Consider the following 57134-nt stretch of genomic DNA (forward strand, 5'->3'; position numbering starts at 1 on the left):
ATCTTTCGAAACAGCTTATTTATAATACCATTTTTCATTACTACAAGTCAACAACTTTTTAAAACTTTTTTAAAGTTTGTCATTCGTTTGTAACTCGTTCGTAAGGACAGATATAAATATAACACCATTACGTTAACTGCGCAATACCTTTTATTAAGTTTTTTCGAAATAATAATGTTTTTCTTTTCACCCTGGATATCAAATCAATTAAATGATACGAAACTATAATTAAAAAACAAAAACCGAACTCATTTGCCGAAATCCACGGGCTGCACCCAATCGATTCCAGCATTCCGAATCCGGTCCTGTAATCATCGCTTCTTCTTGCTTATTAGCGGTGTCTCATTAATGGGAATAATAGAACATCACGTATGGAAGGTGAATTGGTCAATAACATAACCAGACGGTCAACACCAATTCCTAATCCGCCAGTTGGCGGCATTCCATATTCTAATGCTTCCAAGAAATCCTCGTCCATTTCATGAGCTTCGTCATTGCCTTGCTCGCGTTCTTTCAATTGAGATTCAAAACGTTGACGTTGATCAATAGGGTCATTAAGTTCCGTGAAGGCATTCGCATGCTCCCTGCCCACTATGAATAGCTCAAACCGATCGGTGAAACGGGCATCTTCCGGATTTTTCTTTGCCAATGGCGAAATTTCCACCGGATGTCCGTAAATGAAAGTAGGCTGAATCAACTTATCTTCCACTTTCTGCTCGAAGAACTCATTCACGATATGACCAAACTCCATGGAGTCCTTAATTTCGATCCCGTTCTCTTTGGCAAGCCGTTGCGCTTCTTCTTTACTCATGTGAGCCCAGAAGTCCACACCCGTATATTCCTTTACAGCATCGACCATGTGAAGTCGTTTCCACTCCGGCTTTAACTCGATCTCATATTCCCCATATTGAATGGTAGTCGTCCCCAAAACCTCTTGAGCTATATGCGCAATCAAGTTTTCCGTTAAACTCATGATATCCTTATAATCGGCATAGGCCTCGTATAACTCAATCAAAGTGAATTCCGGATTATGTCTTGTTGATACTCCTTCATTACGGAAAACCCGGCCAATCTCATAAACCTTTTCTAATCCGCCGACGATCAGTCGCTTCAGATGAAGCTCGATGGCTATCCTTAAATTCAAAGGCATATCCAAAGCGTTATGGTGAGTAAGGAAAGGACGTGCGGCAGCTCCGCCAGCAACGGAGTGCAATAGCGGCGTTTCCACTTCCAGGTACCCTTGATCATCCAAATATCGTCTCATTGCTTGCACAATACGGCTGCGCATGATCAAAGTGTTCTTACTTTCCTCATTCGTGATCAGGTCCACATAACGTTTCCGATAGCGTTCTTCCACATCCTTAAGACCATGGAATTTATCAGGTAGCGGACGAAGCGCTTTAGAAAGAAATACATAGTCATTCGCTTTAATGGAAAGCTCCCCAACCTTCGTCTTGAAAATCACGCCAGTGACCCCTACGATATCGCCAAGGTCCGTTTGATTAAAAATCTGGTAAGATTCTTCACCTATATTGTCTAAACGAACGTAGATTTGGATTTGGCCGCTAATATCCTGGATATGGGCAAATCCCGCTTTCCCTTTGCCACGCTTGGTCATGACGCGGCCAGCGATGGTAACCTCGATTTCTTTTTGCTCAAGATCTTCTTTTTCCATTTCTCCATAAGCACGAACTAAATCCTGGGCGCTATGAGTGCGCTCGAATCTGCTCCCGAAAGGATCCTGTCCGTTATCAATCATTGCCTGCATTTTATCGCGCCTTACTTGCAATTGATCATTCAATTCTTCATGACTCACGAAAATCATCTCCATCTTTATTAATAAAAGCTTTATATAATTAATCAATATTTATTTTGCATACGTATTTATTCTTACATAAAGTACAGGAATTCAACAGCTTTTTATCTTAAAAACTTCTTTATGTATATATAAAAACTGCCAGATTTACTGGCAGTTTAAGATATGCGTATTATAGGAAAACAGGAAGGCGAAGTCAACATCAGACCATTTGGATGTTCATTTCCTTCGCTTCGATTTCATCGACCATCCCATAAAGGAGTCTCACGACATCTTCTCTCGTTTCACAATCGTTGATCCCTTTACGCGCCTTGCCATTCCCTTTCACACCTTTCAGGTACCAAGAAGCATGCTTGCGCATTTCACGAACGGCGACGTACTCATTTTTCAATGCAATCAGACGATCCATGTGAAGGACACATACATCCATCTTTTCTCGAACTGTAGGTTCTTCCATCAATTGACCCGATTCCAAATACTTCACGGTCCGGTATATCATCCATGGGTTGCCTAGAGCTGCACGGCCGATCATGACCCCGTCGACTCCGGTTTCCTTCAACATGCGTTCAGCATCCTGTGGCGTTTCCACATCTCCATTCCCGATAAGGGGAATATTGATGGATTTCTTCACTTCACGAATGATGTCCCAGTTAGCTTTACCTTCATACATTTGAACCCGGGTTCTCCCATGCATGGAAACGGCTTTACCACCCGCCCGTTCAACCGCCTGGGCATTTTCAATCGCAAATACATGCTCTTCATCCCAGCCAATGCGCATTTTCACGGTTACCGGCTTGTCGACAGCATCAACCACGGCGGAAACCATCTCATAAATTTTATTCGGATCGAGAAGCCACTTCGCCCCTGCATCACATTTCGTGATTTTCGGGACCGGGCAGCCCATATTGATATCAATGATGTCGGCATTTGTATTCTTATCTACAAATTGAGCAGCTTCGACCAAGGATTTCTTTTCACCGCCAAAGATTTGCAAGCTTAACGGCTTCTCCCTTTCATCTATATAAAGCATATTCATCGTTTTGGCATTTTGAAGGACGATGCCTTTGTCACTGACCATCTCCGCACAAACCAGACCAGCGCCAAACTCCTTGACAGTCAAGCGGAATGCCGAGTTGCAGACTCCTGCCATCGGTGCCAGCACTACCGGATTCTTCATTTCTATATCGCCTATTTTTAACACGTGTGACCTCCTATAACAACCGTTCATTTATCCTCAGGTGGTTGAAGCTCCTCAATGGACACATGAAGGATATCCGCCACTTCCATTAAAAATGCTTCTGAAGGGTTGCGGTTCCCTCTTTCAACTTCACCAAGCAAGGAAACGGAAACTCCTACTTCTTTCGCAAAGCCTTCCTGTGTATAACCCTTTAACTTTCGAAAAGCGCGAATGCGCCTTCCCCATTTTTCACCTTCCATAATCGAACTCCTTCTTTATCCGGAATCTGTTCAAGCAGGTCGCTCAAAGGTGCATGCATGTGCGGAAGCCTTATATCAGGGTCCACTTCCATTAAAGGCACGATGACAAACGCCCTCTCGTGCATACGAGGGTGCGGGACCGAAAGAATCTCTGTCTCAATATTTTCATGATTATATAACAAGATGTCAAGGTCCAAAGTACGGGGACCCCACCTTATTTCCCTTTTTCTTCCTAACGTTTGCTCGATTTGCATACAAACGTGAAGCAATTCCTCGGGATGCAAGTCGGTTTCCACCTTTAGCACAGCATTTAAAAAACAGTCCTGATCGGCATATCCTACCGGATCCGTTTCATAAAAAGAAGAAGTTGCAACCAACATGATATGCGGGTTTTCAGTCAATAATTGGAAGGCCTTGCGGAAAATATCGAGTCGGTCGCCCAAGTTCGATCCAATTGAGAGGTAAGCAATATTCACCATAATCAGCGTCCTCTTACAATCTCTATAGCTACCGAGTCATAATGCCCCGCTATAGGAGGATCTGGTTTATATACCTTGACCGTGCAGCTATCAATTGAAGGATATCCGCGAAGAAGGTCGGAAGCGATCTTTTCAGCAACTGCCTCCACTAACTTAAAAGGTTTCCCTTCTACAACACCTTTACACAATTGATATAATTCGCCGTAGTTAATCGAGTCCTTTAGATCGTCACTCTTCCCCGCCTTGGCTAAATCGGTTTCGACAGTAAGGTCGACTTTAAACCGCTGACCAAGCTTCGTTTCTTCTGGGAATACTCCATGATACCCATAAAACTCCATTTTATTCACAAATATTTTATCCATTTCATTCACCTTTTCCTAAAAGCGCATCCATCATTTTTGCAGTTCGCGCCATTTCCTTTACATCATGCACCCGAACCATTTGGCAGCCCTGCTGAATTCCATGGCAGATTGTAGCGGCGGTTCCTTCCATTCGCTCACCTGGAGGCAAATCAAGAACATGCCCGATCATGGACTTTCTCGATGTTGCAAGCAGTACTGGGTAGCCTATTGCTACAAGCTTATCAAGATTCCGCATCATTTCCAAATTAAACTTCAAGTCTTTTGCAAAGCCTATACCAGGATCGAGGATGATGTTTTCTTCCTTGACGCCAGCCTGCTTTACGATCATGACGCTTTCGAATAAGTCCTCAAAGACATCGCGAACGAAATGACCATAATCCATATTATCCCTATTATGCATCAATATAATCGGCACACCAAATTCCGCTGCAACTTTTGCCATCAAGGAATCGGCTTTGCCTCCCCAAATGTCGTTTACTATATGGGCCCCTGCCTTAACAGCTTCCTTGGCCACCTTTGATTTATAGGTATCAATCGATATCGGAATTTCTATGTTCCGGGAAATTGCATCGATGATCGGAGCGACCCTTTCTATCTCCTGATCATCCGATATCCTCTCATAATTAGGACGGGTTGACTCACCGCCTATGTCGAGAATATCCGCACCGTCGTTCACCATCCGTTCCGCATGCTTCAAAGCAGCATCTACCCGATTATATTTCCCGCCATCCGAGAAAGAGTCAGGCGTAACATTCAAAATCCCCATAATTAAGGTTTTCTTGCTGTAATCCAATTCAAATGAGCCGCATGTAAGTTTTGTCGCTCCAGCTAATGACATCTAACGTTCTCCTCCGCCTATATAAATCTATATTAAGAGTTTACCCATTTACACACGCATAGTGCAAGCCAACGGCGAAGATTAGCAATGGCCCGGACCTTTTTTCTACAAAAAGAAGAGCAAAGCCCACCGGGGACTTTGCTTCTCATTAAACGAAAGTATTACTCGAAGTTATATAGCGGTGTACTTAAGTACCGTTCGCCATTACTCGGGATGATGGCCAGGACCTTTTTGCCTTTTCCCAGTTTTTCAGCAACTTTAATGGCTGCCGCAATGGCGCCTCCGGAAGAAATCCCTCCAAGGATTCCCTCCTCTTTAGCTGCACGGCGGGCATAATCGAATGATTCCTCGGTATTGACTTGAATGATTTCGTCATATAAGTCCGTATTGAGGATACTAGGTACGAAGCCCGCACCTATCCCTTGGATTTTATGCGGTCCAGGGTTCCCTCCGGATAATACAGGGGAATCCGCTGGCTCGACAGCATAAATTTTGATGTCAGGATATTTCTCACGCAGAACCTCACCCGCACCAGTGATCGTCCCCCCCGTACCGATACCGGCTACGAAAGCATCCAGGCCTTCATCACCAAAGGCTTCGACGATTTCAGGACCTGTAGTGTTGCGATGAACTTCAGGATTGGCGACATTCTCGAATTGCTGGGGAATGAAGTACCCTTTTTCCTTAGACAGCTCAGTAGCCTTAGCGATGGCACCCTTCATTCCTTCAGGTCCAGGCGTAAGGACTAACTCCGCTCCATAAGCACGAAGTAAATTGCGGCGTTCCAGACTCATCGTTTCCGGCATGACGAGGATTGATTTATAGCCCTTCGCTGCCGCTACCATCGCAAGTCCGATACCCGTGTTTCCGCTAGTAGGTTCAATGATCGTGTCACCTGGCTTAAGGGTGCCATTTTTTTCTGCGGCCTCGATCATCGCAAGGGCGATGCGATCTTTTACACTGCTGCCTGGGTTAAAGTACTCAAGTTTCAAATAGATATCTGCACTGTTTTCAGGTTGAAGCTTGTTCAGCTTCACGATAGGTGTTTGCCCAATCAAATCGATTACAGAATTAGCTATACGTGCCATTTTCTCCACTCCTCATCATTTCAATACCGAGTATTTTTGTAGGTTTTATTATTTTAAAGTTACCAGTTTCATTAGTTCGTTGTCAATGATTATCTATTATATTCTAAATTTTCTTACACATCCAATGAACTACTTTTGTTCCTTCAATCCATAAAACCATTCCACATCAAATTCATCCCAGAAAATCTTTCCGGATACCGGTGCCTGAATCTGTTCAAGAGCTATTTGGCGATGTATCTTATCTTTAACTTCATCGTATTCATACTGCTTGCCTTTAATTTTTTCGTGCAGATAGAGAACGGCCCAGCCATCTTCCGTCTTGACCGCCTCACTCCACTTATTGACTTGTAATTTTTCTGCCACTTCAATGTATTCCTTAGGGACCTGCTCGTTATCCTGTGATATATACCCCATGTCGCCCCCCTGATTGGCCGTGAATTCATCCAGGGATTTTTCCATCGCCAAAACCTCAAAGGAGACACCTTTAGCCAATTCACGCCTGATTTTTTCAGCTTGCTTTTTCGTAGACGTGGTAATGTGGGATATATGATACGTGGTGGGAATCCGATAGATGTCCTTATTATCATCATAATACTTCTCCATGACGGCCCCGGAGACAGAGACGTCCTTGGTGAGCAGCTTTTCAAGCAGGAGGCTCGACTGAACTTCCTTGCTCAATTGATCGGTGCTTTTATTAAGAGTCTGACCTGCAGCTCCATACATCGTCTTCATCATTTTAAGTTCCCGGTCAACCTCTTTATTCGAAATTTTCACTTTGTATTTTTCTGCTGCCTGTTTCACGACCTCTTTATCCACCATTTCCTCAAGTACGTCTTCTCCATATCTCTTTTCGAGCTCATTAATCCATGCTTCCCGGGAAATATCCTTGGATCCAACCCTGGCGGCTGTCTCCTCTCCTATTACGGATTTAGAAGTGATTAATGGTTTTATGACAAAGATAATGATAGTCAAAAGGTTCAGCACGGCAAGGCCGGCAATGATCGCCCGAAGCTTTTGTTTAGGCAAGACCTTTTCCTCCGTCAATTATTTTTCTGTTTCTGCTTCCAGTTCTTCAAGATCTTCTTTCGAGAATTGGTAGGTTTCATTGCAAAAATGGCATTGCGCCTCCGCTTTTCCTTCTGTCTCGATAATATCCCGAATTTCATCTTTCCCAAGGCTGATCAATGCATTGGCAATTCTCTCCCTTGAGCATTGGCAGGAGAATTCGACATCCATTTTTTCTAAAATGTTCACATTGCCTTCACCCAAAATTTCCGTTAGGATTTCTTCCGGCGTCAAGCCTCTTTGAATCATTTTCGAGACAGGGTCGATTGTGCTCAGGCGACTCTCGATTTTGGAGATCGTTTCATCGGATGTTCCAGGCAGCAATTGAATGATGAATCCACCCGCAGCTAGGATCGAATTATCCGGATTCACCAAAACACCAACACCCACTGAAGAAGGCACTTGTTCGGACGTGGCAAAATAGTAAGTGAAATCCTCGCCTAATTCCCCTGAAACAAGCGGAACTTGTCCTGAAAAGTGATCACGCAGGCCAATATCCTTCACGACGGTCATCAGCCCTTCCGTACCCACCGCTTTCCTGACATCAAGCTTTCCGTGTTCGTTCAAATCAAAATGAGTTTGGGGGTGCGTTACATATCCGCGAACTTCTCCCTTTGCATTGCTATCGACCAGGATCGACCCGATCGGACCTCCGCCCTCAATTTTAATCGTCAGTTTTTCTTCACCTTTCAACATGCCGCCCATCATCACGCCGGCCGTCATTGCACGTCCGAGGGCTGCCGAGGCAGTAGGCCATGTATAATGGCGTCTTTGTGCCTCTCCTACAGTATCCGTTGTTGAAACAGCATATGCACGAACTTGACCTTCATAGCCTAACGCTTTCACTAGATAATCCTTCATTTATAGTGCTCCTTCCATGTTGTGCACACATATTCTTTATTTCTTCACTTGCTCACGATTGCGTTTATAGATGAGCTGTAACCCCTTCAAGGTCAAAAATGGTTCAACGACATCAATCACGGTAGACTCATTGGCAATCAAGGTCGCCAATCCGCCCGTAGCGATTACTGTCGGTTCAAGATTACTTTGCTCCTTTATTCGGTTGACGATTCCTTCGACCTGTCCAACATATCCATATAATATCCCAGCCTGCATGGCCGATACGGTATTCTTCCCAATGATGCCGTCTGGCCGGCTGATTTCTATCCTCGGAAGCTTGGCAGCTTTTGAATAAAGCGCCTCTGTAGATATGTTAATGCCAGGGGCGATGGCTCCGCCCATGTATTGTTTATCCTCATTTATATAGCAATATGTCGTTGCCGTGCCAAAATCCACGATGATGAGCGGACTTCCGTACTCCTGTATGCCTGCAACGGCATTCACGATCCGGTCTGCACCCACTTCACGGGGATTTTCATATTTAATATTCAATCCAGTTTTGATTCCCGGTCCCACTATTAGCGGTTTTATGCCAAAGTACTTCTTGCACATGCGTTCCAGCGCAAACATGATTGGCGGAACTACCGAAGAGATTATGATTCCGTCAAATTGGTCAAACGAAAGGCCTTCATGTTGCAGCAAAGACTTTATGACCATTCCATATTCATCTTCCGTCTTATGGCGGCTAGTCTCGATTCGCCAATGATATTTTAAAATATCTTCATCGTATACGCCCAATACTATATTCGTATTTCCAACATCCAATACAAAAATCATCGTTTCATCACTCCGGTAAATTATTCTCCAACATCATACCACACTGGTTTTTCATACGCTATTAGTCTCACTTTTCGAAAGCCAATAAAACTCCAGGCCCGTTCCTTTACGTTTTAATGGTTAAGAAAAGGGTATTTCCGAGGCGGAAATACCCTTTTCTGTTAGTCGAATTAAGACTTTTTATTGTCATCTTCGTTAGGGAAGGAAAGCGGCTTATCTTGAGGGGCCCCTTCATTAATCGGAGGTGTATTAAGCCCTTCCTCCGTTATTTCAAGGTCCTCAGGTCCCCTTTTATCCAATGGATCCAAAAGGGCCTCTTTTTCTTCCTTTTTCGTATTGATGTTCACCTTGACATTCTCATCAGTGGTCAAATTGCCATTCAGAGCGGTATAATCCCGGTCTGGCAATTTTCCATTGTGGAATAAACTTCTGATTTGTTCTGCATCGAGTGTTTCCACTTCAAGCAAGGTTTTAGCAACCAAATCAAGTTTTTCACGATTTTCAGTAAGGATTTTCTTACATCTTTCGTACGCTTCCCTGATGATGCGTTGAATTTCAAGATCGATTTCATAGGCTATGGCATCTGAATAATTTTGATCATTATTGAAATCGCGGCCTAGGAAAACCTGACCTTGGGAGTTACCGAACTGAAGCGGTCCAAGTTTGCTCATGCCATATTCCATGACCATGCTGCGAGCTATGCCCGTTGCACGTTGGAAGTCATTATGCGCCCCAGTACTCACTTCTCCGAATGTTACTTCCTCGGATACACGTCCACCCAACAGTCCGACGATTTTATCTTTCAATTCCGGCTCCGTCATGAAGAAACGATCTTCTTTTGGAAGCATCACTGCATAACCGCCAGCTTGACCACGAGGGACAATCGTAACCTTATGAACGACTTCGGCATCATCCAGAACCAGACCGATGATGGTATGGCCCGCTTCATGCCATGCTACAATATTCCGTTCCTTCTTGGAAATGACACGGTTTTTCTTGGCAGGTCCGGCAATGACGCGATCCGAAGCTTCATCCAGATCCGACATGTCAATCTTCTTCTTATCTTGACGGGCAGCCACAAGTGCCGCTTCATTAAGCAAGTTTTCAAGATCGGCACCAGAAAATCCTGGTGTACGCTGGGCAATCGCCTTCAAATCGACGGTTTCCGCCAAAGGTTTATTGCGAGCATGCACCTTCAGCACTTCTTCACGGCCTTTGACATCCGGGCGGCCAACCGTAATTTGACGGTCAAAACGACCTGGACGCAATAATGCCGGATCCAATACATCAGCACGGTTAGTCGCAGCTATGATGATGATGCCCTCATTGCCGCCGAATCCATCCATTTCAACGAGCAATTGGTTCAGCGTTTGTTCACGTTCATCATGTCCGCCACCAAGGCCTGCGCCACGCTGACGTCCGACTGCATCAATTTCATCGATGAAGATGATACATGGTGCATTTTTCTTAGCATTCTCGAATAAATCACGAACACGGGATGCACCGACACCCACGAACATCTCAACGAAATCTGAACCGCTGATCGAGAAGAAAGGAGTTCCTGCTTCACCGGCCACTGCCCGTGCAAGTAATGTTTTACCTGTACCAGGAGGCCCCACTAATAGTACCCCTTTAGGAATGCGGGCTCCTAGCTCGGCGAATTTGCGAGGGTCTTTCAAGAATTCGACGACCTCGACAAGTTCCTGCTTTTCTTCGTCCGCTCCGGCAACATCATTGAAGCGTACCTTTTTCTTATCATCATTATACAATTTCGCCTTACTTTTCCCGAAATTCATGACACGGCCGCCACCGCCGCCTTGAGCTTGGTTAAGTAAAAAGAAGAAGAGGATAAAAATGATTACAAATGGAATGATGGAAGTGAAAAATGTCACCCAGCCACTTGTCTTTTCTGGAGGCTCGACAGTGATGATGTCTTTATCCAGCTTGTTTGCAGCGTCATTGATCCGGCTTTGCGAATATTCACTGAATGGCACGTAAGTCACGAAGTTCTTGTTATCATCATAACCTTTGAGCTTACCAGTGATTTCAAAGACACTGCTTTCGGGCTGCATCGTAAGTGATGTAACGTCCCCACTCTCCAAATGCTTATAGAATTCATCTTGGGTCATTTTTACGTTTGGTTCATTGTTATTATTAAAGATGCTTACAATCCCAATGATGACCAAAAAGATCAGTAAATAAAATATCGTATTACGGAAGATCCGATTCATCCCTTACCTCCTCCCACGGGTAAACAAACTATAGTAAATACTATCATACAAAATTAAAGAATTACAATAATTTAACACCGCTGTTTTAATCTGGTCTTTTCTTTCAAACAGGTACAATCAATTCGAGTAAATTTCAGGCTTCAATATGCCAATATACGGGAGATTGCGATATTTTTCGGCAAAATCCAGACCGTATCCGACAACGAATGCATCAGGAACGATAAATCCGGCATAATCGGGAGTGATATCCGCTTTCCGGCCTGTCGGTTTATCCAATAAGGTGACGATTTTAATCGATTTTGCTTTTCTATAGCGGAACAGTTCCGCAAGATAGCTAAGTGTTAAACCGCTGTCGATAATATCTTCGATGATTAAGATGTCACGGCCTTCCACTGATGTATCTAGATCCTTGATGATTTTCACTTCACCGGAAGATACAGTTGAGTTACCATAGCTTGAAACATCCATGAAATCCATTTCAAGATGTGTATCAACACGCTTCAGCAAGTCAGACATAAATGGCATCGCGCCTTTCAACACCCCGATGGCCAACGGGAACTTGCCTTGGTAATCAGCTTCTAGCTGTGCACCCAGTTCCTTGATTTTCGTTTGAAGTTCTTCCTCTGTGATTAACACTTTTTCAATGTCGTTTTGCATGGTCATTGTAATTGATTGCCCCCCATGAAGAATTAAGCTTTTTTATATTCTAAGTAGATTAAAGATGTTTCATCAGAAAACATTTCCGGCTCAACATCCGATTTCTTTAAACCGGGCAGCCAGATGGCCTTCCCCGCTTGATCGATGATGACCGGCCACACATTTCTTTCCTGCATCGGGATTTTTTCATTAATGAAAATATCCTTCAACTTTTTAGTGCCGCCCAATCCCTTGACTGCCATCCGTTCGCCTTCCTTCCTTGTTCGGACGGTAAGCGGAAGCCGAACAGCGGATTCGGGAAGTATAAAAGAATGGTTTCCACTGACTGTCGGAATTTCTTCTTTTATATAGTGCGCTTTAATCTTATATCCATTCGGAAGAATAGTCTCACCGGGAATTTGTAATATAAGGGAATATCCTTGGCTTTTTGGGCGAAAAAATCGAAAGGTGCAAGTTTGATATGATTTTTCCGCAATCAAGCCCTCCGGAAGATGCAATTCTGCAGATGGTTGAGGATTAAAAAACAAAACTAAAAGTTGATCAATATGTAATGCTGAAAGCGATGAAGGTCTCTCCAAATAAAGATAGTTTAATATTAGTTGAATCGCTCTTCTTTGTAAAGGTTTAGGCATCGCGAGGACCTCATCAATCTTAATAACCGCTTGATTTTCATCCTGCTTGATCCAAACCTCGGACATTTTACCTGAAACGAGGTTCTGCAAAAATGCCTCATCTTCATAAAGCTCTTCACTGAAACGCTGGAAGTGCTCATGAACTTTTCCATTTTCCTGCTTTAAAAACGGAAGGACTTCGTGCCTAAAGCGGTTCCTTACATAGGTATCTTGATCATTGCTCGGGTCGAACCTCGGTTCAATCCCATGAAGATCGGCATACTCCATGATTTGCGACTTCGTGATTTCAAGTAAAGGCCTGATCAGCTGGCCGGAGTGAAAGCGCCGCTTCATAGGGATGCCTGCCCGCGCCTGCCCCGTCGCCCCCCTTGTTAAACGCATGAGCATCGTTTCGATTTGATCGTCTCCATGATGCCCCAGCACGAGTGTATCGGCCTGGTGCTTATCCATCACTTCTTCATAGAAAGCAAAGCGTAACTTCCTTGACGTTATTTGGGAGCTTTCCCCTGTATGCTTCATCCCGGCAGGAACATCGATCCTTTTCCCTTCAAAGGCGATGCCCCATCGTGCGCATATTCGCTCGACATACCGATAATCCTCATATGATTCTTCTCCACGGAACATATGGTCAACACTTGCAACGATCATCCCGTATTGAAAAAGCGGTTGGATTTCCTTCAGGATATGGAGAAGCACCATCGAGTCCGGTCCCCCGGAAACACCTATGACCAATTTCGTCTTTTCCTGGATCAATTCATTTCTATAGATAGTGTCGAGAATTTTTTCCTTTAACATACAATCTTCCTTCTTTATGGACAGGTAATAGTTAATACGGTTCAAAACATGAAATGGTACCAACTATTTCATGATATTCATTAATTAACTATATCATAACAACTGTTCATATATGTAAAGAACATAGAGCATCGATATGATCGCAACAAGTAAAAAAGTCTCAAACAGTCCTCCCCGCTTCTTGTTGGAATGGTTTTGGGACCTTCTTGCCTGCCTTGTCGCAGGCTTGCTTGCCGCCGCCTGGACGGTCCCCGTTTTCTTCTGGTGGCTTTGCTTACTCAACACAGCAACTAAATCCTCCCTCATTTGAAGCGCTGAATCGTACTTCCCGTGCAGCGCTTTATCCAGCATTTTTCTATAGGGGAGCAGTTCCTTTTTCTGCTTAATCAAGTCGTTTAGCTGACTATACCCCTCCCCTTTCTTATGGAAACGTCCCGGGTAGGCTGAATTGATGATGATCATCGCCACAGCGAACAAGTCATATTGCGGATCGGCCTTCCTCGAACCAAGCCCCCAGTAACCTCTATCAAAGAACTCCGTGAATTCCTTGACTGAACGGCCGATCAGGGTCGTTCCCCCTACATCGACGCAGCGCACCTTATAGGCGGGAGAAGTCACGATCAAATTCTCGGGCTTTAAATCACCGAACACCCATCCATTTGCATGCAGGGCCGATAAACTCGTTAACAGCTGAAGCATCAAGACACCGATCCACGATGCTCCCTTTTTTTCGATAAAACGCAAAAAATCGTGTCCATGGATATATTCCATGACATAAAAGGGGAGCTGCTTTCCTGATTTGATGAAATCGTCCGCTTCCAAAAAGGAAGGTCCAAGGGTAGACCCCTGGACCTTTGAAAAGGATTTTAGGATATTCATCTCCGATATAATGGACGTCCCATTATCACTGAGCTTTAGAGCATAATGACGATTTCCGTTTTCCACCAAATAGACGATGCCGTTGGCGCCACACCCCAATTCCTTCAAGATTTTGTACTGGTTTTTATTCCATTTCCCAATGACGGAACTTCCAGGCAGGAGTTTACATTGATTCCTCAAAGTATTGTTCATCATCATGTGATAACAATCCCCTCAATGAACGTTTTTTATTGAAATAGGTCAACGCTTCGCGAATGGCCGGACCTGTCGGAGTGAGTCCGCCCGTACTGAGCTTAGGAAAGGTTGCCGTCAGGGCTTCAAGGTTGGGGGTCCAATCCAGCAACTTTTCTACATCCTTTCTTTTCCCAGGAAATACGAATACGGAAAAACGGCTGTCACCCATTCTTGCGTTCATACTGAGGGAAAGGTCCAATAAAGAATCTTTTACGGTAGGAAGCTTATGTTTCATGCTTGCGCTGGTATCTACAAGGATCAACACTTCAAGCTTGCTTGTTTCCCCAAGCTCGTCGACCACCTCCATCACTTCGCCTCGTTTTTCCGGGGGGAGATCCTCCATCGTGCTTGAATCTCCCAGTATTTGTTGAAGTTCACGATTGATTACTCCCTGTATGGTTTGAGTCATTGCCTTTTGGGTGACCATTTGCACGGTTTGGGACAGCTGCTGGGCATAGACGATTTGGCTTACACCGCCTCCCGAGCCGGCAATCTTCTCGATTTCCTTCAGTCCCTTTTCATCTATCACATCATTTTCCATGACGCCTATGACATTGATGGTTATGCCTTGCTCCCTTGCTAGTTCAGCCATGGCAGATGGCTCCTCACCATGATTCGAACATCCGTCGGTAATAAGCAAAATCTGTCTTAATGTTCCTGCTTTCATGTTTTGCTCTCCCTTCTTTTCAATCTGTTACCATAATTGACTAAAAAAAGGGAATTTATACGCAAGCGGCATACGCAATCAAGTCACATTAACAAGAGTCTCGGGAATTTCCTTTGGCGTTCAACCTTTTTACCTTTTACCCGTCCACCATTCCATCACCTCATTCATGAATTCGTATATTTTTTATATAAATGTCCTACTGGGCCTTTTTGTTTTTCGAGGAAACGGGAATGGAAGCCCATTTCGGCGTATTATGTTTTATTTTTGAAGTTACCACTGTCATATCATCATCTATGATCCCTTTCGTCCGGATGACTTCTTCCAATATTAAATCGGAAATTTCCTGTGGATCGTCCGTCTCCATTTCCTTGATTTTTCGTTTGAGCCAGAACTCGATATTTTCCACATGTGACGGTCCATCGAACACCCCATCGCTCATCATGATCAATATGTCTCCCGCCTTCAATTCTTCCGATACAACATCAACATCAAAATCCTGGATGATTCCCATCGGAAGGTTACTCGATTCAATTTTTATGATTCTATCCCCCCTTTTTATGAAGCTCGGTATCGAACAGATTTTCAAAAACTTAGCCTTTGCGTCCTGAAGATCAATCATTGCTAAATCAAGAGTTGAAAATATTTCATCGGTAGTGCGTAGTGATAAAACGGAGTTTACGGATTTAATGGCTATTTTTTCTTCTATTCCCGATTGTAAGAATTTTTGCAGCAGCTTCAATGTTTCCGTGCTTTCAAAATGGGCCCTTTCCCCATTTCCCATGCCATCACTGATGGCTATCGCAAATTTACCGCAGCCGATTTCCATCGTCGTATAACTATCTCCTGATACAAGCCCTCCCCCCTTGGCAGCGTGAGCCACACCCGTTTCGACCGTGAATTTTTTTGCTGACCTAAATATCACCTCACATTGCCCGTTTGGATATGTTGCACATTCTTCTGAATGAACGACGATCGTTTCTCCCAATATGTCCGAAAGCATCGGCGCGATCAGTTTTTCACATTCGCCCCTGCCCTGGCAGTATGGGACACTCATCTCTATATCCACGTTGCCTTGCTCCAGGCTGTATATTTCAACATAACCGATATGCAGGCCAAAATCCTGAATGGCCTCCATAATGGATTCCTCATGTAAATGGTGGTTTTTCCTTTCCCTTTGAATTTCTTTTGCGAAATCATCCATCACTGCAGAAACGCCGCGCAGCTGGTCCGCCACTAGTTTCCTGCTTTCCTTCACCTGCCTTTTCAGTTTTTGGTTTGCCTCGAAGTAGGTGAGCTCCTGGGCTATAGCCCCGATGACCTGAGGCCCGCGAGTACAGTATTTCCCCCATTCCTTCGCAGTTTTTTGCGGGATTTGTCCATTATTTTCACTTAATTGAAGCATGATTTCCTGCATGCCGTCATAGGTTGTATTAAAGTTTTTGGCCCAGCATTGTTCCTTTTTAAAACAGAGCTGGCATGTCTTTTCCGTCACATTACTTAAAAAATAATCGAATTCCTTCTCATCTTCCTCCAATCTCCCCCTTTCATCCACTTGGGAGAAGCTATTCGAGAGCGCCTCGAATACATGTGAGAACTGCTCAACCCTTTGAGCGGTAACATCCCTCACCTTGCGGGCATACTGCTGTTGTTCATCGGAATTCTCAACAGTTCCCGGTATATGCTTCGCTATTTTGTTGATGATCGATGATGGCGTCAATATAAATAACGCAACGGCAACAAGTGATTCATAAAGTGTGACCATTATATTATTGGTGCCCTCGCCATATAGACCTATCAGTAGTGTGGCGATCAAGAGGCCGCTAGCGACCCCTATTTTCCGTCCCTCCTTCAACAGCCCCCCAAGCAGGCCGGAAAAAGCAAGCAGGCTCATTTGATAAAGGCTGGAAATACTTGCAAGGGAAAATATCAGTCCGGTTACTACACCTACAGTGGAGCCTATGGCGGCCCCTCCTGCCAGCCCGAAGAGAAGTACCAAGTATCGCGAGAATATATGGTCGAGTGATAGATCATATATCATCCAGCCAATCGTTCCGGTCATCACCGACGCAAGCAAGATGATGATACTGACGATTTCCTCCGTCTTCAATGATTGGGATCTTGTCCGGATCGTCAGCAGCGGAATCGACTGGATGAAGATCAAGGTCAATATCATGGCAAGTCCCGCCTCCACCCCTATCATCATAAGGTCGTACAGCTGAATCGTTCGGAACACCAGATATTGCTCGGCCAGGTTGACCAGGAACATTGAAGCGAATACGTACATCGACATCGTCTTGAATTGTCCTTCGACGGCGGGCTTCTTGATCTTATGAAAAAGCAGGAGCAGGAACGCCGACGCGAATATGATTAAACTATTGGAATAGTGAACGGTGAGCCCCCCTGCAATCAATCCGAATAATGCCAGCGGAGCCCTGTCACGTCTCATAAGGAATACGGCTGCGAAAAACGGAAGTCCAAATGGTGCCAGTTGCGAGAGGATTAATGCTCGTCCTAATAAAAAACCGATAATGGCTAAAGAAATGCCTTTCTTTATGAATATATCCTCCGATTTCATTTGCAGCTGCTGGATCCAATTGATGGCCCCTGCCTTCGCTTCTTTTAATTGAACATCTCCAAGAGGTTCCAACATTGGTCTTTCTACTTTTTCCATTTCAACACCCCATTCGTATTAGTGATTTTTATTATAAAGAGGCGATTGTCATTTTTTTGTCAGAATTTTAAAAGCGTATTGGAAAAACGTTCGACGAAATTCTTCTTGAACAATCATTTGTATACAGGTTTTTGTCCGGTTTTTCCCAATACAGAAACGGGCGTTCCTTTTTTTTTGAAGAAAAGCAAAGTTTTTAGGTTATTTTTGCGGAAAATAACATGAATAAATCATCAGGAAAATGGAAATAGATAATCTTTATTTTTTTTGTTGACATTCTTTGCTCACGAATGTAAGATATAACTTGTGCTTCAGTAGCACTTACCATTATGGCGGCGTAGCTCAGCTGGCTAGAGCGTACGGTTCATACCCGTGAGGTCGGGGGTTCGATCCCCTCTGCCGCTATCCTTACTTTTTTTCCTGGCCCGTTGGTCAAGCGGTTAAGACACCGCCCTTTCACGGCGGTAACACGGGTTCGAATCCCGTACGGGTCATCCCAAAAAACAAGAAAAAGCGCTTCTGCACACTAGTGTACAGGAGCGCTTTTTTTGGCGTGATTCATGGAAACTTAGATACAATTAAAAGAAGACAAGCAAGCTGCCTGCCTTTATCTACACTATGAAAGTATTCACAGGAAAAGTTGCTAATCTATTATTTCAGCAGCAGTTTTATCCGCGTCTTCCTCCTCGACCTCCCCGTTTGGTTTCGGTGCTACGTTTGAGGGTCGTTAAGCGGTCTTCGCTATCTTTTAAGAATTTTGCCATTTTTTGCTCAAAGTTTTCCTTTGGCTGAAAACTGTTACCTTTTGAGCGGAAGTCTTTGGAACGGCTGTCATTCCCTCTTCCTTGGCGCGGACGTGGTGTGTATGCAGGTTTTTGCTCTCCTTCAGGACGGTCTATCGCTTTTTTTATGGACAAGCCAATCTTGCCATCTTTTTCCACATTGATGACTTTCACCTCAACTGTATCGCCCACTTTTAAATGGTCATTGATATCCTTGACATAATTATCAGCCACTTCACTGATATGGACAAGACCAGTGGAACCTTGAGGGAGCTCTACAAATGCACCAAAATTAGTAATGCCTGTTACTTTACCTTGTAACTTGCTGCCTACTTCGATTGACATAAAAAAAATGTTCCTCCTTAGAAATGTTAAAAAATCTCTTCATACTATATTATAACGAAAGTAAAAAAACAGTGTCAATATTAGTCACTATCTTCCTTACCTTTTGGAAGCGTAAAAAGGATCTCGCCATTGTCCGATAGGAAATAATCCCGTCTGGCTATTTTCGCAATATAATCGTCATCATTAAGTTTGACGATTTCTTCCTTAAGAAGGGTTTCGTCTTTTTCCAATTTAGCCAGCTTAACTTGCATTTCCTTCTTCTGTTGAACTTTCTCATCAAGTGCAGCATTTTGCGTAACGAGGGTGGTAACAGCCAAAATTAAAAAGAGAGCCGCAAAAACTGAATAAAGAGTTAGTCTACGCATTAGACCGCGCCTCTTTTTTTCTACTGTTTGTACTTTTTTCTCTTGTTGGGCGACGTAGGCATTTTCTATTTTTGCCACTTTCCTTTTACGAAGGCTACTCATATTTTATCACTCCTCTCATCATTTCTTTTTATTTCTCCATCCATTGAGCGTTCTACTTATAGAATTCTTTATTTTCAATAAAATCCCTTTTCCTTTATTATAAAACTTCCCGACGTTTTTCGTAACAAAAACCGGCAATAAATTCCACATATAGGTCAACATCCATTTTATTGGCTTCCAGAATACATTTAAAATAAAGAGAACGATTTTCCCTGCCCATTTCAATAATGCGAAGGCGAATTTGCCTAGCCCCATCACGATGGCTATTATGGATACTATTACCCATTTTATCGGAAGAAATATCAGCATGTGAACAGAATTGGTGATAAATCTTGCCAACTTTATCACCAGATGTATCAATAACTCCAACAACCGCTGATAGAACCCTTTGAACAATGCTTGATATGCAGCGAAACCGCAAAATAAGGCCAAAAATAAATAGAAGCGAAACTCTCCCTCGTTCACTAAAAATAAAACATAAAAGATAAGCAGACCTTGAATGATCCAGAAAAGGAAATCGTGGATGAACACAATCCACCTTTTCCTCTCGGAACGCTTTAGAAACCGGCTATACGTATCCAGGGCAGCTCCAAAACCACTGCCCATGCCAATCATCGCTAGCAACGTATAAAATTGGATCGTTAAGGTCATTTGAACAATTTGCCAAAGAAGCCTTTAGCCTTCTCCCCTGATTGCTCATCCAGATAAACAAGGTCGAAAATCTTCCCTTTAATGGATACGATGCCTTTATCAACGTCCAAATTCTTCATTTGCAGGTTTTGCCCCCGTATCGATAGGAATCCCATTGACGTTTCGAGCAGGAACTCTTCATTATCAAAGCTTTCCACTTGCTTGACACCGGTAATTTCCAGTAAACGGCGGCCTTTCATCGTTACATCATGCTCTTGGATCGTTCCCTTTGTATAACCAGCATTCGGTTCAATAAATTGGCTCATTTTTTCATCCCTCACAGTACCACTGATTTTGTACAAGTGTATGTCCGTAAGAAGGGAAATAGAACCAAGCTTGTCCTTACTCCTCTGCCAGCTTTTCTTCCTTAACGATCGTATACATTTCTGCTGCCGCATCTTTTTTCGTCGTTTCCTGGATTTTATCGACTCGTACCGTCACCAGCTTTTGACCGAAACGTACAGTCAATTCGTCGCCATCCTTCACATTCGAGCTCGCTTTTGCCTGTTGCCCGTTAATCGTGATCCGCCCTTTGTCCGCAACTTCCTTCGCAAGTGTGCGGCGCTTGATCAACCTTGATACTTTCAGGAATTTATCCAATCTCATCGACATTCTTATTCTCCCCCTTGATTAAAGTCCTTTAGCCTTTGCCTCATCCCAGTATGAATCCAGCTCTTCCAAAGAATGATGCTCAAACTTTTTGCCTGTCTTTAGGATGCATTGTTCTATATATGTAAAACGCTGATGAAATTTCCGGTTCGCTTGGTAGACGGCTTCCTCCGCTTGTATGTCATAATAACGTGAAATGTTGACAAGCGCAAAAAAGAGGTCGCCCAGCTCCGATTGAATTCTTTCCACATCACAATCCGGAGATACCATTTCTTCTTCTAATTCATGCACTTCCTCTATAACCTTTTTCCATGCTTCGGAAACCTCGTCCCAATCAAAGCCAACCTTTGCAGCTCTTTTCTGATATTCTTCGGCGCGAAGTAAGTTGGGCAAGGATTTCTCGATTCCATCCAATATGGAAGGCTGGAGCGTTATTTCGCTGCCCTTCTCCTCCGCTTTGATTTTCTGCCAGTTCACCATTACGTCTTCCTCGTCATTCACTTCAACATCGCCGAATACGTGGGGATGGCGTCGAATCATTTTGGCCGTAATGCCCTCGATCACATCATCTATCGTGAACATGCCCTCATCTTCACCGATTTGCGAATGGAGCATCACTTGAAGCAAGACATCCCCAAGCTCGCCGACCATGCCCTCATCATCTTCTTCATCAATGGAATCAATAAGCTCGTATGCCTCTTCTATCAGGTATTTCTTCAAGCTTTCATGCGTTTGTTTCTTATCCCAAGGACAACCGTCAGGTCCCCTAAGCTGGGCAATGATTTGCCGCAGCTTGAAAAACTCGCGGTATTGCAGCGCTTCTTCTCTGACAGGAGGGACATATACACTCGTCAAGTTACTTAATTCCAACTGACGATCAAGCTCGAACAGAGCGCATTTTGTCACTTTTTCCTTGCTGCTGCCTGCCGCTGTTACGATGAAGACCTCATAGTCATCCGGGAGCTTCTCCATTAAAGTAAGCTTCACATTCGAAGCGCTGAATGCATCATACACCTGGCCGATTATCATATGCTGGGTGATATGCAGGTCATTGGCCGAAAGATCCGTCCCATCCAATAGCTGGAACCCCTCGATCGGATCGATGCGAACAGCTTGGAACAAGGGATCAAGGAAGCTTTGTCCACCTTCCAGCTTTATGTCCACTCCAAGCGCAGGCCCTTTTTCAAGCAAAAGCTGGACCGTTTTTTCCGCAACCATCGGATGACCCGGAACCGCATATAAAACGGACTGGTTCAAAGCCGCTTGTAATAATGTTTCGGCAATTTCTTCATATACCGCTTCAAATTGGTCGTGCTTTTCATATATCCAATCAAAAGCCGTGAAACGGATGCCCTCCGCTTTCAATTCCTCGATTACAGGATGATCGATCGTCCTTAAGAAGCATTGTTGGACTTGTGTCAATTTTTTATAAATCCCTAGCGGAAGCTGGTCCAAGTCCCCTGCACCAAGGCCGATTATCGTTATCTCATTCATGGATATTTACCCCCTACTCGTTTTTATGAATCGTTTTAGCTTCGATACTAAAGGTATAAGCGAAAGTTCTTCTTCCTCAAACAAACCTGCACGTATGGCGGTCCCAACAAAGACGGCTGCCCCGATCGCCACTCCGATCAGCGACTGGATCGTGGCAAGCAACCGGCCCTCTCCTGAGGACATCAAGTGAAACGAGGCATTATATAACAGAACCACCGCACTCATGAAGACCGCACTCTTTACGATGATGAATATGTATCTCTTCTCCATTAATGGCTTTTTGATATGCACCCTCAATACCGCATAAAATAATGCAGACATGATCATAAAGGCCAGTACCGTGGCCGAGGCCGCCCCGGCAATTTGGTAATGGGGCACTAAAACAAGGTTCAACGCCCACTTGCAGCACACCCCTATAATCGTAATGACGACCGGCACGACCGTATAACCGAGGCTTTGGATCACAGCTGCAGCGGTCATGATGAGGGAGGAGAATAATATCGATATTGAAAAAATGGCTAATGTAACCGTCCCTTTGTCATCCGTGAACAGCATATGATTGACCGGACTCATCATGACTGCCAGGCCGACCGCTGCCGCTAGTCCAAGCGAAGCACTTACCCGCAGCGCCAATTTGATTTTATTGAATAATTCTTGTTCATCACGCTTTTGGACAAATCCGGATATGACAGGTACAAGCGCCAATGCAAAAGAATTGGCCGCAACCGTCCCTAGCTGAAGCAAGGGCTGCCCACGGTCATAAACCCCTTTCCAGCCTTTGGCTTCATTTTCCCCCATTCCCGTTTCCCTTAATAAGGAATAGAGGTGCAGCGAGTCGACAAACTGAAACAAGATAAGGATCAGCCCCGTTATACAGAACGCCAGCCCTTGAAAGACCAAGGCTTTGGATATCTTGATGAAATTTGCCGGTTTAAGATCCATTCGTAAAAAAATCTGCCATTCTTCTTTCAGGATCACAAAAACCAGGAGCAAGGCAAGCCCCGTTATGCCGCCGGCGATAGACCCGAAGACAGCCCCCTTGCCGACCACATAATGTGAGTAGCCCTGGTGCACGAATAATGTGGAAAGCACCAATATCGTCAACACCCGGATAAATTGTTCAGCCACTTGCGAACTTGCCGTGGGAAACATGTCGTTCATCCCTTGGAAATAGCCCCTCAAAACGGACGATACCGGCATTAGTAAAAAGGAAAAGGCTATTATTTTCAGCAGGCTGCTTAATTTCGGGTCTTCCATCAAGCCGGCAACCCAATCGGCGCCGAGGAACAAGGCAGCAAACATCACGATTCCTATCGAGCTAAGGACAAGGAAGGAAGACACCAGTATGTCCTTGACTGCAAAATTATTTCTCGAAGACTCCCGTTCTGCAATCAGTTTGGATATGACGACAGGGAATCCAAGTGTCGATAACGTTAAAGCAACGCCGTAGAAGGGATATACCTGTTGATAGATATAAAACCCGATGTCACCGGCAATATTTTGATACGGTATGCGGTAGGCCGCGCTCAAAACTTTTACGATGATTGCCGCTGCGCTAAGAATCAACGCACCCCGAAAAAGCTCATTTGAAGTTTTATAAGGCTTTTCAGCCATTCTCTTTCCCCTTTTCACTCATATGTGGTAGTTATTATAGCATAATTTTAGAGGTTATTTTTCATTCGGACCGATCCTGTAAACGTTTTTCCATTCCCCGTGGCCCTTCTCCTAGATTACATTCCGCCTTCATGAAAAGCAAAAAGGACAGCGATAGCTGCCCTTTATTGCATCTTAAAAATATGATGGCATGTCCAAGCTTACTGTTCCATTTGTCTGGCTAGGAAACTTGCTGCTGTTTCGACAGATTTCTGTTCCACTTCACCGATTGTGCCTTCTTTTGAAAAAATCAGGACTGCACCGATCGGGTCGCCGCTCGCAATGATTGGAGCTGCTGTATACGATTGGACCTCTTCATCATTTGAATCGACGAAGGAAATTTGCCCGTTCGGCGATTCCAAGACTGGATTTCTTTCTTCCATGATCTTTTCGACTAGTTCACTAACACTTTTATTTAAGTATTCTTTTTTGGAGCCGCCTGCGACTGCAATGTAAGTATCCCGATCACATATCATAACTGGGTTTCCAAGGCTATCATAAAGGGCTTCTGCATACTCCCTTGCAAAATCGCCTAGTTCACTAATGGGAGAGTATTTCTTTAAGATTACTTCACCATCTCTGTCGACAAAGATTTCCAATGGATCCCCTTCACGAATACGAAGGGTCCTTCGAATTTCCTTCGGGATGACGACTCTTCCTAAATCATCAATTCGGCGAACGATACCAGTTGCTTTCATCAAATGTTGCCTCACTTTCATCTAATTGATTTGATAAATCCTCTTTTTGTAACATAATCATCACCAGCTATTGTACATAGTATTTTTCTAATGGTAAGTTCTATGCACTTTGAAAAAATTTTTCTTTTTCATGCATTTTATTACCATGGTATCTTAAAAACGTTTTCTGATAAGAGGACCATCAATCACGATTAGTTTTTGGTTGCTTGTGTCTCTTTTTTAACAAACTGTAAACCCTTGGTCATCTCAAATAGGATATTGAGCCATTTGCTTTGCTCGACGCCTTTTATATGCAAGACTAGCTTCATTCGGTTGCCATCCATGCCGAAGCCGACCATCCGGCCATATTTCGAGCCGAGTTCAAACACTTTTTGACCATCCACGTCGCTGCTTACCTTTTCCCTAAGAAGAATGCTGATTTCCTGCTTCAATTGTTTAATGCTCTCGATACCGGCATTTTCAGCATATACCTTCATTTCGGCAATCTGGAACAGATAGGCGACTTCCTGAGGATACTCTCCAAACCGATCGAGCATTTCATCTTGCAGCTCTTCGACTTCTTCAAGAGAGGCGATCCCTCTGAACCTTTTATACATTTCAATTTTCTGATGCCCATCCATTATATAAGCATCAGGGATATACGCATCTAATTCAATGTCGATCTCAAGGGTATTCTTCACTTCGGCAGGCTGGTCATTGCGTTTCGCATCTACCGCCTCTTTAAGCATTTGGGAGTACAAGTCGAAGCCGACGGAATCGATGAACCCATGCTGTTGGGCCCCAAGAATGTTTCCTGCTCCCCTGATCGATAAATCACGCATCGCAATTTTGAACCCTGACCCCAATTCGGTGAATTCCTTAATGGATTGAAGCCTTTTTTCTGCCACTTCGGTCAAGACCTTATCTTTCCTATAAGTGAAGAATGCATAAGCCACCCGGTTGGAACGCCCTACACGACCGCGGAGTTGATAGAGCTGGGAAAGTCCCATGCGATCCGCTTCATTCACGATTAAAGTATTGACATTCGGGATATCTACACCCGTTTCGATAATGGTCGTGCTTACCAGCACATCATACTCGCCTTCTAAAAAGCCGAACATGACAGCTTCCAGTTCTTGTTCGGTCATTTGCCCGTGAGCGAAGGTGACTCGGGCGTCAGGTACCAACATGGAAATTTCTTCTGCTTTTCTTGCTATATCTTCTACCCGGTTGTATAGGAAATAAACCTGTCCGCCTCTGGCCAACTCCCTTTCTATCGCTTCCGTCACCAACGAGCCATTATACTCCATAACATACGTTTGGATCGGGAAACGATTCTCAGGCGGTGTTTCGATGACGGATAAATCCCTCACACCGAGCATAGACATGTGAAGGGTCCTCGGAATAGGGGTTGCGGTCAGTGTCAGTACGTCGACATTGGTTTTTAGCCGCTTGATCTTTTCCTTATGCGTGACCCCGAAGCGCTGCTCTTCATCAATGATGAGCAAGCCCAAGTCACGATAGACGATATCCTTGGATAAAATCCTGTGCGTCCCTACGACTATATCCACCGTTCCAGCCTTCAAACCCTTAATCGTTTCCGTTTGCTGTTTTTTCGTCCGGAAACGGCTCATATGACCAATTGAAATGGGATAATCTTGAAAACGCTCCCTCAGAGTTTCATAATGCTGCTGGGCGAGGATGGTTGTCGGGACAAGAAAGGCAACTTGCTTCCCATCCATAATCGCTTTGAAGGCAGCACGAATTGCCACCTCCGTCTTCCCATAACCGACATCCCCGCATAGTAAACGATCCATCGGCCTTTCTCGTTCCATATCTTTTTTGATTTCGACAATCGAACGCAGTTGATCTTCCGTTTCGTTATAGGCGAATGAGGTTTCGAATTCCCTCTGCATATCGCCATCAGGAGAAAATGCGTAGCCTTTTGCCGCCTCCCGTTCCGCGTATAGCTTGATCAAATCATCGGCAATATTCTCCACGGATGATTGAACCTTGCTTTTGACGCGCTTCCATTCCGTTCCGCCAAGCTTATAGAGCTTCGGTTCCTTCCCTTCGGAACCGACATATTTTTGGACAAGGTCGATTTGGTCAACAGGAACATACAATTTGTCATCAGCTTGATAACGAATATGTAAGTAATCTTTATGAACGCCGTTTATGGTGAGCGTTTCAATTCCTAAATACTTACCGATACCATGGTTGACATGGACGACATAGTCACCGATTTTCAGTTCGGAATAACTTTTGATTCGCTCTGCATTCGATAGTTTCTGTCTTCGTATCGATTTCTTGGACTTCTTATTAAATAACTCCGTTTCCGTGATGATGCTGAATTTCTGCATAGGCAATTCAAATCCGCTATTAAGACTGCCTCTTAAAATCTGCACTTTACCAGGAAGGATGCTGTTCGCATCAAAAAGCTCGGCGGCCTCTATATCATAATCGGCTAACACCGCATGCAGCTTTTTAACCCGCTCGTCATCCTGCCCCAGTATGACGATTGTATATTTCCCCTTTTTCCACCGCTCCAGTTCAGATTTGAACACATTCATCTGTCCGTGGAAATTCTGCATTTGCTTACTGGCAAAATTCAGGATATTCTGAGGATTCGTATGCGGTACATGCCGTAAAAACAAGGAAAGGTATACAAACGGCCTGCTGGATTTCATGATCAATTCCTGCATAGGATGCGCCAATTTCACGTCATGGATGATCTGCCCCTGGCTTAAAAGGTCCGTGTACCAGCCCGCCTCTTCTTTTTCCAGGGAATCATTGATTTCCTGGATTCTACTTATTTCATCCAAGAAAACTAACCCATTTACAGGTAAATAATCTATTAAACTAGCTGGATCTTCATAAGCCAAGCTTAAGTATTTAAATATCTGGTCGGGTTTATTTCCCATTTTTAGCTGTTCAAGCTCATAGCCAATCGTTTGAACCAGCTGTTCCTTCGCTTTCTCGTCTTTAAGCTTCTTCAAGCTTTTACTTAAACCGCTTTCAAGCTTTGTGATGATTCTATCAATATGCTCCGGCTCGAGCAACGCTTCGCTTACCGGTCCGATCATCACCTTGTTGAGTTTTTCGATGGAGCGCTGATCTTCACTTGAAAATGTCCTGATCGAATCTATTTCCGTATCGAACAATTCAATACGGATCGGATTAGGCTCCGTGATTGGATAAATATCGATTATACCGCCGCGAATGCTGAATTCACCGGGGGACGCCACCATTTCAGACCGGTTATACCCCATGGATATAAAGTTATTCAACGTTGGTTCGAGATCGATGTCTTCACCAAGCTTAAACGTAAGCTGATGCCGCTTCCAAATATCCTTTGAAGGAAGCACTCGGCGAACCCCTGGAATGGGCGCGATGACGATCCCTTTCCTTCCTTCAGCCCAAAAATTCAATGCCTCCACACGCTGGGCCCTTAATTCCGGGCTGGCTACACTCAAATCAGCAGCAATCAATTCATTGGCAGGATATATATATAATTCTTCCTCGGGAATGAAACTTGATAAGTCCTCATGGAATTTTTGAGCTTGCAATAAATTATGGGTGACCAATAAAATCGGCCTATTCGTCTTTTCATATACTGAAGCCAGCAATAGCGATCTCGATGATCCTGTCAAACCAGAAACGATTTGTTCTTTAAGCCCTTCATCGATACCCGCTATTAACGAATGAACATCATCTTGTTTGGAGAACAAGTTTTGTAATCCATTCATTTTCTTTCCCCCCTCTCTATAACTTGCGAAAACCAAATGAAATCTTTTATTAAAACTTGGCCCCATCGACCAAGCGGGTTTTTGTTGTATATTTTACGAGTTGCAGCAATTTGGACAAACGGAAAAATGCTTTGGATTTTGTCCAAAGCCCTCTTCCGCTAATGAATAATATAATCGTTTTCATATAATTCAGGGTATCTTTGCAGCGACTCATGACAATCTTCACATATTGCCTTTACATGCATATCTCCCTCGGAATCATAAACGATCATCTCTTGTCGCTCTTCATCAGTAAGTTGATTAAAACCTAACTGCTCCGTGCTCAGTGAGTATGCCTCGATTGAGCCCAGCTTAGTTCCGCAATGTCGGCATCGATAATGGAGAGCCATTTCGTAACCCCCTATTTTGTAATAGTGTTAGTATGTACAAAAACAGAGGGATTTTATTCAGCGAAACAGGAAGATATTATTCTTTACTTATATCTACTCATAGCTTATTGATTATATTCATTCATGACCTGTATAAATGGTTTTTCCAACCAGGCTTCACAGGAAGCTGCACTTTTTTCGATTGTCGCCCCTACATGATCCCATTCTTCAGGCGTAAACCGCCCTAAAACGTAATCTGATACCGGGATGCGGCCAATCGGGCGCCCTATCCCGATTCTGATCCGATTGAATTCCTGTGTGCCCATATGAGCGATTGAGGATTTAATTCCATTATGACCGCCTGCACTTCCTTTTTGGCGAAGACGAAGCTTCCCCGGAGGCAAATCGAGGTCATCATAGATAATGACCACATCCTCGACATCCACCTTAAAGAAATGCATGACTGCCGATATGGACTCTCCTGATAAATTCATGTATGTCAAAGGCTTAAGCAATAATACTTTTTCTCCTTTAACCATGCCTACACCATAGATCCCCTTATGTTTTGCCTGATCGAGCGGAATCGACCACTTACTGGATAACTCATCTATTACTTCAAAACCGACGTTATGCCGGGTTTTTTCATATTGTTTACCTGGGTTTCCTAACCCTACAATAATTTTCATGATTCACACTCCGTCGTTACGGTTATTTATGGAGTTACATTGGGACGAAGTTTCCCAAGGGTCATTGACCTTAGAAAAATAGTACCCTAATTTCAAGCTGGCTTGCAAGCGACGGGAGAACTAATTAGAAAAAATTCTATTTATAGGGATTAATTGCCATCCACATCTCTGTACCCAAAGCTTGAAAAGACGTAACTCCAGTAAGAGCTACGCCTATTATATCACGATTCAATTGTTTAATCTCGGCATCATGACTCTGAAGAGGGCTTGGTTTCCCTTCCTTCTTCATTTTCCGGGATCCCTCCATCTTGCTGTTCACCTGTATTGATTTCCTCTTCCTGACGAGGGGCCAAAACGGATGCCACCACTTCTTCACCATCGTTATCGATCGTAACATGCTGCTTCGATTGGATATCGCCTATGTAGATTGTATCGCCTACCTGAAGCTCCGTAACATCGACGTCGATGGCCTCAGGAATGTCATTCGGCTTGGCCGTAACCGTCACTTCATGAAGGGATTGCTGAAGGACCCCGCCATCTTTCACGCCTTTAGAAGTACCCACGATGTTAATGCGGACTTGGGCCTGCAATTGAGCGGACATATCGACGATTAAAAAATCCGCATGATAGATGAAGTTCTTTATCGGGTCTTTTTGGTAGTCAGAGAGCATGACCTTGTAACTCTTTCCTTCCAGGTCCAAGGAAATGATACCATTGCGGCCTATTTCCTTAATTGTCTTCTGAAGCTCACCGTTATTGACCGAAATGGCCGTACTGCCGTTTTGATTGCCATATACGACGGCCGGAATTTCTCCGCTTTCGCGCAAATTTCTTAAATTCGAATGTTTTAAATTTGTACGTTCTTTTGCAGCTAATAAGTTACTCATACATCCTCCGCCTTCCTATATTATAATTATAAGTTTCTCTATATTTAACATTTCCCTAAATCGGCACGCATTAAACATGAAAGGTAAAAACCGGAAGACTTCAGTGGAGGTATGGACATACTGGTAATAAAGGATTCGACTTAAAAAATCACCATTAAACTTTTTCTCGGCATCTATGCGTGTATCGCCTTGCTCTCCATTGCTCCGTCAACCTGCATGACCCTGTTTAAGATTTGGGAAGCTAAGGATACATATTGGATATTATCCTTTTGCCTTGGTCTCGGAAGATTGATTTCCTTGTTCATGACGACTTTGCCTTCCTCGATCAATAGGACCCGATCAGCCAAGGTAACCGCCTCTTCGACATCATGTGTAACGAGCAAGGCAGTAAAGTCCCTTTTCCGCCACAGCTCTTCGATCAAACGCTGCATTTCGACCCTTGTCAAGGCATCCAATGCCCCTAATGGCTCATCAAGGAGCAGAATGTCAGGTTGATTCACCAATGCCCTCGCTAAGGCTACCCTTTGTTTTTGTCCTCCTGATAAAACGGAGGGCCAATCATGTGCACGGTCGGCAAGGCCCACCTGCTCCAGCAACTCCATGGCATTTCGCTTCCAATCGCCATTTAAACCTATCCCAACGTTTTGAAGGATTTTTTTCCAAGGAAATAGCCGCCCATCCTGAAACATCGTGCGTGATGATTTATTCAATCCGTTCAGGGACTTTCCATTCACAAAAATCTTGCCGCCAGTCGGTTCATCCAGACCTGCGACAAGACGAAGCAAGGTACTCTTGCCACATCCGCTCTTACCGACGACAGCTACGAACTCCCCTTTTTTAAAAGAAAGGTCCACCCCCTTTAGCACTTCATGATCACCAAAACGCTTTGCTACGTCCTGCAACTCCAACGAATTTACATTCTTCATCATAAAGGCCTCCTCATTGGTATGATGGATGCCACTTCAAGCATCTTTTTTCGACCATTTTGGCAAACACATCCGATATTTTCCCCAGTAAAGCATATAAGAGAATGCTCAGCACGACGACGTCCATCCTCATGAATTCCCGTGCATTCATCGCCATATAGCCAATCCCTGAATTGGCGGATATCGTTTCTGCGACAATCAACGTCACCCACATGATTCCAAGCGAGAAGCGGATACCTACCAAAATGGAGGGAAGGGCTGCCGGAAGAATCACATTCCAGAATAGAGAAAATCCATGAAGCCCATAAACCCTCGCTGCCTCAATCAAATCTTTATCCACCGACTTCACGCCATGAAAGGTGTTTAAATAGATAGGGAAAAGGACCCCTAAGGCTACAAGAAAGATTTTGGCCTCTTCTTCTATCCCGAACCAAAGAATCACGAGCGGTATTAAAGCTAAATGCGGTATGTTGCGCAACATCTGCAAGGACGTGTCGAATAATGTTTCCGCAATGTTGGATATCCCATTTAACAACCCTAGGGCAAAACCAATGATCCCGCCTATTAAAAAGCCGATGAAAGCCCGCTTTGCACTGATGCCGATATATTCCGCAAGATCTCCCGTTTCCAATAAAGCGGCACCTGCTTGAAGCACCTCTGTCGGGGCAGGCAATATTCGCTCCGACAGAATTCCCCACAAGGACAGCAGCTGCCAGATCACCAATAGGAGAAGGGGGACGAGCCATGAGATGAAATGTGATTTATTGAACGTTTTGTTTAACTTTGCTTGCATCTTCACTTTCACTTCCTTTTGTAGGGTAGTGGTCATTTGCCAGTATTTCCCCGAATGGGCTCGTCGCCTTTGAAACGGGTGCTTGCTGTTGTTCAATCGGAAGCAAAGGGAATAATAATTCCGCCACACGGTACGCTTCTTCCAGGTGGGGGTAACCGGATAAAATAAAGGATTCTATCCCGATTTCTTCATATTCCTTCATTCGGGCGGCAACATTCGCCGCACTTCCGACTAGTGCCGTCCCAGCCCCGCCGCGCACAAGGCCGACGCCTGCCCATAAGTTAGGGCTGATTTCCAGCGAATCCCTGCTTCCATTATGAAGTTGTGACATCCTTTTCTGTCCCACTGAATCGAAACGCCCGAATATTTTTTGTGAATTTTCAATCATTTCATCATCGACGTATTGGATGAGTTCTTCCGCCGCCTGCCAAGCTTCCGCTTCCGTTTCCCTTACGATGACATGCATCCTTATGCCGAATTTGACCTCGCGTCCATACTCTGCTGCCTTCTTACGAACCTTCTCGATTTTCTCCGCTACTTGCCCTGGTGGCTCACCCCACGTCAAGTACACGTCAATATGCTTTCCGGCTATATCGATGGCCGGCTCCGACGAACCGCCGAAATAGAGTGGAGGATACGGCTTTTGTACAGGTGGCAACAGGATATTTCCACCTTTAACTTTCAAGTGCTCGCCTTCAAAATCCACTTTTCCGCCATCCAAAGCCTCTCTCCAGATATCCAGGAATTCATCCGTCTGCCCATAGCGTTCTTTATGATCAAGAAAGACGCCGTCGCCCGCCAATTCGACTGGGTCCCCGCCGGTGACTACATTGATCAAGAGCCTGCCGTCCGATAGCCTATCGAAGCTTGAAGCCATCCGGGCAGCCAAGGTCGGTGACATTAACCCCGGACGTATCGCCACTAAAAATTTCATCCTTTCGGTTGCTAAAATCAATGAAGAACCCACTACCCATGCATCCTCACATGAACGGCCCGTCGGCAGCAAAGCTCCTTCAAAACCTAAATGGTCGACCGCCTGTGCGATTTGCTTTAAATACGGAAGTGTAATCGCCCTCCCGCCCTTTGTCGTTCCTAAATAGCGACTTTCCCCATGTGATGGCAAAAACCAAAAAACTTTCATTTTCCATTTCCCCCTTCATTATTTTTTATGGATGCATCCAACACGTTAATTTTGCTTGGAATTAATTTAAGATTGTAAAATGTATCGGCTATTTTTTGCTGATCATCCAAAACGGAATCGGAAATATCCTCAAGACCGTATTTCTTTCTTTTTAATGTTTTTTCTAATACTTCAACACTCATTCCTATTTCCGGTGATAAAAACTCGGCGACATCGCTTGGGTTTTCTTCTATCCATTTATCCACCTGTATCAGTTCTTCTTTTATGATGTTCAAAGCCTCTTCATTCCCGGCAAAGGTATCGGTAGCCAAGAAGAATTCCCGATTCGAAACAAGCCCTTCTCCATTCTGGATCGTTTTCGTTTTCAGTTCCAATTCCGCTGCCGATAAGAAAGGGTCCCATATTACCCATGCATCAATTTGGTTCCCTTCAAAGGCCGCCCTTGCATCAGCCGGCGGTAAGTAGACAGGTTTAATATCATCCAATGTAAGGCCCGCCTCCTCCAAAGCCTTGACCAAAAGGTAGTGCACATTGGAGCCTTTATTCAAGCCGACCTTCTTGCCTTTCAATTCCTTCACACTTTTAATGGGGGAATCCTTTTGTACGACAATAGCCTCCCCAGCAGGATTTGCCGGCTGATTGGCAACATAGACAAGCGGAGCATTGGCTGCCTGGGCAAAAATCGGCGGCGCTTCCCCTGTGTGCCCAAAGTCAATGCTGCCGACATTCAAGGCTTCAAGCAGCTGAGGGCCTGCGGGGAATTCTGTCCAATCGACGGTATAACCCGCATCTTTTAAACGTCTTTCCAGATCTCCCTTCGATTTTAAAATATTTAATGTCCCGAATTTTTGATAACCGATTTGAATGGTTTTAGCCGATTCTTTTGCATCGTTACGTTTGGAGCTGGTTTTCTCCTGTCCGCATCCACCTATGATCAGCAAGAAGACGCAAAGAATGGCCAGCAGCCATATTTGCTTTTTTTTCATACTCTGCACACCCTTCCCCCACTTTTTATATAAAATAAAAAGCTCCTTTTCTTCACCATGGGATAAGGCACAGAAAAATGCCTCATGATTCAATGGTAAGTAAAAGGAGCCTTCGGTAGCCCGATCGGCGTACTTTCGTTATATTCCATCCCCTTTAAATGGATGGAAATTGTATGTTCATTCTATTACTACTATTCACACCTGTCAACTAAGAATTAGGTAATTCCCCATGTTGGTTCCATTAACCTAAAACATGGTGAGCCTAAGGGCCCACCATGTTTTTTAGTATGCGTATTTATTTTCATCAATCGAATAATGTGCTGACTGATTGTTCCTCGTGAACACGAATGATGGCCTCGGCAATCAAAGGTGCTACGGAAAGTCCGACTATCTTATCGATTTTCTTATCTTCAGACAGGACGATTGAGTTGGTCACGACCAATTCCTTGATCGTTGAATTTTGAATCCTTTCGATGGCAGGACCTGAAAGGACCGGGTGAGTACAACAAGCATAAACCTCTTTAGCGCCATTTTCCACAAGTGCATTTGCAGCCAGTGTAATCGTGCCTGCCGTGTCGATGATGTCATCGATCAGGATTGCTGTTTTCCCTTCAATATTACCAATGATGTTCATGACTTCCGCCACGTTCGGTCTTGGACGGCGCTTATCGATAATGGCAATAGGCGCTTTTAGGCGATCTGCCATTTTACGGGCGCGCGTAACACCGCCATGATCAGGAGAAACGATGACAATATCACTTAGATCTTTTTCTTTGAAGTGATCCGCTAAAATCGGAACGGCAACAAGGTGATCGATTAAAATATCGAAGAAACCTTGGATTTGCGGCGCGTGAAGATCCAGGGTGATGACACGATGGGCACCAGCCGTTTCCAAAAGGTTCGCCACAAGTTTGGCAGTAATCGGTTCACGTGCGCGTGCTTTACGGTCTTGCCGTGCATAACCATAGTATGGCATAACAATATTGATCGTCTTAGCTGAAGCACGTTTAAGAGCATCGATCATAATTAAAAGTTCCATTAAATTTTCATTAACTGGTTGACTTGTTGATTGAATCACATATACGTCACAGCCACGAATGCTTTCTTCAATATTAATCTGAACTTCACCGTCACTGAAACTGGTTACGCTACATTTTCCAAGTTCAACACCGATTGCAGCTGCAATTTCTTGAGCTAAATCAAAGTTTGAATTCAACGAGAATACTTTTAAATTAGGATCTAAATACTGATTTGACATGATGACCTCCGTCGGTTATTTATTGAATTTTAAATTCTTCACATAATCTTCTTTGTTGACTTGACGAGCCCGGGCAACTGACAAGGCTTCCTGCGGTACATCTTGCGTAATGGTTGACCCTGCAGCCACATATGCCCCTTCTCCAATTGTCACAGGTGCAACAAGATTAGAGTTGCAGCCTATGAAGACGTTGTCCTCAATCTTCGTCAAATGTTTATTTTTGCCGTCGTAGTTCACGGTAATAGATCCGCAGCCGATATTAACATTCTCTCCAACCTCTGCATCACCGATATAACTCAAATGCGAGGCTTTGCTTCCATTGCCGAAAACGGCCTTTTTAATTTCGACAAAATTTCCGATTTTAACGGAATCGTGAATATCCGAATGAGGTCTAACATGAGCGAAAGGCCCGATTTTAACGGCACTTCCGATTCTGCTTTCATGCACGACCGATTGAAAGATCTCCGTTCCATCACCAATTTCACAATCACTGATTTCCGTATTCGGACCGATCAAGCAATCTTGGCCAATCACACTGTTTCCCTTGATGCATGATCCAGGGTTAATGACCGTATCCTGTCCGATTTGCACATTAGCTTCAATGAAAGTCGTCAATGGGTCGATGATCGTTACACCATTTCGCATATGCGATTCATTGATGCGTTTCCGTAAAATCTGCTCGGCCTGCGATAAAGCCACACGGTCATTTACCCCTAATGTCTCCTCGAAATCGCTGGATTGGAATGCCGTCACTGTTTCGCCTTCTTGTTTTAAAATTTCAATAACATCCGGCAGGTAATATTCGCCCTGGACATTTTCATTTGAAACCTTTTTCAATGCGCTAAACAATGCTTGGTTGTCGAAGCAATATGTACCGGTATTTATTTCCTTAACATATCTTTCTTCATCAGAGGCATCCTTATGCTCGACGATTTTTTCTACAAGTCCGCCTTCACCGCGAAGGACCCTTCCGTAGCCAGTCGGATTATCTGCATATGCCGTTAAGATTGTTGCTTTCGCCTGACTCCGCTCATGCAATGCTATGAGCTCTTCCATCGTTTCTGCTTTGATCAAGGGCGTATCACCGCAAATTACAAGGGTCGTTCCGCTTTTACCGGATAAAACGCTCTCCGCTTGCATGACGGCATGTGCCGTACCTAATTGCTGGTCTTGCAGGGCATACTTGCATGAATCGCCAAGCTGATCTTGAACTTTTTCAGCTCCATGGCCGATGACTGTTACAATATCCTCTATTTGAAGTTGATTGACATGATCGATAACATGTTGTACCATTGGTTTCCCGCAAACAGGGTGCAAAACCTTATAAAGCTTAGATTTCATCCTTGTACCTTGCCCAGCGGCCAAAATTATTGCATAGCGATTACTCATAACAGGCCTCCATTTTCACCTTTTTATCCACTAAAAATATTATCTCAAATAGTGATTCATTTCAAGGCAACAATTAAAAGTACATATTATTGTCAACCGCTTGAAACAGAAAACATTCGATTTCCGATAACCGAATAGCTTTTCGATATTCGGTTTAGCAGCCTTGAAATCTTTGAAAAAAGGTTAAATTTCTGTCGGACGCACATTTTCATGACCAAAATCATGCAGAAACCGAGCCTTCCCCTCCCGGAAAGCCCTTCCCAACCCATTATTGCCAAAAATGGCCCGTTCGCCATCATGCCCTATAAGGGCATCTTAAAGCGGCACCGCATCTTCAGTCATCCACATGACGATATGAGGTTGCTCGGCTCATTTTTATGAAAGGGATAGGCCCTATCCCCAATAAAATGGCATCATTAAAAAGGTTTGAAAAATAAAAAGATTGGGTAAATGAATGCTGAAGAACCACCGCAAATATTTCCAAACAAATCCAATCAACACAGAACTTTGCGGACGAATGGATGGTTCTGGATTTCCCGCTTTGGAATAAACTAAAAAAGAGCACTACTTATGAAGTAGGCTCTAGATGCACGAGTTTACATTTCAATGTTAAAAGTAAGGTTGATTAAGAAGCCCCAGCTCCAGCTTCCTCTAGTTCAGTTTCAAGTTCTCCCAATCGATGATATTCTGTCAAGACAGCTTCTTGAATTTTACCGCGTGTCGAGGAATTGATTGGATGAGCGATATCCCGGAATTCTCCATCAGGAGTTCGTTTACTTGGCATTGCTACAAATAAACCATTGTTTCCGTCGATTACACGAATATCATGAACCACAAATTCATTATCCAATGTAATTGATGCGATAGCTCTCATACGACCATCCGTATTCACACGGCGTAATCTTACGTCAGTTACTTCCATTTAAGCTCACCATCCCTTTTTGTTGTTGTTAAAACTTAAAGTACATATTCAACAAAAAAACGTGAACTCCTTCTATTATCTGTAAGTTTTTTAGAAAATTCAGCCTAGTTTTCAAAAATAATAGAAACTTCCCTGATATTACAGGAAAAATACCCATTACGTATGCCCCTTAAAAGCAAAAAAACGCCCGTTATTTAACGAGCGCAACCACTTCTATCTCCACCAGTGCATCTTTAGGGAGGCGTGCAACCTCTACACAAGAACGGGCAGGTTTGTGACTTGAAAAATATTCTCCGTATACTTCATTGATCGAACCGAAATCGTCCATGCTTTTAATGAATACAGTGGCCTTGATGACCGTTTCCAAGGATGCCCCCGCTTCTTTCAACACGGCTTGAAGGTTTTTGAACACTTGATGAGTTTGTTCCTTGACATCACCCGTCACCATTTCACCAGTAGCAGTAAGCGGAATTTGCCCTGAACTGAAAAATAACTTATCGACGATCACGCCCTGTGAATATGGGCCGATCGCTGCCGGTGCTTCATTCGTATGTATCGTTTTCATGAAATGATTCCCCCTATCCCTTTTTAGAAAAATAATTTCCACGGCTGACATTGATTTTTTTGTCTCTTTCTACTACCTGTGTCAACTTGATTAAGGATACATAATCCTCGACAAGGCATTCCTCGGTATGCTCCGATTCAACCAGCACGGCAATTCCGGCCACTGTTGCTTTGAATTCATCCAATAAACTGACCATACCATTAATGGTGCCTCCAGCCTTCATGAAATCATCCACAATCAATACATTCGAACCCTCAACCAAACTTCGTTTCGAAAGTACCATCGTCTGAATTCTCTTCGAAGAGCCTGAAACATAATTGATGCTCACTGTAGAACCTTCCGTCACTTTATTGTTCCTTCTAACGATGACGACCGGCACGTTCAAATAATTTGCCACGGCATAGGCTAATGATATCCCTTTGGTTGCCATGGTCATGATGACCGAAACATTTTTCCTGGCATACATGGAAGCGATGATCCTGCCAACCTTATTCACGGTTTGCGGATGCCCTAATATATCTGTCATATACAGATAGCCGCCGGGAAGAAGCCTTTCAGGGCTGGCAATCGTTTCGCATAATTCGTCAATGAAGGCATTTGCTTCGCCTTCCTTGATGGATACGATATATTTCACGCCGCCTGCCGCACCCGGAACGGTCGTTAAAGATCCGATCCCACGCTGTTCAAAGGTATCCTTGATGATTGTTAAATCTTCACTGATCGAGGATTTTGCCGAACTATACCTTTCAGCAAAATAAGTCAGCGAGACAAGTTCTCCTGGATGTTCTAATAAATAATTGGTCATATCGACCAGCCTCTCGCTGCGACGAAATTTCATTGAGACACCCCCTTTGTGAATTCCGAATATTATATAGCAACTATACCACTAATGTACGTTTCTATTCAAGATTGTTTCGATCGCCCAATAAACGGACCGCATAGACTTGATCACAGAATCCCCGCAGGCCGTTATATATTCTTTGCATGCGCGAGTCATGTTCCACCAAACCAAAAACGGTAGGGCCGCTTCCGCTCATCAAGACCGAATCTGCTCCGAATGTTTTCATTTGATCTTTAATATTTGCAACTTCCGGATATAACTGCAATGTCACTTGCTCGAGAACATTGCCCAACCCATCGCATACATCCTGATAACTGTTTGCTTTGATCGCCGAGATCATTCCAGGCACATCCGGATGATCCATTTTTGAAATTTGGAGCCTTTTGTATATATCAGCCGTGGAAACGCCAATTGTCGGCTTGGCTAAAATGACCCAGCATTTCGGCGGTGCCGGCAGATGCGTGATTTTTTCCCCGCGCCCTCTGGCCAGAGCCGTTCCCCCATAGACACAAAAGGATACATCAGAGCCAATTTCCGCTCCTATTTCCGCAAGCTCGTCCATGGATAGCCCAAGCTTCCACAGTCTATTTAAGCCTCTCAGGGTAGCTGCGGCATCACTGCTTCCCCCGGCAAGTCCAGCTGCTACAGGAATATTTTTCTCTATAGTTATAGAAACACCTTTATTGATTCCAAAACGTTCCTTTAGAATAAATGCGGCTTGGTAAGCTAAATTCCGATGATCATCCGGAACGAATCGATTATGGGATAGAATCTGTATATGGTTTCCCTTTATTTCCTTCAGTTCAATTCTATCGGCAAGGTCGACTGTCGTCATGATCATTTCCACCTCATGATACCCGTCAGGCCGTTTGAAAAGCACATCCAAAGCCAAGTTAATCTTAGCCGGGGCTTTTTCCATAAGCTTCAATATGTCCACCTACTTTAACGTTCTTAAAAGTTCTTGTCCTATTCTATCATATTTGTTTATATTCTAAAGGTTTTTTCATCGTAATTTCAATGTATTGAAGCGAAGATCGACCTTCAGAGGCGAATGGACACATGCAGTAGGCATATGGGCGAGCAGCTTCTCCCTGCTTACAATATTCATACAGCCCTTACGATACATAAAAAACCGGACTCCTTATCTACAATGTAAGCAAAAATGAATCGTGCTATACATTGTAACGGGAGCCCGGCTTCTTTAAAGGGTGACAGCATGTTGCAATTTAGTGTTCAATTTATTCTTTGTTCACCAATTGACGTTGTGCTTTTTCGATAGCAAGCTTCACCATGTTCCCTGCGTCCTTGGCCCGGATTCCTCCCCAGCCTTCTTTCTGGACCACATCGTAAAATCCAAGTTCTTTTGCCAATTCTTCTTTAAGACCATCTGACATAATCCCTTTTCTCCTGCTCAAGCGAAACGACCCCTTTCACATGCTGTCACATGCCTAGTGTTTGCATCATACGTTATTTCATTACACCTTTTATGAAAATCGATTGTCCTTCCAGGCCAAAACAAAAAGCAGCAAACTCATGTTCGCTGCTTCGTCTAAGTTACATCTCTTGTTGTTTGTTTAAAAATGTTAGTTCTACGGTTTCCGTTAAAACATCCGCATAGCTGTAAGATACTCTTTCAAACGCATTTTCATCTTGGTCGAGCTCAATTACAAAAACAGCCGGATAAGTTTCCGCCAAAATTCCAAAACGTTCTACAGTCTTTCTTCTTCCACCATTTGCTTTTAAGAGCAATCTTTTGCCTAGGTTTGAATCAAGTGCAGTTTTAATATCAGCTAGAGTTTTTGGCATTTTCGGTCCACCTCACTAAGTTAAGTATATCACAATTTACATATATACGCAAACAAAATAATAAATTATATCAGCACTTAAAAATGTAGTCAATATATTTTTACCTGAAATTCGGCAAAATCCTGAACAATTTTATTATATCCTGGGAAATGAAAAATTATGTAAACGAACTATCACCTTATTCAATCAGCCGAATTTTCGTAATTATAACCGTATATTTTGTCGACCTATCGCTAAATCACCGATTCCAAAGGAGGATATCCGAATCCTGATACGATGAAAGCAAGCTGCATTCTTTTAAAAATGCAGCTCGCTCATTCTTCCTGAAATGGCTTGAAAGGCAGTCCGGTCCGTAACACCCCTCTTGTCTCTACCCCGCCTAAGCCTTTCTCGCCCGTTAACGTATTCCTTAGTACATCCCATACATGAATATTCTCGGTAAAAGGAGAGAAGCTCACCTTTCCGACAATATACACAGGATCAAGAGCATGAATGTTAACACGCGATGGAGAGCTTGCAAAATTCGCCCCAGCTTGGATGAGTGATTCAAAATGAGATTGACACGCCCCGGCAAATATAATCAGCTGGTCTAAATGTGAAACCTTCCTTCTTGCTTCCCTAACTGTCTGGACAAAGTCCTTTGAGTGACGGTATGCATTGATATCGGACATCGGCCCTTTTGATTTTGAATAGGCGTCATGCCCGGTGACAACAAGGATATCCGGCCTGTAATGGTCCAGCAATCCCCCGATCCTTTGGGGCATTTCCTTTTCATTGCAATAAACGCCATTGACCGGGATACCGAATTTTTGATATAGATCGAGGCATTTCCTTAAGTAAGAAGCATCTCCATCAACATGGAGGACCCTGCCTGGTATTTGAAAGTATTCACCGCTATAGCGATAGCCATTACTGGACTGATAGCCGTTTTTTTGCTGCTGCAGCTCAAGATCTTGTGTTAATAAACGGTAAGATTGCTCTTGAAGTGCCTCATTCGACCTTTGTCGATCATTTCTTTCATGATCATTAATGATCATTAAATCTTGAAAAGGTGCATCTGCGATCAGCCGGATATCTTCCCCATAAAGGACTGCTTCCCGTCTTCCGGCAATCTCACGAATATCGATTACCCGGAACAGCACGTCGCATTTATAGGAAACCCGACCGACAATATCGTTAATTTGAATATTCATGGCCCCACCCCATGAGAAGACTTATTTTCAGCCCGCCCTAGTTTATTTTCATTCTTAAGTTATGCAAGCCAATCTTGAATGGTGAAAGTTGGGGATTGACCATCTTCATAGTCAGGTTTTTCATATCGCGCGGGCCACCGGTCAAAACAAAAAAACCGGAAGCTGGGAGTGACCCCATTCCGGTTTTCCAATATCCTTATTTGAAGTTTGGCAATAGTGCATCGCTCAAGCGGCCAAATTCTTCTATGCTCAATGTTTCACCACGTCTGGTCGGATCGACTTCCGCTGCTTCTAGAGCAGCAAGTATGAGTTCCTTTTTCGCTTTTCCATCTTGCAGCTGGCTCGTTAAGTTGTTTAAAATCGTTTTCCGGCGCTGTGCGAAGCTGGCCCTCGTGACAATGAAGAAGAAATCCTCATCAAGAACCTCAACGATCGGCTGAACTCGCTTAGTAAGACGAATGACAGCTGAATCGACATTAGGCTGAGGCATGAATACCGTTTTGGGAACGATCATCACGGTCTCCGCTTCCGTATAATATTGAATCGCAATCGATAAGGAACCGTATTCCTTTGTACCAGGTTTAGCGGCAATTCGATCAGCCACTTCCTTTTGCAGCATGCACACGATACCCCTGATCGGAAGATTCTCGGACAATAGCTTTAAAATGATTGGCGTCGTCACATAGTACGGCAAATTGGCCACAACCATCAAATCCGAGAAGCCAGCGAATTCTTCCTCAATGACCTTCTTCACGTCTGCCTTTAAAACATCTCCGTGAATGATGTTCACATTGTCATAAGGAGAAAGTGTATCAGATAAGATTGGCAGCAAACGCTGATCGATCTCGAATGCCGTAACCTTTTTACTGCTTTTCGCAAGTTGTTCCGTCAAAGCGCCGATTCCCGGGCCGATCTCAATGGCACCGCTTTCCTCTGTCAAATTGGCATGATCGACGATGCGCTTCAAGATATTCGTATCGATTAAAAAGTTTTGGCCTAAACTCTTTTTAAAGGAGAATCCGTACTTTTTCAATATATCCTTGGTCCTGACGGGTGTTGCTATATCCTTATTCATGGTTTTCCTCCTGATTGATCTGTACCATTGCTTCAGCAAAAGCCTCGGTTGATATTTGGAACATTTTCAGTCGCTTATATAGCTGCTTTCCATTCGTGAATCCGATTTTCAAGATGGTTCCAAGTCTTTCCCTTCGTTCCTTGGCGCCGGAACCTCCTATTAAACCTGCATCTATCAAATCCTGCTGTGAAATTTCTTCCGAAGCCTCTTCATCCATTAATTGTGCATCTTTCAAAGCATGACGGATCGCCTCAGGCGATGCATGCTCCACGCCTATTCCCCTGCCTGACTTAGGGAGGGCCTCCTTCTTCGTTAAAAAGGCATGTTTACACCCTTTTACCTGTTCCGAAATGATATTCCTGATTTTTTGACCAGGAAAATCAGGATCTGTGAAAATGATCGCACCTCGCGTCTTTTGTGCAAGCCTGACCTGCTCAATACACGCTTCATCCACAGCCGAGCCGTTCGTTTCTATTGTATCGGCATTAACGGCCCTTTTTATCGCTACCGTATCGTCCTTACCTTCTACAACAATGATTTCTTTAATTTTTTTCATGTTATCCTTATCCTCCATACAGAAAAGCGCATGCGCTTTGGATCGCTATCGATACATGCATCTGGGCCACCTGTGATGCCTCCCCATTTGCAGAAGAAATTTTACGGAACAATGACAATGATTCCAGCCAGCATCATTTATGAAATAAACACACATATTACATCTTAAGCAATTTTTGCTACGTCTATCTTATTAAAACAGTTTTACATGAGGTTTTTCAACAAATGGAAAATAAAACGTCAAAAAACAGGAGACGAATTCATCTCCTGCGAGAGAAACCTTATTAGTCCAATACGCGAATCTTAACTTGCTTTACACCCCAACGGTAGGCGTCATTTTTTGAAGAAAAGAAAACGTCGATCTTATTCCCCTTGATAGCTCCGCCTTTGTCAGCAGCCACTGCATAGCCATAGCCCTCTACATAGACTTTCGACCCTAAGGGGATTACGCTTGGATCGACAGCAATGATTTTCGCACCGGGATTACTCTTGAGATTCACGCCTGTGGACGTGACACCTGAACAACCCTTGCAACTGGCTGTATAAGCGGTTGATGAAACGTATATTTCTTTCCCATTGGGCGAACTGACGTTGGTTACGCCGCGTGATGCTTGGGCAACTGTCGTTTTCGTTCCGACCGTTACAACCTTATCCTGCTTTTTATTCACGACTTTTTCTGAAAGTAATTCTCTTTTGACCTCTTTGCCATTTTCTTTAATGACTTCAAATTTCTTGGAAATGAGTCCGTCTTTTCCCTCTTTGACAATTTTCTCTTTCCCTTTTGATAAGGAGTCATCTTTTTTCGTAATGACAGCAAAGTCAACTGGTTCTTCCACTACATCGGTGACTTTTTCAATTCGAATTACGTTTACCGTATTCTTAGCTTCAACTTTCTCGGCTAGTTCTGGCTCAACTCGATCCAAATCATTGAGTTTTACTCCTTGTTGCTTTAAAAAGTCAGCGACAGTAGTCGAAGTTGACCATACCTTTTTTTCATCACCGCCCACCACTAACTTCAGTGCAAAGGCTTTGTCTATGGCAACTTCCATATTCCCTTTTAGCTTCGTACCTTTTGAGGGCGTGATCTTATCCTGGTCCTTCACATCCAAATCTTGTTCTTTCAAGAACTCGTCTACCGTATCAGCGGTTGACCAAACTTCCTCGGTTTCACCATCCTGGTTCATGACGATTTTTTGCGCCGGCTTGTAGACAACCTCTAAATTGTCGCCCACCTTGCTGTCCCTTGATGGGTGGACATAGTCCGCGGCTTGAACGGTAATCTCCAAATCTTTCAAAATATCATTGACAGTAGATGCGTGTGTCCGCACTACCTCTTTTTTTCCGTCTAGCATGATCGTGACTGTATGCTTTGTTCCTTGATGGATTAGTAATCCCAATGCTGCGGAAACAAGAATTGCACTGCATATGGCCATTGCCATTCTCTTCTTCCCAAGCTGTTTGGGGATAAGGCTTTTCATAGTATTTAATAGAATGAAAAACTCCTCCTTCCTCCCGGTGATTATATAGACTTAGTTATCAAGCTGTCAACCCATTCACTTCTCATTCAGGAAATTACTACCTATTATGCATAGTCCGGAATCAAAAGGAAAGGGCGACTTCTCGACATAATAAGCCCATTGTGGGAGTGAGATTTGTTGAAATCTCGAAAATCGCGATTTTCGCTAGCGAACCCCGATGGAAATTGTCAAAAATACTGTCAGTTAATGCCGAATAATTTCTTGGCATTTTCCGTCGTTGCCTTGGAAACTTCCTCTATCGTTAGCTGTTTGATTTCCGCAATCTGCTCGGCGACCAGCTTCACATAAGAGGGTTCATTACGTTTTCCCCTAAAAGGGTGAGGTGCCAGATAGGGACAATCCGTTTCAACCAACAAACGGTCCAAAGGCACGGCAGCTGCTACCTCTTTTGGTTTTTTGGCATTTTTAAAGGTCACGGGGCCGCCCAACGAAATATAGAAATTCATCTCTATGCATTCCAACGCCGTTTCAGCGCTCCCGCTAAAGCAATGCATGATGCCGCCCACACTGGAGGCCTCTTCTTCCTTCAAGATGTTCACGATATCCGCCGTCGCTTCGCGATTATGAATGATGATGGGCAGCCCCACTTTTTTCGCCAACCGGATTTGCTTCCTGAATACCTCTTTTTGTACATCCTTAGGCGATTTATCCCAATGGTAATCAAGCCCCATTTCTCCAATTGCCACTACCTTTGGATGACTGGATAGCTCCTCGATCCATTGTAAGTCGTCTTCGGTCATATCTATGGCATCCACAGGGTGCCATCCGACTGCGGCATACATGAAATCGTAAGCTTCCACCAATTCCATCGCCCTTTTGATGGTTGGCCTGTCAAAGCCAACCACGACCATATGATTCACTCCAGCTTCCTTGGCTCTTTCAATGACTTCTTCGAGATCCTCGTTGAATTGTTCCGCATTTACATGAACGTGTGTATCAAATAACATTTTTACTCTTCCTTTCTAGCACTATTTTATTTAAGAATGAATGTATTATGTTTCACAATTAGATAACAAAAAGATTACAACGGGTACATGCAGGCCTATTTACTTTTTCCAAAACCATAAAGAAAAAAACATAAAAATGTTTCATATGAAACACCTTTATGTTTTTTGAGGGTTTATTTCACCTTTGAACCATTTGGAATCGATGAATCTATTGTCGCGACCGAGAGCTTGCCTTCCTGACTGCCAGCCAAAATCATTCCTTGAGAGAGCTCGCCACGAAGCTTAACAGGCTTTAAATTCGTTACGCATATCACTTTTTTACCTACTAAATCTTCAGGTTTATAGTGCTGGGCAATGCCAGATACGACTTGGCGCTTCTCATAGCCTAAATCAAGCTGCAGCTTCAGAAGCTTATCCGCCTTCTTCACCGGTTCTACTTCGATGACCTGGGCCACACGAAGCTCCACTTTCGTAAAGTCATCTATCGTGATTTCATCAACCTCCGGAATGGGCTCTTCCGCTTTTTCAGGCGCTTTTTCAGGCGCTTTCTCGGCACCGCCTTGCATTTGCTCTTTAATATATGAAACTTCCTCTTCCATGTCCAAACGAGGGAAGATCGGGTCGCCCTTCAACACTTTCGTGTCCGCAGGGATTTGGCCGAACTCCGCTAAGCTATCCCATGAAGTTAACACTTCATCCTGGATGCTAAGCTGGGCAAAGATTTTTTCCGGCGTCTGCGTCAAGAAAGGCTTCAAAAGGATAGCCGTCCTACGTAAGGATTCCGCTAAATGAACCATAACACTGGCAAGCTCTTCTTTTCTTGCTTCATCTTTGGCAAGCGACCATGGCTGTGTTTCATCAATGAATTTGTTCGTCCTGCTCACAAGCTGCCAAATGGACGTTAGCGCAACTGAAAACTCCATTTTCTCCATCGCTTCCTCATACTTGCCAACCGTATCATGATTCATTTCAAGCAAGGCTTTTTCAAATTCACGATTCGATCCTTGATAGCTCGGGATCACACCATCAAAATACTTGTTGACCATTGCCACCGTTCGGTTTAACAAATTGCCTAGATCATTAGCCAGGTCGAAGTTGATTCGTTCCACAAACCCCTCAGGAGTGAACACACCGTCAGAACCAAAGGGAACTTCACGCAATAGGTAATAGCGTAAGGAATCCAGGCCGTAACGATCAATCAAGGTAACGGGATCGACCACATTCCCTTTTGATTTGGACATCTTCCCATCTTTCATGAGCAGCCAGCCATGGGCAAAGACTTTCTTAGGAAGCGGTACATCAAGGGCCATCAGCATGATTGGCCAATAAATGGTATGGAAACGAACGATTTCCTTTCCGACCAGATGTACATCAGCAGGCCAATAATTCAAGTATTTAGAATCCTTGTCCGTTCCATATCCTAAGGCCGTTATATAATTGGTCAAGGCATCGATCCATACATAAATGACGTGCTTTGGATCTCCTGGCACCTTGATGCCCCAATCGAAGGTAGTGCGCGAAACGGCCAGATCTTCCAAGCCTGGTTTAATGAAATTATTGATCATTTCGTTCTTACGCGATTCCGGTTGGATGAAATCAGGGTTTTCCTCGTAGAACTTCAATAATCGATCTGCATATTTACTCATCTTAAAGAAGTATGATTCTTCTTTCACTTTTTCGACAGGTCTGCCGCAGTCCGGACAGTTCCCATTGCTCTCCTCTACCTGACGTTCCGTGAAGAAGGATTCACAAGGTGTACAATACCAGCCTTCATATTGGTCCAAGTAGATATCGCCCTGGTCAAGGAGCCTTTTGAAGATTTTGGCTACAACCGCTTTATGGCGATCCTCCGTCGTCCGAATGAAATCATCATATGAAATATCAAGCTTTTCCCATAGCTCTTTAATCCCCGTTACGATGTTATCCACGTATTGCTGCGGGGTGATTCCTTCTTCAGCTGCTTTACGCTGGATTTTTTGGCCGTGTTCATCAGTCCCTGTCAGATACATCACATCAAAGCCCCGCATCCTTTTATAACGGGCCATGGCATCACCTGCCACTGTCGTGTACGCGTGCCCTATATGTAAATTACCGCTCGGGTAATATATGGGTGTCGTGATATAAAATGTTTTTAGTTTATCTTTCACTTGGTTCCCTCCTCATCTTTTGGAAAACTGGCGATGCGACTTGCCAAAGCCATCAGACTATATTAAAAGTAATTATCTCTATTTTAACGCTATATGCGATTCTGCGCGACAATAATCACAAATCAAATCCTCATGATGGTGGAATTATAATCGTTTGAATCGGTGTCTTTAAAAATAATGTTAAGGGGGTAACTTCCTTTTTGTCAGCATTACCTCTTACCTCCACAAAATATACCTAAAAATCTTTTTTTGTGCAACATATCACATATTTGAAAGCTTTCTCTGGAAATTATCCTTAACTGAGAACTTATGCTTTGAAACTAAAATGCATTTAATCATATAATAAAGAAGTCTTTTGTCGAATTGTGGTGACATGCGTAATTTTTTGTAGCTGATGAACATCTAAATGATGAGGACATATCCAGTTTTTGCTCATTAAAACCATTTTTGAACCCTGGAAATGCAGTCATGCTCTTTTCTTACAAAAAAATGAAAATAAATCATTGACGAATATGGGAATGGCTGGTATTATAAGTTTATAAAAAAATTTGTCGAATAATGGCGAAAAAAATAGAAATAGGGTACTAGATTGTAATCTGAGAGGAGAAATTCTAAAATGAAATCTACAGGTATTGTTCGTAAAGTTGATGAATTAGGCCGGGTCGTTATTCCAATCGAGCTTCGTCGTACATTGGGAATCGCTGAGAAAGATGCTCTTGAAATCTACGTTGATGACGAGCGCATCATCTTGAAAAAATACAAACCAAACATGACTTGCCAAGTTACAGGTGAAGTTTCCGATAACAACCTTACACTTGCAAACGGTAAATTGATCCTTAGCCGTGAAGGCGCTGAATTGCTTATCCAAGAAATTCAACAAAATTTCACGACTTCTAAATAATTGCCTAACAAAAAAACTTCCGGACCCCGGAAGTTTTTTTTTGCTCATTTATCCTCGCCATCAATGTGATACGCTTGATATACATCTCGTTTTTGGATATCGCGATCCTTTGCGACTTGCTTGATGGCGTCCTTTGAAGTGTACTGCTCGGCTTCTATATAGTGATTGACATGCCCGACTAAATCAAGTTCCGCCCACCAGGCTTCGGAAGCCTCTTCGTCCGGAAATTGCCCGCCTTCGATTATTAAACAGAACTCACCGCGGATTTCGGACTCCGTCGCCCAAGTCAGCGCTTCACTTATCGTCCCCCGAATGAATTCTTCGAATTTCTTGGTTAATTCACGACACAATACAATCCGACGGTCACCGAGTACTTCCTGCATATGCTTCAAAGTTTCTTTTAAGCGGTGCGGTGATTCATATATGATCCAAGTCGATTCCATCTTTTTTAACTTTTCCAGCTCCCGCTTCTTTTCTTTGGCTCCGCGCTGTAAAAATCCATAAAAGTAAAAGGGCTGCGGCGTGAGCCCTGATGCAATCAATGCCGTTAATGCAGCGTTTGCACCCGGGAGCGGGATGACTTTAAACCGCTCGGCTATTGCATCCTTGACCAGTTCGTATCCGGGATCAGAAATCGTAGGTAAACCGGCATCACTTACCAAAGCGATGACCTCTCCTGACCGCAGCCTCTCTAGCATCTGCTTCCCGCTATATTCCTTATTATGTTCATGGTAGCTGACGATAGGTGTCGTAATTTCGAAGTAATTGCATAATTTCTTCGTATTCCTTGTGTCCTCGGCAGCAATGACATTCGCTTCCTTTAAGATCCTTAAAGCCCGGAAACTCATATCCTCAAGGTTCCCTATCGGTGTAGGGACCAGATACAGGGCTGGCTCCAATCCTTCTTTTTCAAAACTCTTTTGCTGCCACATATCATATATCTCCCTTCGCCATCCACATTTGTTTTTGCTTTCTTGACAATTGCTTGAATTTATATTCGGCCTGCATGGCCAATGTCTGTGTTTCGAATAATTCATGATGAATCAGTTCAACCGGGGTGCGTCCTCGTGTATACTTTGCCCCCTTGCCTTGATTATGGGCAGCGATCCTTCGCTCCAAGTCATTTGTATAACCCGCATAATAGCTGCCGTCCCTGCACTTTACGACATAAAAATAATGTTCATTCTTCTCCATATAAAATCCTTCTGATTTCCGGATTATACTCATTTTCGTCATTATATACAACGAGCGGAGGCAGAATCTTCAAATCAGGGTTCCCATCCTTTATCCCCTCAATAAGAATCGTATTGGCTTCCTTTGAGCTTTTGGGATAAACGAATTGAAGCCGTTTCGGTTCGATCCTGTACTTCCTCATGAAATGCAGGATATCCATCAAGCGCCCCGGCCGATGAACAAAAGCGGCTTTGCCCCCTTGACGCAGCAATTGACTGGAAACGCGCATGACGTCTTCAAGATTACACATGATTTCATGCCGGGCAATGGCAAAATGTTCATTTTTATTGATTTCCTCAATCGATGGCGTCGGAAAATACGGGGGATTGCAAGTAACCACGTCATATTTGCTATAACCGATCTGTTCCGGCATTTCCTTGATGTCCCCATGAATCATCTCGATCCGGGAGGATAAGCCGTTATGGTCCATGCTTCGCTGGGCCATGTCATATAACCGCTCTTGAATCTCGACGCCTGTAATTGCCGCTTTCGTCCTTGTGCTCAGCAATAAGGGCACGACGCCATTCCCCGAACAAAGGTCGACAATTTTCCCTTTTTGGATCGGGACATTCACGAACCTGGATAATAAAACGGCATCCAATGAAAATGAGAACACCGATGGGCTCTGGATGATCCTTAAATTCTCAGCCAATAGATAATCGAGGCGCTCATCGCCTTTAAGTTCCACCATTGCTGTTACCCTCCTAATTATGTATGGAAAAAGCATGTCCAGGATCCATGCTTCGACTTTCATCTCGTACAAAAAGGGGCCTGACCCATAGTATGCGTCAGACCCCGAATCACTATATATTGTAAACGGTCTATCTATCACTTTAAAAGAGATGGAGCATTCTTTTATATATTATTCCATTATCACTTCTTGTTTAAAAACGATAAACAGAACAGGCAATCTCCTTCTTTTCGTAAACTGCCAAAATGCAGATTACAAATATGGAAGCCCTCTTGATAGATACGGGCTAAATTATCATAGCCTTCCCCGATATCCATAACCTTGTCCGTACTAGCGGTGCGATTTTTCACTTTTTGCTTCATCTTTACCGCAGCAGGCGCAGTTTCGACTTCCGCAAGGCCTAACCGATGACGCAAGTGCTCGTTTTCCAGCTTGAGCGACTGGTTTTCCTCAAGGATTTCAGCCAGGTTCTGCTTCAATTCCCCAAGCTGTTTATACAATTGGCCTATCTGGGTTTCCATATTGGTCACCGACTCAAAAATAGCTTTCTTATCCACGCTCTCCCACCACCTTAATAATCTGTGGCTTGAATAGAAACGGCTCCCTCTTTTAGAATCTCATCTAGAGTATACTCTAATACTCTTTCCTGCTCGATTAGTTCAATCTGAAGTACGCGTTCTAGAATATTAAGCCCCACTACCTTGCCTTTGCCACCAGGCGTATTAATCATTTCACCTAAATCAGGAAGCATTTCCTTCGCACTTTCATACTCGTCATTTTCATATTTCAGACAGCACATCAACCGACCGCATAATCCTGAGATTTTTGTAGGGTTTAATGATAAATTTTGATCCTTCGCCATTTTGATCGAAACTGGTTCAAAATCCCCAAGAAATGTGGAGCAGCAAAGCATCCTGCCACAAGGCCCGATGCCGCCAAGCATCTTTGCTTCATCCCTAACCCCAATTTGGCGTAGCTCTATCCGAGTTCTGAATATGGCAGCTAAATCTTTGACTAAATCACGGAAATCCACGCGGCCATCCGCTGTAAAATAAAACACGACTTTATTTCTATCGAATGTATAGGAGACATCGACTAGCTTCATATCCAGCTTATGCTCAATGACCTTCTGACAACATATTGAGTAAGCCTCTTCTGCAGCAGCCTTGTTCTCATCGACAATCAGCTTATCTTTCGCGTCAGCTACCCGAAGTACTTTTTTCAATGGCAGGACAACATCGTTTTCATCTACTTGCTTACGGGCTGTAACAACTTTACCGAATTCAACGCCGCGGACAGTCTCCACTATTACAAAATCGTCCTTAGGAATAGCGAATTCACCCGGATCAAAGTAGTATATTTTGCCCGCTTTTTTAAAACGGACACCTACAACATCATACAAATCATGATCCCTCCTGCAAATTCAGCACAAGCTGTTCCATCAACAGCTGTGGATTCGTGTTGGACATCAGCTTTCTTTTTGCTTCCAAGATACACGCCATATGCTCGGCAAGGCGTCTTGAGGAAAGATGAAGAGCGTGAGTTTCAAATTCCTTCAGTTTATTTTGAAATACAACAAGGTGCTTTTTATCCAACTGAATGTATAATAAATCCTTATATATAAGAAGTAACAAATCAAGACCTCTGTCAACCTGTTCTCTTTCTTTAAAGTGTGTGAACCAATCCGTTTGAAGGTACAACAATGCCTTCAAGGAATTAAGTTTTAGCACTTCATACAATTTTACCACTATTTTTTGAGCTTGTACAAACCATTCATCACGGCTAAGCTCGATTCCCGCTTCCACATTCTGTGTTATATGTGCAATAACCGAGGCGAGCTGTGGCTCCAAATCCTGTTCCATCAGCTTCCGTTTCACATTCTCCGGGGATAATGGCTTGAACGAAATCACTTGGCATCTTGATAATATCGTCGGCAAAATTCTTTGAATCTGTTCGGTCATCAATATCGCAACGGTGTCGGCCGAGGGCTCCTCCAAGAATTTCAATAGACTATTGGCGGCACTCACCGACATTTTGTCCGCATCGGCAATCATATAAACCTTGCGATCTGCCTCGACGCTCTTTTTCGAGAATTCCTCTTGAAGCCCCTTGATTTGTTCCTTCTTGATGGAGAGGCCATCTTTTTCTATTAAATGGACGTCTGGATGATTGCCGCTTGAAATCCGTTTGCAATTCCGGCAAGTTTCGCATGGCTCGTAACCTGCTGTGGGGGCTTCACAAAGTAAGCTTTTGGCAAATGTATTGCTTATATCCTGTTTACCCGTGCCTTTTTCCCCTTCAAATAAATACGCATGCGCCACTCTGTCCTTCATTATGCTATTCTGCAGCATGGTCATCACCTGCGGCTGAATTCGGCTCATATCCTGCCATGTTTTATCCAAAACCATCAACTCACTTAAGTATATAGATTAATCAGAAGACCTTTAATTTCACCTATCATTTCCAATATTTCAAGCGAGCCTTTCTCTTTATTGAGAATTTCCTCACTTAGCTCAACTAATCTTGCATCTATCGTTTCCACGGTTTTCAATGGCCGGCTTTGACCATATTGGTTCCAACTAGTGGATTGCTTCAGCTCCAATCCATATTCAACCGCTTCTTTTACAAACCGTTTAACCAACGCCTTATATTTTGCCAATTCCCTAAAGGTACGTGACCGGACTAAACGCTGCCCCGCCCCTTCAATATCACCTATCAAACGGTTCAAGGTTTGGATTTGCATCTTTTGATCCTGTGTCTGGACCATTTGCTGAAACCTTCCATTTGCAGACTGAAACTGTTTGGCATCTTGGCGTGTCTTATCCAGCTTAATAGGGATTTCATGGTTGATTTTCATTATGAACCTCCATGCATCTACCCATTAAAACTGTAAAAAGTTTTCAACAGGCAAAATGAATATGGTCGCACCGCCTACCTGTATCTCCACTGGGTAAGGTACATAGGACTCGGCGTTGCCGCCCATCGGTGAAACCGGTGATACTAATTGGGAGCGTGACTGGCAGTTCTGCTTGATGATCTGAATGGCCTGATCAACCCGTTCATCCTCCGTGCCGATCATGAAAGTCGTATTGCCCGATTTTAAAAACCCGCCAGTGCTGGCAAGCTTGGTCGTTCCGAAATTATTTTCCACTAATTCATTCAGCAGCCGATGGCTATCTTTGTCTTGAACGACAGCAATGATCATTTTCATTCTTATCACCCTCCGGTTACTCTGAATTTTTTCTACCTCTATTATAGCAACTAGTCATTGACTGGAATAGTATTCCGTTGAATAATCTGAAAACGAATATGATTACCTTCCCGACTCTTTCAGGAGGTTTAATAAGCCGGCTTTCGTTTCTTCAAAAACTTCTTCGATTGTCCGTCCTGCATCCACGATGATGAAGCGATCTTGCCATCTATTCATGATGAGCTGGTAGCCTTCGCAAACCTTCTTATGAAAATCCAACGCTTCAAGGTCAAGCCTATTCACTTCGCGCTCCCCATTGGATTGAATGCGCCTCAATCCCTCTCCTGGGTCAATATCGAAAAAGAACGTGGCGTCGGGCATCATGCCTCCGATTGCGAATTTATTGATACTGTAAACCTCTTCTATATCCAAGCCCCTTGCATGCCCCTGATAGGCCAGAGAGCTATCGATAAATCGGTCACAGAGGACGATGCCGCCTCGATCCAGCTCCGGCATGACCACCTCCACTAAATGCTGGCGTCTTGCCGCTGCATATAATAAAGCCTCTGTTCGAGGATCCATAGCTGTATTTTCTTTATTGAGAATGACTTCCCTGATTTGCTCCGCAATGGGAACCCCGCCTGGCTCGCGCGTTAACAGGACTTGATAGCCTTCTTCTTGCAGGGCCTTGCCAAGCATGTGGGTAATCGTCGTTTTCCCAGCACCCTCGGGCCCTTCCATTGTTATAAAAATGCCACGCTTCATCGATGTACCTCCAAGGTTCTTTGTTTGTAGTATATCATTTTAACCTGATTGTCCGCTTTCATAAACGAATAATTCACCATTTGCCAGAGAGGAACCGCCATGGAACCTCGCTCCTAGCGACAGCAGTCCCTTCAAGCTCGATACATGCTCGGCAGTGATCATTTCCCCGGACATAATTAAAGGGATCCCCGGAGGGTACGGAATGACCATCTCAGCCGACACTTTCCCTATGGACTTCCTGAACTCAACCGATTTCGGTTTTCTTTGTTTCATGAGCGAGTATGGCATTTCAAGACCTGTCATTGACTTTCCAGCATGCCGACTATCCATTTGAATGGGCATGCTCTTGCCCGTTCTGCCTATGGTCGCGTTGTTTATATTTTCAATGATTTCATGAAAAGGAAATTCGGCACCCATCTTCAATAAAGGTAAAATCAGCAGCAAATTATTAGGATCAGCCAATTCGGCAAAAATTCCTTTTGCTTCACATAACCGCTGCAATTCAAAACCGCTTAAACCATTTTTTGATTGGATGACCACTTTCAATGGGTCGCAAAAAGTCCCCTTTGGCGCCTCCATCACTTTAATTGATGGCAGGGCGTCCAATCCCCCCCTGAACTCCCCAATTTTTCTATTCAGCTCTTTTTTATCATCTGGGGTGAAAGAGGCGAGGTAGGCCCTGGATAAATCAAGCGACCCCATGATGGGGTAGGATGGGCTGCTCGACTGGAGCATCTGCAAATAGAAGGATACTTGATCGGCATCAATGTAAGCTGAATGGAGGTGCAGATATGACCCCATGGTCATGGCCGGCAATGTTTTATGTGCAGAATGAACGACGGCATCTGCGCCGGCCTTAAGAGCCGTATCGGGAAACGGATCTCCTAACTGAAAGTGAGCGCCATGGGCCTCATCCACAAGCACCGGTATCCCCCTTTGATGGGCAAGCTTTACCATTTCGCCCATATCCTCGCCTAGACCATAATAATTCGGATAAGTTAAAACGATTGCCTTGGCATCCGGGTGGACACGCAAAGCTTCTGCAATCAATTCTGGTGCTATGCCTCCAGCGACCCCCCACTCTTCATAAAAAACCGGCCGCAGAAAAATCGGCTGAACATTGGCTAGCATCAGGCCATGTAAAATCGACTTATGACAGTTCCTTTGGACAAGCACCTTATCTCCTTCGCGGCATGCCGCAAGGATCATTGCCATGTTACCCACGGTAGACCCGTTGACCAGAAAATGACTCTTCTTCACTCCATATAAATCGGCAAGCAGCTGCTCGGCCTCTAAAATGGCGCCCTCAGGAGCATGCAGGTCATCTAAACCGTTTAGCTCCGTAGCATCGATCCCGAGCACGGGGCTATATAACGCTTGTCCCTTTTCACTAAATACCCGTCCATTTTTATGTCCGGGGACATGGAGGGAAATTGGTTCATTTTTATAAAAAGCACTCATTGCATCGAACAATGGTGTCTGTGATTGATTCATTTATTATCTTCCCTCAAATCATATTATTTTTTCATTTTATCAAATAAGTTCAAATTTATCTCCTCTGGCGATTAAACGGGAAATCACTGGCCCTTACCTGCGGCCAGGTCAAGTCATCAAGCATTCTGCTAAAGTACTATAAAAAGAGTCAGAGAATGAAGAGACAGTCCATTTCTTCATTCTCTAACTCTTCAACTTTCCATACCTAGCCTCTCATGAAAATATTTCAGGATTGGTGATTTTTCTTAATTGCTTTAAGTAATATTTATACCTCGGATCATTTGTATCGGTACCGATCATATCCCTTTCGCATTCCTCACAAATGAAAGTCGTATATACGTGTATCCCCATTCCTTTTATTTGTTCACACACCACGCACGTTTCCCCTGCCGTCGTTTTGGTTTTTGTTGTCCCCAACATCTCCACCTCCATACCTGCATTCTCCCCAAAAACCATCGTTCACATACTTCAATTTTAAATAGTTTAAGAGAACCGGGGCTGCTTTTAACAATGTATGATGGAGATTTTCAATACGTGTATGTCTCTATATAAAAGTTTCCATAAACGATGAATCGTCGATTAACGAAAAAAGACCAGCCGAGGTGGCTGATCTTTTTTCTAATGGCTTGGCGGCGTCCTACTCTCACAGGGGGAGACCCCCAACTACCATCGGCGCTGAAGAGCTTAACTGCCGTGTTCGGAATGGGAACGGGTGTGACCTCTTCGCTATCGCCACCAAACATATCAGGAACGTTGTTCCTTCAAAACTAGATAATAAGAAGGTATTTCATTTTTTAAAGCGTTGGTTAAGTCCTCGATCTATTAGTATCAGTCAGCTCCACATGT

Annotated in this window: 59 protein-coding genes, 2 tRNA genes and 1 rRNA gene; 4 read left to right on the forward strand and 58 right to left on the reverse strand. The window is 43.8% G+C overall.

The window, feature by feature from the left end:
- Positions 1–331 precede the first annotated feature (331 nt).
- The 16 genes from lysS to spoIIE form a co-directional block, all read right to left on the reverse strand.
- Positions 332–1816, reverse strand: coding sequence for a lysine--tRNA ligase (gene lysS, locus AS888_RS20770; protein WP_061144002.1), 1485 nt, complete (start codon positions 1814–1816; stop codon positions 332–334).
- 202 nt (positions 1817–2018) lie between these two features.
- The gene (gene dusB, locus AS888_RS20775; RefSeq protein WP_061144003.1) at positions 2019–3017 is read right to left on the reverse strand and encodes a tRNA dihydrouridine synthase DusB; all 999 of its coding nucleotides are present in this window, start codon (positions 3015–3017) and stop codon (positions 2019–2021) included.
- 23 nt (positions 3018–3040) lie between these two features.
- The gene (locus tag AS888_RS20780; RefSeq protein ID WP_061144004.1) at positions 3041–3253 is read right to left on the reverse strand and encodes a helix-turn-helix domain-containing protein; all 213 of its coding nucleotides are present in this window, start codon (positions 3251–3253) and stop codon (positions 3041–3043) included.
- Positions 3205–3732: a 2-amino-4-hydroxy-6-hydroxymethyldihydropteridine diphosphokinase gene (gene folK, locus AS888_RS20785; protein ID WP_061144005.1), complete on the reverse strand. Its 528-nt coding sequence runs from the start codon at positions 3730–3732 to the stop codon at positions 3205–3207. Before folK ends, AS888_RS20780 begins: the two co-directional genes overlap by 49 nt.
- Positions 3733–3734: 2 nt before the next feature.
- Positions 3735–4094, reverse strand: a complete 360-nt coding sequence (gene folB, locus AS888_RS20790; protein WP_061144006.1) for a dihydroneopterin aldolase — start codon at positions 4092–4094, stop codon at positions 3735–3737.
- 1 nt (position 4095) lies between these two features.
- Positions 4096–4932: a dihydropteroate synthase gene (gene folP / locus AS888_RS20795; RefSeq protein ID WP_061144007.1), complete on the reverse strand. Its 837-nt coding sequence runs from the start codon at positions 4930–4932 to the stop codon at positions 4096–4098.
- A 161-nt stretch (positions 4933–5093) separates the two neighbouring features.
- Positions 5094–6020, reverse strand: coding sequence for a cysteine synthase A (gene cysK, locus AS888_RS20800; RefSeq protein WP_061144008.1), 927 nt, complete (start codon positions 6018–6020; stop codon positions 5094–5096).
- 129 nt (positions 6021–6149) lie between these two features.
- Entirely contained in the window at positions 6150–7046 is an 897-nt protein-coding gene (locus AS888_RS20805) for a peptidyl-prolyl cis-trans isomerase (protein ID WP_081092551.1), read from the reverse strand.
- Positions 7047–7064: 18 nt separating this feature from the next.
- Entirely contained in the window at positions 7065–7946 is an 882-nt protein-coding gene (gene hslO / locus AS888_RS20810; RefSeq protein ID WP_061144010.1) for an Hsp33 family molecular chaperone HslO, read from the reverse strand.
- A gap of 36 nt (positions 7947–7982) precedes the next feature.
- The gene (locus tag AS888_RS20815) at positions 7983–8762 is read right to left on the reverse strand and encodes a type III pantothenate kinase (protein ID WP_061144011.1); all 780 of its coding nucleotides are present in this window, start codon (positions 8760–8762) and stop codon (positions 7983–7985) included.
- A gap of 170 nt (positions 8763–8932) precedes the next feature.
- Positions 8933–10993, reverse strand: coding sequence for an ATP-dependent zinc metalloprotease FtsH (gene ftsH / locus AS888_RS20820; protein ID WP_081092548.1), 2061 nt, complete (start codon positions 10991–10993; stop codon positions 8933–8935).
- A gap of 117 nt (positions 10994–11110) precedes the next feature.
- Positions 11111–11650 (reverse strand): hypoxanthine phosphoribosyltransferase, encoded by a 540-nt coding sequence (gene hpt / locus AS888_RS20825; protein ID WP_061144052.1) that lies wholly within the window; start codon positions 11648–11650, stop codon positions 11111–11113.
- A 32-nt stretch (positions 11651–11682) separates the two neighbouring features.
- Positions 11683–13077 carry a tRNA lysidine(34) synthetase TilS gene (tilS, locus tag AS888_RS20830; RefSeq protein WP_061144012.1) on the reverse strand — a complete coding sequence of 465 codons (1395 nt, stop codon included), beginning with the start codon at positions 13075–13077 and terminating at the stop codon, positions 11683–11685.
- 93 nt (positions 13078–13170) lie between these two features.
- A complete protein-coding gene (locus AS888_RS20835; protein ID WP_311316497.1) occupies positions 13171–14148 on the reverse strand; it encodes a protein kinase domain-containing protein in 978 nt (325 codons plus the stop codon).
- Entirely contained in the window at positions 14120–14857 is a 738-nt protein-coding gene (locus AS888_RS20840; protein ID WP_061144013.1) for a VWA domain-containing protein, read from the reverse strand. Before AS888_RS20840 ends, AS888_RS20835 begins: the two co-directional genes overlap by 29 nt.
- A 196-nt stretch (positions 14858–15053) precedes the next feature.
- On the reverse strand, positions 15054–17528 hold the full coding sequence (spoIIE, locus tag AS888_RS20845; protein WP_061144014.1) for a stage II sporulation protein E: 2475 nt from the start codon (positions 17526–17528) through the stop codon (positions 15054–15056).
- Positions 17529–17856: 328 nt separating this feature from the next.
- On the opposite strand from spoIIE, the gene AS888_RS20850 reads away from it, so the two are divergent.
- A tRNA-Met gene (locus AS888_RS20850) sits at positions 17857–17930 on the forward strand.
- Positions 17931–17947: 17 nt separating this feature from the next.
- A tRNA-Glu gene (locus tag AS888_RS20855) sits at positions 17948–18019 on the forward strand.
- A 174-nt stretch (positions 18020–18193) separates the two neighbouring features.
- Here AS888_RS20855 and AS888_RS20860 read toward each other — a convergent pair.
- The 18 genes from AS888_RS20860 to glmU all read right to left on the reverse strand — a co-directional run bounded on the left by AS888_RS20860 (position 18194) and on the right by glmU (position 36425).
- On the reverse strand, positions 18194–18652 hold the full coding sequence (locus tag AS888_RS20860) for a S1 domain-containing RNA-binding protein (RefSeq protein ID WP_061144015.1): 459 nt from the start codon (positions 18650–18652) through the stop codon (positions 18194–18196).
- An 80-nt stretch (positions 18653–18732) separates the two neighbouring features.
- A complete protein-coding gene (locus AS888_RS20865; RefSeq protein WP_061144016.1) occupies positions 18733–19119 on the reverse strand; it encodes an FtsB family cell division protein in 387 nt (128 codons plus the stop codon).
- A gap of 18 nt (positions 19120–19137) precedes the next feature.
- Positions 19138–19770, reverse strand: coding sequence for a spore cortex biosynthesis protein YabQ (gene yabQ, locus AS888_RS20870; protein WP_061144017.1), 633 nt, complete (start codon positions 19768–19770; stop codon positions 19138–19140).
- Entirely contained in the window at positions 19767–20075 is a 309-nt protein-coding gene (gene yabP / locus AS888_RS20875) for a sporulation protein YabP (RefSeq protein ID WP_061144018.1), read from the reverse strand. The genes yabQ and yabP overlap by 4 nt, the downstream gene beginning before the upstream one ends.
- Positions 20076–20151: 76 nt before the next feature.
- Positions 20152–20415, reverse strand: coding sequence for an RNA-binding S4 domain-containing protein (locus AS888_RS20880; RefSeq protein ID WP_061144054.1), 264 nt, complete (start codon positions 20413–20415; stop codon positions 20152–20154).
- A gap of 24 nt (positions 20416–20439) precedes the next feature.
- Positions 20440–21912 carry a bifunctional methyltransferase/pyrophosphohydrolase YabN gene (yabN, locus tag AS888_RS20885; RefSeq protein ID WP_061144019.1) on the reverse strand — a complete coding sequence of 491 codons (1473 nt, stop codon included), beginning with the start codon at positions 21910–21912 and terminating at the stop codon, positions 20440–20442.
- Positions 21913–21918: 6 nt separating this feature from the next.
- Complete coding sequence (locus AS888_RS20890) at positions 21919–23526, reverse strand: putative polysaccharide biosynthesis protein (protein ID WP_061144020.1); 1608 nt, start codon at positions 23524–23526, stop codon at positions 21919–21921.
- 200 nt (positions 23527–23726) lie between these two features.
- Positions 23727–24263 (reverse strand): stage V sporulation protein T, encoded by a 537-nt coding sequence (spoVT, locus tag AS888_RS20895; RefSeq protein ID WP_061144055.1) that lies wholly within the window; start codon positions 24261–24263, stop codon positions 23727–23729.
- Positions 24264–24454: 191 nt separating this feature from the next.
- Positions 24455–27991 carry a transcription-repair coupling factor gene (gene mfd, locus AS888_RS20900; protein ID WP_061144021.1) on the reverse strand — a complete coding sequence of 1179 codons (3537 nt, stop codon included), beginning with the start codon at positions 27989–27991 and terminating at the stop codon, positions 24455–24457.
- Positions 27992–28149: 158 nt separating this feature from the next.
- The gene (locus AS888_RS20905; RefSeq protein WP_061144022.1) at positions 28150–28380 is read right to left on the reverse strand and encodes an anti-sigma-F factor Fin family protein; all 231 of its coding nucleotides are present in this window, start codon (positions 28378–28380) and stop codon (positions 28150–28152) included.
- Between the two features lie 104 nt (positions 28381–28484).
- Entirely contained in the window at positions 28485–29045 is a 561-nt protein-coding gene (gene pth, locus AS888_RS20910; RefSeq protein ID WP_061144023.1) for an aminoacyl-tRNA hydrolase, read from the reverse strand.
- Positions 29046–29293: 248 nt separating this feature from the next.
- Positions 29294–29932 (reverse strand): 50S ribosomal protein L25/general stress protein Ctc, encoded by a 639-nt coding sequence (locus AS888_RS20915; protein ID WP_061144024.1) that lies wholly within the window; start codon positions 29930–29932, stop codon positions 29294–29296.
- A 173-nt stretch (positions 29933–30105) separates the two neighbouring features.
- Positions 30106–30861, reverse strand: coding sequence for an ATP-binding cassette domain-containing protein (locus tag AS888_RS20920; protein ID WP_061144025.1), 756 nt, complete (start codon positions 30859–30861; stop codon positions 30106–30108).
- A 10-nt stretch (positions 30862–30871) separates the two neighbouring features.
- The gene (gene ssuC, locus AS888_RS20925) at positions 30872–31651 is read right to left on the reverse strand and encodes an aliphatic sulfonate ABC transporter permease SsuC (protein WP_061144026.1); all 780 of its coding nucleotides are present in this window, start codon (positions 31649–31651) and stop codon (positions 30872–30874) included.
- Entirely contained in the window at positions 31620–32792 is a 1173-nt protein-coding gene (gene ssuD, locus AS888_RS20930) for an FMNH2-dependent alkanesulfonate monooxygenase (protein ID WP_061144027.1), read from the reverse strand. The genes ssuC and ssuD overlap by 32 nt, the downstream gene beginning before the upstream one ends.
- Positions 32789–33778 carry a sulfonate ABC transporter substrate-binding protein gene (locus AS888_RS20935; protein ID WP_061144028.1) on the reverse strand — a complete coding sequence of 330 codons (990 nt, stop codon included), beginning with the start codon at positions 33776–33778 and terminating at the stop codon, positions 32789–32791. Before AS888_RS20935 ends, ssuD begins: the two co-directional genes overlap by 4 nt.
- A gap of 304 nt (positions 33779–34082) precedes the next feature.
- Positions 34083–35036: a ribose-phosphate diphosphokinase gene (locus tag AS888_RS20940; RefSeq protein WP_061144029.1), complete on the reverse strand. Its 954-nt coding sequence runs from the start codon at positions 35034–35036 to the stop codon at positions 34083–34085.
- A 15-nt stretch (positions 35037–35051) separates the two neighbouring features.
- Positions 35052–36425 carry a bifunctional UDP-N-acetylglucosamine diphosphorylase/glucosamine-1-phosphate N-acetyltransferase GlmU gene (gene glmU / locus AS888_RS20945; RefSeq protein ID WP_061144030.1) on the reverse strand — a complete coding sequence of 458 codons (1374 nt, stop codon included), beginning with the start codon at positions 36423–36425 and terminating at the stop codon, positions 35052–35054.
- Between the two features lie 210 nt (positions 36426–36635).
- Between glmU and AS888_RS26535 the strand changes: the two genes are divergently transcribed.
- Positions 36636–36806, forward strand: a complete 171-nt coding sequence (locus AS888_RS26535) for a hypothetical protein (RefSeq protein ID WP_155645574.1) — start codon at positions 36636–36638, stop codon at positions 36804–36806.
- Between the two features lie 244 nt (positions 36807–37050).
- Here AS888_RS26535 and spoVG read toward each other — a convergent pair whose 3' ends face one another.
- From spoVG to metG, 12 genes are all read right to left on the reverse strand, one after another.
- Positions 37051–37347, reverse strand: coding sequence for a septation regulator SpoVG (gene spoVG / locus AS888_RS20955; RefSeq protein ID WP_034316332.1), 297 nt, complete (start codon positions 37345–37347; stop codon positions 37051–37053).
- 190 nt (positions 37348–37537) lie between these two features.
- Positions 37538–37912: a RidA family protein gene (locus AS888_RS20960; protein ID WP_061144032.1), complete on the reverse strand. Its 375-nt coding sequence runs from the start codon at positions 37910–37912 to the stop codon at positions 37538–37540.
- Between the two features lie 13 nt (positions 37913–37925).
- On the reverse strand, positions 37926–38750 hold the full coding sequence (purR, locus tag AS888_RS20965; RefSeq protein ID WP_061144033.1) for a pur operon repressor: 825 nt from the start codon (positions 38748–38750) through the stop codon (positions 37926–37928).
- Between the two features lie 61 nt (positions 38751–38811).
- The gene (gene ispE / locus AS888_RS20970) at positions 38812–39681 is read right to left on the reverse strand and encodes a 4-(cytidine 5'-diphospho)-2-C-methyl-D-erythritol kinase (protein WP_061144034.1); all 870 of its coding nucleotides are present in this window, start codon (positions 39679–39681) and stop codon (positions 38812–38814) included.
- A 310-nt stretch (positions 39682–39991) separates the two neighbouring features.
- Positions 39992–40168, reverse strand: coding sequence for a protein sspF (locus AS888_RS20975; RefSeq protein WP_155645575.1), 177 nt, complete (start codon positions 40166–40168; stop codon positions 39992–39994).
- Positions 40169–40307: 139 nt separating this feature from the next.
- Complete coding sequence (veg, locus tag AS888_RS20980) at positions 40308–40559, reverse strand: biofilm formation stimulator Veg (protein WP_061144036.1); 252 nt, start codon at positions 40557–40559, stop codon at positions 40308–40310.
- Between the two features lie 314 nt (positions 40560–40873).
- On the reverse strand, positions 40874–41752 hold the full coding sequence (yabG, locus tag AS888_RS20985) for a sporulation peptidase YabG (RefSeq protein ID WP_061144037.1): 879 nt from the start codon (positions 41750–41752) through the stop codon (positions 40874–40876).
- A gap of 196 nt (positions 41753–41948) precedes the next feature.
- Entirely contained in the window at positions 41949–42827 is an 879-nt protein-coding gene (gene rsmA, locus AS888_RS20990) for a 16S rRNA (adenine(1518)-N(6)/adenine(1519)-N(6))-dimethyltransferase RsmA (protein WP_061144038.1), read from the reverse strand.
- Positions 42820–43383 (reverse strand): ribonuclease M5, encoded by a 564-nt coding sequence (gene rnmV / locus AS888_RS20995; RefSeq protein WP_061144039.1) that lies wholly within the window; start codon positions 43381–43383, stop codon positions 42820–42822. The genes rsmA and rnmV overlap by 8 nt, the downstream gene beginning before the upstream one ends.
- 283 nt (positions 43384–43666) lie before the next feature.
- Entirely contained in the window at positions 43667–44860 is a 1194-nt protein-coding gene (locus AS888_RS21000; RefSeq protein ID WP_061144040.1) for a G5 and 3D domain-containing protein, read from the reverse strand.
- Positions 44861–45099: 239 nt separating this feature from the next.
- Positions 45100–45867, reverse strand: a complete 768-nt coding sequence (locus tag AS888_RS21005) for a TatD family hydrolase (protein ID WP_061144041.1) — start codon at positions 45865–45867, stop codon at positions 45100–45102.
- A 173-nt stretch (positions 45868–46040) separates the two neighbouring features.
- Positions 46041–48014, reverse strand: coding sequence for a methionine--tRNA ligase (gene metG, locus AS888_RS21010; RefSeq protein ID WP_061144042.1), 1974 nt, complete (start codon positions 48012–48014; stop codon positions 46041–46043).
- Between the two features lie 616 nt (positions 48015–48630).
- Here metG and AS888_RS21015 point away from each other — a divergent pair.
- The gene (locus tag AS888_RS21015) at positions 48631–48915 is read left to right on the forward strand and encodes an AbrB/MazE/SpoVT family DNA-binding domain-containing protein (protein ID WP_057915383.1); all 285 of its coding nucleotides are present in this window, start codon (positions 48631–48633) and stop codon (positions 48913–48915) included.
- Between the two features lie 44 nt (positions 48916–48959).
- Here AS888_RS21015 and rsmI read toward each other — a convergent pair whose 3' ends face one another.
- The 12 genes from rsmI to rrf all read right to left on the reverse strand — a co-directional run bounded on the left by rsmI (position 48960) and on the right by rrf (position 57028).
- Positions 48960–49847: a 16S rRNA (cytidine(1402)-2'-O)-methyltransferase gene (gene rsmI, locus AS888_RS21020; protein ID WP_061144043.1), complete on the reverse strand. Its 888-nt coding sequence runs from the start codon at positions 49845–49847 to the stop codon at positions 48960–48962.
- 1 nt (position 49848) lies between these two features.
- Complete coding sequence (locus AS888_RS21025) at positions 49849–50109, reverse strand: GIY-YIG nuclease family protein (protein WP_061144044.1); 261 nt, start codon at positions 50107–50109, stop codon at positions 49849–49851.
- Positions 50096–50839 carry a tRNA1(Val) (adenine(37)-N6)-methyltransferase gene (locus AS888_RS21030; RefSeq protein WP_061144045.1) on the reverse strand — a complete coding sequence of 248 codons (744 nt, stop codon included), beginning with the start codon at positions 50837–50839 and terminating at the stop codon, positions 50096–50098. Before AS888_RS21030 ends, AS888_RS21025 begins: the two co-directional genes overlap by 14 nt.
- 182 nt (positions 50840–51021) lie before the next feature.
- Positions 51022–51396, reverse strand: a complete 375-nt coding sequence (gene yabA / locus AS888_RS21035) for a DNA replication initiation control protein YabA (protein ID WP_061144046.1) — start codon at positions 51394–51396, stop codon at positions 51022–51024.
- Positions 51397–51410: 14 nt separating this feature from the next.
- The gene (gene ricT, locus AS888_RS21040; RefSeq protein WP_061144047.1) at positions 51411–52241 is read right to left on the reverse strand and encodes a competence/sporulation regulator complex protein RicT; all 831 of its coding nucleotides are present in this window, start codon (positions 52239–52241) and stop codon (positions 51411–51413) included.
- Position 52242: 1 nt separating this feature from the next.
- The gene (gene holB, locus AS888_RS21045) at positions 52243–53241 is read right to left on the reverse strand and encodes a DNA polymerase III subunit delta' (protein ID WP_061144056.1); all 999 of its coding nucleotides are present in this window, start codon (positions 53239–53241) and stop codon (positions 52243–52245) included.
- Between the two features lie 14 nt (positions 53242–53255).
- Positions 53256–53696, reverse strand: a complete 441-nt coding sequence (locus tag AS888_RS21050) for a YaaR family protein (protein WP_061144048.1) — start codon at positions 53694–53696, stop codon at positions 53256–53258.
- Positions 53697–53720: 24 nt separating this feature from the next.
- Positions 53721–54050 carry a cyclic-di-AMP receptor gene (locus AS888_RS21055; RefSeq protein ID WP_061144049.1) on the reverse strand — a complete coding sequence of 110 codons (330 nt, stop codon included), beginning with the start codon at positions 54048–54050 and terminating at the stop codon, positions 53721–53723.
- Positions 54051–54152: 102 nt separating this feature from the next.
- On the reverse strand, positions 54153–54794 hold the full coding sequence (gene tmk / locus AS888_RS21060) for a dTMP kinase (RefSeq protein ID WP_061144050.1): 642 nt from the start codon (positions 54792–54794) through the stop codon (positions 54153–54155).
- Between the two features lie 39 nt (positions 54795–54833).
- The gene (locus tag AS888_RS21065) at positions 54834–56288 is read right to left on the reverse strand and encodes an aminotransferase class I/II-fold pyridoxal phosphate-dependent enzyme (protein ID WP_061144051.1); all 1455 of its coding nucleotides are present in this window, start codon (positions 56286–56288) and stop codon (positions 54834–54836) included.
- A gap of 213 nt (positions 56289–56501) precedes the next feature.
- Entirely contained in the window at positions 56502–56720 is a 219-nt protein-coding gene (locus AS888_RS21070; RefSeq protein WP_081092550.1) for a sigma factor G inhibitor Gin, read from the reverse strand.
- A gap of 192 nt (positions 56721–56912) precedes the next feature.
- A 5S ribosomal RNA gene (gene rrf, locus AS888_RS21075) occupies positions 56913–57028 on the reverse strand.
- Positions 57029–57134: the final 106 nt, after the last annotated feature.

Source organism: Peribacillus simplex (assembly GCF_001542915.1).
GTDB lineage: Bacteria > Bacillota > Bacilli > Bacillales > DSM-1321 > Peribacillus > Peribacillus simplex_B.

Bases quoted from the DNA above. Each gene is read 5' to 3' on its own strand.
- AS888_RS20780 (WP_061144004.1), bottom strand. From the start codon at position 3,253: ATGGAAGGTGAAAAATGGGGAAGGCGCATTCGCGCTTTTCGAAAGTTA.
- folK (WP_061144005.1), bottom strand. From the start codon at position 3,732: ATGGTGAATATTGCTTACCTCTCAATTGGATCGAACTTGGGCGACCGA.
- folB (WP_061144006.1), bottom strand. From the start codon at position 4,094: ATGGATAAAATATTTGTGAATAAAATGGAGTTTTATGGGTATCATGGA.
- folP (WP_061144007.1), bottom strand. From the start codon at position 4,932: ATGTCATTAGCTGGAGCGACAAAACTTACATGCGGCTCATTTGAATTG.
- cysK (WP_061144008.1), bottom strand. From the start codon at position 6,020: ATGGCACGTATAGCTAATTCTGTAATCGATTTGATTGGGCAAACACCT.
- hslO (WP_061144010.1), bottom strand. From the start codon at position 7,946: ATGAAGGATTATCTAGTGAAAGCGTTAGGCTATGAAGGTCAAGTTCGT.
- AS888_RS20815 (WP_061144011.1), bottom strand. From the start codon at position 8,762: ATGATTTTTGTATTGGATGTTGGAAATACGAATATAGTATTGGGCGTA.
- ftsH (WP_081092548.1), bottom strand. From the start codon at position 10,993: ATGAATCGGATCTTCCGTAATACGATATTTTATTTACTGATCTTTTTG.
- hpt (WP_061144052.1), bottom strand. From the start codon at position 11,650: ATGCAAAACGACATTGAAAAAGTGTTAATCACAGAGGAAGAACTTCAA.
- tilS (WP_061144012.1), bottom strand. From the start codon at position 13,077: ATGTTAAAGGAAAAAATTCTCGACACTATCTATAGAAATGAATTGATC.
- AS888_RS20835 (WP_311316497.1), bottom strand. From the start codon at position 14,148: ATGAACAATACTTTGAGGAATCAATGTAAACTCCTGCCTGGAAGTTCC.
- AS888_RS20840 (WP_061144013.1), bottom strand. From the start codon at position 14,857: ATGAAAGCAGGAACATTAAGACAGATTTTGCTTATTACCGACGGATGT.
- spoIIE (WP_061144014.1), bottom strand. From the start codon at position 17,528: ATGGAAAAAGTAGAAAGACCAATGTTGGAACCTCTTGGAGATGTTCAA.
- AS888_RS20860 (WP_061144015.1), bottom strand. From the start codon at position 18,652: ATGTCAATCGAAGTAGGCAGCAAGTTACAAGGTAAAGTAACAGGCATT.
- AS888_RS20865 (WP_061144016.1), bottom strand. From the start codon at position 19,119: ATGAGTAGCCTTCGTAAAAGGAAAGTGGCAAAAATAGAAAATGCCTAC.
- yabQ (WP_061144017.1), bottom strand. From the start codon at position 19,770: ATGACCTTAACGATCCAATTTTATACGTTGCTAGCGATGATTGGCATG.
- yabP (WP_061144018.1), bottom strand. From the start codon at position 20,075: ATGAGCCAATTTATTGAACCGAATGCTGGTTATACAAAGGGAACGATC.
- AS888_RS20880 (WP_061144054.1), bottom strand. From the start codon at position 20,415: ATGAGATTGGATAAATTCCTGAAAGTATCAAGGTTGATCAAGCGCCGC.
- yabN (WP_061144019.1), bottom strand. From the start codon at position 21,912: ATGAATGAGATAACGATAATCGGCCTTGGTGCAGGGGACTTGGACCAG.
- AS888_RS20890 (WP_061144020.1), bottom strand. From the start codon at position 23,526: ATGGCTGAAAAGCCTTATAAAACTTCAAATGAGCTTTTTCGGGGTGCG.
- spoVT (WP_061144055.1), bottom strand. From the start codon at position 24,263: ATGAAAGCAACTGGTATCGTTCGCCGAATTGATGATTTAGGAAGAGTC.
- mfd (WP_061144021.1), bottom strand. From the start codon at position 27,991: ATGAATGGATTACAAAACTTGTTCTCCAAACAAGATGATGTTCATTCG.
- AS888_RS20905 (WP_061144022.1), bottom strand. From the start codon at position 28,380: ATGGCTCTCCATTATCGATGCCGACATTGCGGAACTAAGCTGGGCTCA.
- pth (WP_061144023.1), bottom strand. From the start codon at position 29,045: ATGAAAATTATTGTAGGGTTAGGAAACCCAGGTAAACAATATGAAAAA.
- AS888_RS20915 (WP_061144024.1), bottom strand. From the start codon at position 29,932: ATGAGTAACTTATTAGCTGCAAAAGAACGTACAAATTTAAAACATTCG.
- AS888_RS20920 (WP_061144025.1), bottom strand. From the start codon at position 30,861: ATGATGAAGAATGTAAATTCGTTGGAGTTGCAGGACGTAGCAAAGCGT.
- ssuC (WP_061144026.1), bottom strand. From the start codon at position 31,651: ATGCAAGCAAAGTTAAACAAAACGTTCAATAAATCACATTTCATCTCA.
- ssuD (WP_061144027.1), bottom strand. From the start codon at position 32,792: ATGAAAGTTTTTTGGTTTTTGCCATCACATGGGGAAAGTCGCTATTTA.
- AS888_RS20935 (WP_061144028.1), bottom strand. From the start codon at position 33,778: ATGAAAAAAAAGCAAATATGGCTGCTGGCCATTCTTTGCGTCTTCTTG.
- AS888_RS20940 (WP_061144029.1), bottom strand. From the start codon at position 35,036: ATGTCAAATCAGTATTTAGATCCTAATTTAAAAGTATTCTCGTTGAAT.
- glmU (WP_061144030.1), bottom strand. From the start codon at position 36,425: ATGAGTAATCGCTATGCAATAATTTTGGCCGCTGGGCAAGGTACAAGG.
- AS888_RS26535 (WP_155645574.1), top strand. From the start codon at position 36,636: ATGACCAAAATCATGCAGAAACCGAGCCTTCCCCTCCCGGAAAGCCCT.
- spoVG (WP_034316332.1), bottom strand. From the start codon at position 37,347: ATGGAAGTAACTGACGTAAGATTACGCCGTGTGAATACGGATGGTCGT.
- AS888_RS20960 (WP_061144032.1), bottom strand. From the start codon at position 37,912: ATGAAAACGATACATACGAATGAAGCACCGGCAGCGATCGGCCCATAT.
- purR (WP_061144033.1), bottom strand. From the start codon at position 38,750: ATGAAATTTCGTCGCAGCGAGAGGCTGGTCGATATGACCAATTATTTA.
- veg (WP_061144036.1), bottom strand. From the start codon at position 40,559: ATGCCAAAAACTCTAGCTGATATTAAAACTGCACTTGATTCAAACCTA.
- yabG (WP_061144037.1), bottom strand. From the start codon at position 41,752: ATGAATATTCAAATTAACGATATTGTCGGTCGGGTTTCCTATAAATGC.
- rsmA (WP_061144038.1), bottom strand. From the start codon at position 42,827: ATGAATAAGGATATAGCAACACCCGTCAGGACCAAGGATATATTGAAA.
- rnmV (WP_061144039.1), bottom strand. From the start codon at position 43,383: ATGAAAAAAATTAAAGAAATCATTGTTGTAGAAGGTAAGGACGATACG.
- AS888_RS21000 (WP_061144040.1), bottom strand. From the start codon at position 44,860: ATGAAAAGCCTTATCCCCAAACAGCTTGGGAAGAAGAGAATGGCAATG.
- AS888_RS21005 (WP_061144041.1), bottom strand. From the start codon at position 45,867: ATGTTATTTGATACACACGTTCATGTAAATGCGGAACAATTCAACGAG.
- AS888_RS21015 (WP_057915383.1), top strand. From the start codon at position 48,631: ATGAAATCTACAGGTATTGTTCGTAAAGTTGATGAATTAGGCCGGGTC.
- rsmI (WP_061144043.1), bottom strand. From the start codon at position 49,847: ATGTGGCAGCAAAAGAGTTTTGAAAAAGAAGGATTGGAGCCAGCCCTG.
- AS888_RS21025 (WP_061144044.1), bottom strand. From the start codon at position 50,109: ATGGAGAAGAATGAACATTATTTTTATGTCGTAAAGTGCAGGGACGGC.
- AS888_RS21030 (WP_061144045.1), bottom strand. From the start codon at position 50,839: ATGGTGGAACTTAAAGGCGATGAGCGCCTCGATTATCTATTGGCTGAG.
- AS888_RS21050 (WP_061144048.1), bottom strand. From the start codon at position 53,696: ATGAAAATCAACCATGAAATCCCTATTAAGCTGGATAAGACACGCCAA.
- AS888_RS21055 (WP_061144049.1), bottom strand. From the start codon at position 54,050: ATGAAAATGATCATTGCTGTCGTTCAAGACAAAGATAGCCATCGGCTG.
- tmk (WP_061144050.1), bottom strand. From the start codon at position 54,794: ATGAAGCGTGGCATTTTTATAACAATGGAAGGGCCCGAGGGTGCTGGG.
- AS888_RS21065 (WP_061144051.1), bottom strand. From the start codon at position 56,288: ATGAATCAATCACAGACACCATTGTTCGATGCAATGAGTGCTTTTTAT.
- AS888_RS21070 (WP_081092550.1), bottom strand. From the start codon at position 56,720: ATGGAGGTGGAGATGTTGGGGACAACAAAAACCAAAACGACGGCAGGG.